Source organism: Paraburkholderia sp., from assembly GCF_028283785.1.
Lineage (GTDB): Bacteria > Pseudomonadota > Gammaproteobacteria > Burkholderiales > Burkholderiaceae > Paraburkholderia.
Map to the genome: position 1 here is coordinate 403700 of NZ_JAPWKB010000014.1, position 42414 is coordinate 446113.

General features: G+C 62.0%; 32 protein-coding genes and 2 pseudogenes (1 of these 34 running past the window's edge). 28 read left to right on the forward strand and 6 right to left on the reverse strand.

The features are described from left to right. A protein-coding gene (locus tag PW947_RS17730; protein ID WP_299633647.1) for a DUF2252 domain-containing protein crosses the window boundary here: on the forward strand, positions 1-946 show its 3' portion. Its footprint begins 257 nt before the window's first position; 946 of the gene's 1203 nt are visible here — the last part of the coding sequence; the start codon falls outside the window, past its left edge; its stop codon occupies positions 944-946. Between the two features lie 77 nt (positions 947-1023). Here the strand turns inward: PW947_RS17730 and PW947_RS17735 are convergent, their stop codons facing one another. Further along, positions 1024-2451, reverse strand: coding sequence for an MEDS domain-containing protein (locus PW947_RS17735; RefSeq protein ID WP_299633648.1), 1428 nt, complete (start codon positions 2449-2451; stop codon positions 1024-1026). Positions 2452-2798: 347 nt separating this feature from the next. On the opposite strand from PW947_RS17735, the gene PW947_RS17740 reads away from it, so the two are divergent. The 9 genes and pseudogenes from PW947_RS17740 (at position 2799) to PW947_RS17780 (ending at position 12638) form a co-directional block, all read left to right on the forward strand. Next, positions 2799-3008 (forward strand): DUF2945 domain-containing protein, encoded by a 210-nt coding sequence (locus tag PW947_RS17740; RefSeq protein ID WP_299633649.1) that lies wholly within the window; start codon positions 2799-2801, stop codon positions 3006-3008. A gap of 123 nt (positions 3009-3131) precedes the next feature. Then, positions 3132-4535 (forward strand): GH1 family beta-glucosidase, encoded by a 1404-nt coding sequence (locus PW947_RS17745; protein WP_299633650.1) that lies wholly within the window; start codon positions 3132-3134, stop codon positions 4533-4535. A 61-nt stretch (positions 4536-4596) separates the two neighbouring features. After that, positions 4597-5838, forward strand: a complete 1242-nt coding sequence (locus PW947_RS17750; protein ID WP_299633651.1) for an ABC transporter substrate-binding protein — start codon at positions 4597-4599, stop codon at positions 5836-5838. A gap of 137 nt (positions 5839-5975) precedes the next feature. Next, positions 5976-6809: a sugar ABC transporter permease gene (locus PW947_RS17755; RefSeq protein WP_299633696.1), complete on the forward strand. Its 834-nt coding sequence runs from the start codon at positions 5976-5978 to the stop codon at positions 6807-6809. Continuing rightward, positions 6809-7711 (forward strand): carbohydrate ABC transporter permease, encoded by a 903-nt coding sequence (locus tag PW947_RS17760; RefSeq protein WP_299633652.1) that lies wholly within the window; start codon positions 6809-6811, stop codon positions 7709-7711. The genes PW947_RS17755 and PW947_RS17760 overlap by 1 nt, the downstream gene beginning before the upstream one ends. A 3-nt stretch (positions 7712-7714) precedes the next feature. Then, a complete protein-coding gene (locus tag PW947_RS17765) occupies positions 7715-8857 on the forward strand; it encodes an ABC transporter ATP-binding protein (protein WP_299633653.1) in 1143 nt (380 codons plus the stop codon). 33 nt (positions 8858-8890) lie between these two features. Beyond that, on the forward strand, positions 8891-9919 hold the full coding sequence (locus PW947_RS17770) for a substrate-binding domain-containing protein (RefSeq protein ID WP_299633654.1): 1029 nt from the start codon (positions 8891-8893) through the stop codon (positions 9917-9919). Positions 9920-10145: 226 nt separating this feature from the next. Continuing rightward, positions 10146-11713, forward strand: a pseudogene (locus tag PW947_RS17775) (aldehyde dehydrogenase (NADP(+))). A 196-nt stretch (positions 11714-11909) separates the two neighbouring features. Beyond that, entirely contained in the window at positions 11910-12638 is a 729-nt protein-coding gene (locus PW947_RS17780; RefSeq protein ID WP_299633655.1) for a FadR/GntR family transcriptional regulator, read from the forward strand. Positions 12639-12717: 79 nt separating this feature from the next. Here PW947_RS17780 and PW947_RS17785 read toward each other — a convergent pair whose 3' ends face one another. Next, the gene (locus PW947_RS17785) at positions 12718-14460 is read right to left on the reverse strand and encodes an IlvD/Edd family dehydratase (protein WP_299633656.1); all 1743 of its coding nucleotides are present in this window, start codon (positions 14458-14460) and stop codon (positions 12718-12720) included. Positions 14461-14763: 303 nt separating this feature from the next. Between PW947_RS17785 and PW947_RS17790 the strand changes: the two genes are divergently transcribed. The 5 genes from PW947_RS17790 to araH all read left to right on the forward strand — a co-directional run bounded on the left by PW947_RS17790 (position 14764) and on the right by araH (position 20532). Beyond that, positions 14764-15699, forward strand: coding sequence for a dihydrodipicolinate synthase family protein (locus PW947_RS17790; protein WP_299633657.1), 936 nt, complete (start codon positions 14764-14766; stop codon positions 15697-15699). A gap of 31 nt (positions 15700-15730) precedes the next feature. Continuing rightward, the gene (locus tag PW947_RS17795) at positions 15731-16660 is read left to right on the forward strand and encodes a Gfo/Idh/MocA family oxidoreductase (RefSeq protein ID WP_299633658.1); all 930 of its coding nucleotides are present in this window, start codon (positions 15731-15733) and stop codon (positions 16658-16660) included. Between the two features lie 117 nt (positions 16661-16777). Further along, positions 16778-17782 (forward strand): arabinose ABC transporter substrate-binding protein, encoded by a 1005-nt coding sequence (locus tag PW947_RS17800; protein ID WP_299633659.1) that lies wholly within the window; start codon positions 16778-16780, stop codon positions 17780-17782. Positions 17783-17900: 118 nt separating this feature from the next. After that, a complete protein-coding gene (gene araG, locus PW947_RS17805) occupies positions 17901-19436 on the forward strand; it encodes an L-arabinose ABC transporter ATP-binding protein AraG (RefSeq protein WP_299633660.1) in 1536 nt (511 codons plus the stop codon). Positions 19437-19515: 79 nt separating this feature from the next. After that, a complete protein-coding gene (gene araH, locus PW947_RS17810; RefSeq protein WP_299633661.1) occupies positions 19516-20532 on the forward strand; it encodes an L-arabinose ABC transporter permease AraH in 1017 nt (338 codons plus the stop codon). A 139-nt stretch (positions 20533-20671) separates the two neighbouring features. Here the strand turns inward: araH and PW947_RS17815 are convergent, their stop codons facing one another. Then, positions 20672-21067, reverse strand: coding sequence for a beta-xylosidase (locus tag PW947_RS17815; protein WP_299633662.1), 396 nt, complete (start codon positions 21065-21067; stop codon positions 20672-20674). 327 nt (positions 21068-21394) lie between these two features. Between PW947_RS17815 and PW947_RS17820 the strand changes: the two genes are divergently transcribed. The 3 genes from PW947_RS17820 to PW947_RS17830 all read left to right on the forward strand — a co-directional run bounded on the left by PW947_RS17820 (position 21395) and on the right by PW947_RS17830 (position 24900). After that, positions 21395-21859, forward strand: coding sequence for a zinc-finger-containing protein (locus tag PW947_RS17820; protein ID WP_299633663.1), 465 nt, complete (start codon positions 21395-21397; stop codon positions 21857-21859). Between the two features lie 70 nt (positions 21860-21929). Further along, complete coding sequence (locus PW947_RS17825; protein ID WP_299633664.1) at positions 21930-22394, forward strand: hypothetical protein; 465 nt, start codon at positions 21930-21932, stop codon at positions 22392-22394. A gap of 1102 nt (positions 22395-23496) precedes the next feature. Continuing rightward, positions 23497-24900, forward strand: a complete 1404-nt coding sequence (locus PW947_RS17830) for an FAD-binding oxidoreductase (RefSeq protein ID WP_299633665.1) — start codon at positions 23497-23499, stop codon at positions 24898-24900. Positions 24901-24998: 98 nt separating this feature from the next. Here the strand turns inward: PW947_RS17830 and PW947_RS17835 are convergent, their stop codons facing one another. Together PW947_RS17835 and PW947_RS17840 are read right to left on the reverse strand one after the other, a co-directional pair. Continuing rightward, entirely contained in the window at positions 24999-26831 is a 1833-nt protein-coding gene (locus PW947_RS17835; RefSeq protein ID WP_299633666.1) for an ATP-binding cassette domain-containing protein, read from the reverse strand. Next, on the reverse strand, positions 26828-27712 hold the full coding sequence (locus tag PW947_RS17840; protein WP_299633667.1) for an extracellular solute-binding protein: 885 nt from the start codon (positions 27710-27712) through the stop codon (positions 26828-26830). The genes PW947_RS17835 and PW947_RS17840 overlap by 4 nt, the downstream gene beginning before the upstream one ends. 188 nt (positions 27713-27900) lie before the next feature. Here PW947_RS17840 and PW947_RS17845 point away from each other — a divergent pair, with 188 nt between their 5' ends. The 5 genes from PW947_RS17845 (at position 27901) to PW947_RS17865 (ending at position 34013) form a co-directional block, all read left to right on the forward strand. Continuing rightward, positions 27901-28326 (forward strand): TOBE domain-containing protein, encoded by a 426-nt coding sequence (locus PW947_RS17845; RefSeq protein ID WP_299633668.1) that lies wholly within the window; start codon positions 27901-27903, stop codon positions 28324-28326. 258 nt (positions 28327-28584) lie between these two features. Then, on the forward strand, positions 28585-29070 hold the full coding sequence (locus PW947_RS17850; RefSeq protein ID WP_299633669.1) for a molybdopterin-dependent oxidoreductase: 486 nt from the start codon (positions 28585-28587) through the stop codon (positions 29068-29070). Positions 29071-29177: 107 nt separating this feature from the next. Next, complete coding sequence (locus PW947_RS17855; RefSeq protein ID WP_299633697.1) at positions 29178-29729, forward strand: nitrogen fixation protein NifQ; 552 nt, start codon at positions 29178-29180, stop codon at positions 29727-29729. A gap of 285 nt (positions 29730-30014) precedes the next feature. Next, positions 30015-33131 (forward strand): acetoacetate--CoA ligase, encoded by a 3117-nt coding sequence (locus PW947_RS17860; RefSeq protein WP_299633670.1) that lies wholly within the window; start codon positions 30015-30017, stop codon positions 33129-33131. 135 nt (positions 33132-33266) lie between these two features. After that, positions 33267-34013 carry a transporter substrate-binding domain-containing protein gene (locus tag PW947_RS17865; protein ID WP_299633671.1) on the forward strand — a complete coding sequence of 249 codons (747 nt, stop codon included), beginning with the start codon at positions 33267-33269 and terminating at the stop codon, positions 34011-34013. On the opposite strand, the gene PW947_RS17870 is transcribed toward PW947_RS17865, so the two are convergent. After that, the gene (locus tag PW947_RS17870; RefSeq protein ID WP_299633672.1) at positions 33986-34924 is read right to left on the reverse strand and encodes a LysR family transcriptional regulator; all 939 of its coding nucleotides are present in this window, start codon (positions 34922-34924) and stop codon (positions 33986-33988) included. The two genes, PW947_RS17865 and PW947_RS17870, sit on opposite strands and share 28 nt — an antisense overlap. A gap of 123 nt (positions 34925-35047) precedes the next feature. Here PW947_RS17870 and PW947_RS17875 point away from each other — a divergent pair, with 123 nt between their 5' ends. The 5 genes and pseudogenes from PW947_RS17875 to PW947_RS17895 form a co-directional block, all read left to right on the forward strand. Then, positions 35048-36235, forward strand: a complete 1188-nt coding sequence (locus PW947_RS17875) for a M20 aminoacylase family protein (RefSeq protein WP_299633673.1) — start codon at positions 35048-35050, stop codon at positions 36233-36235. 188 nt (positions 36236-36423) lie between these two features. After that, positions 36424-37587 (forward strand): porin, encoded by a 1164-nt coding sequence (locus tag PW947_RS17880; RefSeq protein WP_299633674.1) that lies wholly within the window; start codon positions 36424-36426, stop codon positions 37585-37587. A gap of 25 nt (positions 37588-37612) precedes the next feature. Further along, positions 37613-38926: an MFS transporter gene (locus PW947_RS17885; protein WP_299633675.1), complete on the forward strand. Its 1314-nt coding sequence runs from the start codon at positions 37613-37615 to the stop codon at positions 38924-38926. An 876-nt stretch (positions 38927-39802) separates the two neighbouring features. Further along, positions 39803-40825: an IS110 family transposase gene (locus tag PW947_RS17890; protein ID WP_299633676.1), complete on the forward strand. Its 1023-nt coding sequence runs from the start codon at positions 39803-39805 to the stop codon at positions 40823-40825. A 496-nt stretch (positions 40826-41321) separates the two neighbouring features. Next, positions 41322-42414: pseudogene (locus tag PW947_RS17895) on the forward strand (IS256 family transposase); the annotation flags it as partial.

A 42414-nucleotide genomic window follows, 5' to 3' on the forward strand; every position in this document is an offset into this window, starting at 1 on the left:
CGACGAGGCGTGCGTCGCGCCTGCGCCGTACGAAATGGTGCGCCTGCTGACGAGTCTGCTGATCGGCGCGGACGACCTGAAGGTGAGTCGCGCGCAGGCGCTTGCGCTTTGCCACGCGACGCTCGACGCATATAGCACCGCGCTCGGATTCGGCAAGGCGCGGTGGATCGAGGAAGAGACCGCAAGCGGGCTGGTCGGTGAACTGTTTGCGGCGCTGCATACGCGTAAGCGCGTCGATCATCTGAACCGGCGAACGGAGCTGAAGGACAAAAAGCGCGTGCTGCGCGTGGACGGGAAAAAAGCGTTGCCGCTCGACCCGAAACGCAAGCAGCAGGTGATCGCTTTCATCGATCGCTTTGCGAGCCAGGAAAGCGATCCGGCTTTCTTCAAGGTACTCGACGTCGCGCGACGGATTGCGGGAACCGGCAGTCTCGGCGTGGACCGCTATGTGATTCTCGTCGAAGGGAAAGGCTCGCCGGACGGCAACTATCTGATCGATCTGAAACAGACGTTGCGTTCATCCGTGGTGCCGCGTCTGACGACAACGCAACCCGTATGGAGTACACAGGCGCAACGTGTGGTCGAGGTTCAGCGGCGTTGTCAGGTCGTGTCGCAAGCCTTCCTGCATGCAGTGGAATGCGATGGACAGCCGTATGTGTTGCGCAGTTTGCAGCCGTCCGAAGATCGCGTCGCGCTGGCCGAATGGAACGGCAAATTGCCGCGACTCGAAGCAGTGGTCAGGACGATGGGTGAACTCGCCGCATGGGCCCAATTGCGCAGCGGCGGCCGTCAGGGATCGGCGATTGCCGACGATCTGATCGCCTATGGCAACCGGCGCGACTGGCAGGCGCCGTTGATCGATCTTGCGTTGAAATGCGAAGCGCAAGTGCAGGCTGACTGGAAAGCCTATTGCGATGCTTTCGATCGCGGCGAGTTCAAGGTTTAAGGTCTTTAGTGTTTTAGCGCTTTAGTACTTTAGTGCCTTGGTACTTTGAGCCTTCCGGCATATCGACGCGTCACGTGCTAAGCCACCTGACTCGTGTGCGCGTGAATGGGCGCGGCGACGCTATCCGATCCACGCATCAACGGCAAACGCACGATAAATTCCGCACCGGCGCGCGACGTGTCGCTAAACGCATCGACCGTGCCGCCATGCGCGAGCACGATATCGCGCACCACCGACAAGCCGATGCCCAGTCCTTTCTTGCACGAACGACCCGCTTGACCGCGTGAATACGGCTTGAAGATCGAAGGCAGATCTTCAACCGATATACCGACGCCGTCGTCACGCACGGTGATATAGCAATGACGTCCCGCGCGCGTCGCGTGAATTTCGACCGTGCCATCCATCGACGAGTACTTCAACGCGTTGACCAGCAGATTCACGAACACTTGCGTGAGCTGGCTAAAGTCGCCTTGCAGATTCAGCGATTCGTCGGACGCATTGAATCGGATCGGCGCATGCATCGGCACGTTCGCATGCGCGACGTCGATACAGTGTGCGATCAGTTCGTTAAGCGCGACGCTTGCACAGCGCCGTTTCGCTGTCGTTTCCGCGCGCGATGCGAGGCTGCTTGGCGGCGCGTCGGATTCGTGGGTCGGCGTGTGGTCGGGCGCGATGAGCCGCTCGGCAAGTTGCGCAAGCAATGCGGTCTGGCGCGACAGCAACAACGCATAGCGCTGCAATTGCGGATCGTCCGCGTACTGTGTCGTCAGCAAGCGCGCCACCAGCGAAAGCGGCGTGATCGCATTACGCATCTCATGACCGATCAGCGGTGTCAGCGCACGTTGGGTCGCCATGCCGTCGTCGTTTGCTTCCGCGTTGGAGTGGGCATTGGCATTGACATTGCATGCGACCGGCGAATGCTTTTCCGCGCGCGATGAACGCACGGCACGCGGCGTCAGCACCGCGTCGTGCACGCGCTCGACATCGCGTGTCTGCTCGGCGCGTAACTGCGCGACGCAGTACGTGCATAAGCCGATTACCGGTCGATACGCGAGCCGTTCCTTGACCGATGCCTCGTAGTCGATCAGCGCGGTCCAGTCGGTCGAGCTGTCGCAGACGGCATCGCCGACCACGCGCAAGCCGTCGAAGCCGCGGCCCAATGCGTCGTCGATTGCGCGCGACCATAAGCCGACCGTCGCACCACTGTCGAAGGGCTTGTCGGGATTCGAATAGGTTTGCGCGCCGTCGAGTATCTGCAACTGTCCCGACGCGAGATAGTCGCGCAGCGCAGGTGCGCTGCGGACCAGCATATGCTGGGCTTTATCGACGCCGAGAACGACCGGCGCAACCCAGATCGCAGCTTCGCGATTCGACAGTCCTGCATGCAGAAACTCGCCGGTGACGCTCAACAACTCGTCACGCGATTCGTAGAAGTGGCAAAGGTGCGTGCCCCACTGCAAGGGACCGACATTAGCAAAGCCGCTATGGCGAGAGCCAGCGCTCATCGTTTCCCCGGTTCTATGTTTAAGCACTGAACGGACAACGCGCGACGCGTTGCGCTGTCAACGCCGGATACGGTGCGCTGTTCCGGTGGTGGTTCGGTCCCGTCTGCCAGCGGAAATCGATTTCAGGCTGGCCAACCCGTTGTGCGAATGTCCTTTTATTGGCGTCTTGCATCGGACTCGGCAAGACGTTCCAAGGTCGAGCCTCAAACGTACTTGACCACATACTGGGTAAGAATTGTCGTTTTCCCTAACGGGTACGTTTCATGCGGGTGACTTTATTGTGTGCTTAAGAATCAGCGCTTTACCGTCGCGACGAGTGGAAGCGCTTCCTTAGTCAAGAGCGAAACATGGCTACGCATTTCAAACTGCACGACCCGGTCGAGTGGAACACGCCGCAAGGCATGACGACGGGAAAAATCGTGCGTGTCATCACCTCTCATACGACACTCGACGGACACCCCGTCGCCGCATCGAAAGATGATCCGCATTACGAAGTAGAAAGCGACAAGAGCGGCAAGCACGCCGTTCATCGTGGCGACGCGCTAAAGCGTCGTTAATCCGCACACGTCTTCTCCAGACAAACCCGTATTGCTGCCGCAAGAGCGCGGCTGATACTGTGCGCAGGTCATTGTGGAAGCGCTTCCACTCACCCGGTTCAACGACCTCGCGCAGGAGAATCCGTGGCACACGACGCAGCTTTCTCTTCCAGCCATTCCTCTTTCGATCCCTCATCCGAAGCGTTGACGCCGCCAGGCGACTCATCGCTATGGCGCAAAGACTTCCTGCTCGGCGCAGCGACCGCGGCGTATCAGATCGAAGGTGCGGCCACGGAAGACGGCCGGCTCGCATCGATCTGGGACACGTTCTCCGCGATTCCCGGCAAGGTGCTGGCGGGTGACACCGGTGCGGTCGCGTGCGATCACTATCATCGATGGGAAAGCGATCTCGATCTGCTGACGTCCCTCAACTTCGAAGCGTACCGGCTGTCGATTGCGTGGCCGCGTGTGATGGACGAAGCAGGGCGGCCGAACCGGAAAGGACTCGATTTTTACAAGCGTCTGCTAGGCACGCTGAAAGACAAAGGCCTGCAAACGTTCGTCACGCTGTATCACTGGGACTTGCCGCAGCATCTCGAAGATCGCGGCGGCTGGTTGAATCGCGATATCGTGTATCGCTTTGCCGATTACGCCGACCTGATGAGCCGCGAACTCGCGGGCCACGTCGATGCATGGGCGACCTTGAACGAGCCGTGGTGTTCCGCGTTTCTCGGTTACGGCAATGGTCATCATGCGCCCGGACTCGCCGACGGCCGCTTTGCGACGCAAGCAATGCATCATCTATTGCTGGCGCATGGCATGGCCGTGCCGGTCTTGCGCGCGAACGACCCGGCTTCTAAAAAGGGCATCGTCGCGAACATCGGCCGGGGTTCGGCGAACTCGTCGAGTGCCGCCGATGGGCGCGCCGCGCATCTGTTCGAAGTGCAGCATAACGCGTGGGTGCTCGATCCTTTGCTCAAGGGCGAGTATCCGCAAGACTTGTGGCACTTGTGGCCGGGCACCGAACCGCTGGTGCTCGAAGGCGATCCGAAAACCATTGCCGCACCACTCGATTTTCTGGGGATCAATTACTATTTCCGCACCAACGTCGAAAGCGACGGCGGGCATGGGATGGTCGAAGTGCCGCTCGAAGGCGTCGAGCGTACCCAGATGGGATGGGAAGTGTATCCGGACGGTTTGCGCGACCTGCTGATCGGTTTTAACCGTACCTATCCGAACCTGCCGCCGATCTACATCACCGAAAACGGCATGGCGTCGGACGATCAGGTGATCGACGGGCAGGTGAACGATCTGCAGCGCATTGCGTTTCTGAAACGCCACTTCGCCGCTGTCGATGCGGCGATCAAGGAAGGCGTGGATATTCGCGGCTATTTCGTGTGGTCGCTGATGGACAACTTCGAATGGGCGTTCGGCTATGAACGCCGCTTCGGTGTCGTGCATGTCGATTACGACACGCAACGACGCACGCCCAAACGCAGTGCGCAACTGATCGCGAAGTTCCTGAGCGAGCGTGCGGCGAAGGCTTGAATCTGTTTAGCTGATTTGCATTCGACTTGCCAACACGGGCGAAAAGCCTGGAGGAGACGGGATGAACAGCAGAAGAAAGCTGGCGTTGAGCGGTATCGCGATTGCTCTTGCGCTGAACGGCATCATCGCCCACGCCGAACCGTTGAAGGCCAACGTGATTCACTGGTGGACGTCGGGCGGCGAGTCCGCGGCGATTCGCCAGTTCGCGGACGCTTACGACAAGGCCGGCGGTCAATGGGTCGATAACGCCGTGGCCGGTGCCGATCAGGCGCGCGCCACTGCGATCAACCGTATCGTCGGCGGCGATCCGCCCACTGCTGCGCAGTTCAATACGTCGAAGCAGTTTCACGATCTGATCGATCAAGGCTTGCTCAATAACGTCGATGCGGTCGCTGCGAAAGAAAACTGGAACGGCATTTTCCCGCCGTCGATTCTCGATAGCATCAAGGTCAACGGACACTTCTATGCAGCGCCGGTCGATATACATATGCCGGCCTGGTACTTTTATTCAAAGCCCGCATTCCAGAAGGCCGGCATTGCGGGCGAGCCTAAAGACTTTAGCGAGTTTGTCGGCGATCTCGACAAGCTGAAGAAAGCCGGTGTGATTCCACTGGCGCTAGGCGGACAGCCGTGGCAAGAGAAAATCACGTTCGACGCGGTGTTTGCCGATGTCGGTGGACCGGACCTGTATCTGAAGGTCTATCGTGACCGGGATGCGAATGCCGTGAAGTCCGACGCTTTCAGGAAAGTACTCGCGTCGTTCAAGAAGCTGCATGACTACGTTGACCCGGGTTCGCCGAATCGCAACTGGAACGATGCGACCGCTTTAGTGATTTCCGGCAAGGCGGGCGTGCAGATTATGGGCGATTGGGCCAAGGGCGAATTCTCGGCCGCGAAGCAGAGCGCCGGCAAGGATTTCGGTTGCTTCCCCGGCTTCGGTCCGCACTCGCCGTATCTGGTCGCGGGTGACGTATTCGTGTTTCCGAAAACCGACAACGCAAACGCGATCAAGGCGCAAAACCTGTTGGCCACGGTGATGACGTCGCCTGCCGCACAAGTGGCATTCAGCGCGAGAAAAGGCTCGATTCCGATTCGGCCGGATGTCGACGATTCGAGTCTCGACATGTGTGCCAAAGCGGGCATTGCGATTATGAAAGACAAGTCGCGCCAATTGCCGAATCCGGAAATGCTGGTGTCGCCCGACGTGCAAGGCGCACTCACCGACGTCATCACTAACTTCTGGAACAAGAACCAGTCGGTCGACGACGCGCAAAAGGCTTTTGCCGGCGCGCTCAAGGGCTGAGTACCGACATGGGCGCGCTCAAATCATCCGTGCTGCATCGACCGGCTCATGCTTCCGCCGGCGCGCCGGTTGCGAAGCGGCGCGCCCGGCCTTTGCGCAAGCGTGCATCGTTGGCGGTGTGGATTGCATTACTGCCGATGATCGTCACCGTGCTGTTCGCCTATCTCGGCACGATGATTTGGACCGCCCGCGTGTCGTTCAGCAATTCGCGAACCTTTCCGTCGAGCGATTTCGTCGGGTTTGCGCAGTACGTCAGGCTGTTTCATAACGACCGCTGGTTGCTGTCGCTGCAAAACATCGTGGTGTACGGCGCGTGCTTTATCGTCGCGTGTCTGGTGATCGGCTTGCTGCTCGCAATTTTTATCGATCAGCGCGTGATGGCCGAAGGTGTGTTGCGCACGGTGTTTCTCTATCCGTATGCGATGTCGTTCGTCGCGACCGGACTCGTGTGGCAATGGATCCTCAATCCTGAACTCGGCGCGCAAGCGGTATTGCACAGGATCGGACTGACCAACGTGCATCTGGACTGGATCGTCGATCAGGATCGGGTCATTTACACCGTTGTCATTGCAACCGTCTGGCAGGCATCGGGACTCGTGATGGCGCTGCTGCTCGCCGGCTTGCGCGGTATCGACGACGAGTTGTGGAAGGCGGCGCGTATCGACGGTATTCCGCGTTGGCGGGTGTACGCGAGCATCGTCGTGCCGATGCTCGGGCCGTCGATGTCCACCGCGTTCGTGTTGCTGTTCGTGATGGTCGTGAAGCTGTACGACGCGGTCGTCGCGATGACGCAAGGCGGTCCTGGCACCGCGAGCGAAGTGCCCGCGAAATTCATCATGGATTATCTGTTCGGTCGCGCGAACATTGGGCTTGCATCGGCCGCGTCGATTGTGTTGCTGACTACGGTGCTGGCGATTCTCGCGCCGTTCTTCTACGCGCGCAGTCGCGCGGCTTTGCGAAAGGACGTCTGATGAGCACGCTCGATCCCGCCGCGCTGACGCGCCCGCACCGAAGAAAGCCGAAGCGCATGACGCCGGCACGGCTCGGCGTCTATGGCTTTCTGATTATCTCGGCGCTGTTTTTTCTGCTGCCCTTGTATGTGATGCTGATTACGTCGGTCAAACCGATGGCGGAAATCCGGCTGGGCAATCTGCTTGCGTGGCCCGCGCATCTGACGCTGGAACCGTGGAGCGTCGCATGGCAATCCGCGTGTACCGGACTCGATTGCAACGGCATTCGTGTTGGATTCTGGAACTCGGTGCGTATCGTCGTGCCGAGTACGGTGCTGTCTATCCTGATCGGGGCGGTCAACGGTTATGCGTTGTCGTTCTGGCGTCCGCGTGGTGCGGGCTGGCTATTCGGCGTGCTGCTGATGGGCGCGTTCATTCCGGTGCAGGTGATGGTGTATCCGCTGGTTCGCGTGCTGGCCAGTGTTCACCTGTTCAGTTCACTGCCGGGCATCGTGGCGATCCACACGATCTTCGGCATGCCGATCATGACGCTGCTGTTTCGCAATTACTACGCGAGTATTCCGCTCGAACTGTTCAAGGCCGCGCGCATCGACGGCGGCGGATTCTGGCGCATTTTCATTCAGCTGATGTTGCCGATGTCCACGCCGATCATCGTCGTCGCGGTGATCATGCAAGTGACCGGAATCTGGAACGACTTCATTTTAGGGCTTGTTTTTGCGGGTACGAAGAACCTGCCGATGACGGTTCAGCTCAACAACATCATCAACACGACTACCGGCGAGCGGCTTTACAACGTCAATATGGCGGCGACGATACTCACGTCGATGGTGCCGCTTGCGATCTACTTCATCTCGGGCCGCTGGTTCGTTCGCGGCATTGCTTCCGGCGCAGTCAAAGGCTAGCTCATGTCTACCGCTACCGCATCCAGTGTGTCTTACCCGCCGCGCGCGAACGTCGCGGTTCGCGATCTGAAGATCGAGCTTGGCGCGAATACGGTGATCGATGCACTCGACCTCGGCGTGCGTGCGGGCGAGTTCGTCGTGCTGCTCGGCCCGTCCGGTTGCGGCAAGTCGACGTTGCTGCACAGCATCGCGGGCCTGATCGACGTGAGCGCGGGCAGCATCGAGATCGGCGGCGAGGATATGACGTGGGCCGACCCGAAAGATCGCCGGATAGCGCTTGTTTTCCAATCGTATGCGCTGTATCCGACCATGAGCGTCGAGCGCAACCTGTCGTTTGCATTGCGGATCAATGGCACGCCGAAAGCGGAAATCGAGCGGCGCGTGGCGCGTGCATCGGAGATGCTGCAACTCGGGCCGCTACTCAAGCGCAAGCCGTCGCAACTGTCGGGTGGACAACGGCAACGGGTTGCAATCGGACGCGCGATCGTTCGCGAGGCCGACGTATTTCTGTTCGACGAACCGCTGTCGAATCTCGATGCCAAACTGCGCACCGAATTGCGCCGCGAGTTGAAGCAACTGCATCAGCGCCTTGGCGCAACGATGATCTATGTCACACACGATCAGGTCGAAGCAATGACGCTCGCCACGCGAATGGCCGTCATGCGGCACGGCGTGATCCATCAGTTCGGCACGCCCGCCGAAGTCTATGCACGGCCGGCGAATCTTTTTGTCGCAAGTTTTCTCGGCTCGCCTGCGATGAATTTATTGCACGGTCAGATTCACCGGCTGGGCGATGATGTGCGCTTGCGAACACCGTATCTCGACCTCGACGTGTCACGCTATGCCTTTGCGAAATCGCCTGACGAAAAGCACGCGTGCGTGCTCGGTATCCGGCCGGAAGATGTGAAACTCGTCGCGACCGGTTCGGAGGAGGGCGCGACTGCACTGACGAATAGTCAGCAAGGGGTGGTGTCGCTCGTCGAACCGATGGGTAATCATCAGGTCGTGTGGATCGATTTCCAAGGCACGCAGATTGCGGCGGTCGATCAGCATAAGACCGCGATCGCCGCAGGCGATTTCGTCAGATTTACGCTGGACGTCGCGCATATTTCGGTATTCGACGAGGCGAGCGGTGCGCGCTTGTGATGATCGGGAACGGGCTGCAATGCAGGAGAACACGTGGCAACACTCAAGGACGTAGCGACACTAGCGGGCGTCGGATTATCGACGGCATCGCGTGCGATCTCCGGCAAAGGACCGGTTTCCGCCGACGCGGCCGCGCGCGTGCAAGCCGCCATCGAAGCGCTGAATTTCAGGCCCTCGTCGATCGGCCGTGCGATGGCCACGCAATCGCTCGGCATTATCGGACTGTTCGTGCCGACCTTTTTCGGCTCGTATTACGGCACGATCCTGAAGCAGACCGACACCGAATTGCGCGCGGTGCATCGTCATCTGGTGGTCGCAACCGGTCTGGGCGAATCGTCGCCGCGCGAGCAGGCGATCGAAGCCGTGCGTTTCCTGATCGGTCGCGATTGCGATGGCGTGGTCGTCATCAGTCACGACCTGCATGACGACGATCTCGACATGCTGCACCGTTTGCATCCGAAGATGGCGTTCCTGAATCGCGCGTTCGATCACCTACCCGAAGCATCGTTTTGCGCAGACCATCGACGCGGCGGTGAACTCGCCGCGCGCACCTTGCTCGATCACGGACATCGGGAAATTGCCGTTATTTCAGGGCCTTTTACCGCTTCGGACAATCGCGCGCGGCTCGACGGTTTCTTTGCTGAACTCGACCGGAACGGCATTGCGCGCGATGCGGTCGCGCTGATCGAATCCGACTTTTCGCCGGAAGGCGGCTATGCGGCGACACAACGGCTGCTCGATAGCGGACGCCGTTTTACCGGCCTTTTTTGCGCGAACGATACGATGGCGGTCAGTGCGTTGGCGCGCTTCCAGCAAGCCGGCATTTCGGTTCCCGACGACGTGTCCGTGATCGGCTACGACGACGATTATTCGGCGGCCTACGCGGCGCCCGCGCTCACCTCCGTGCATATTCCGACGCTGGAGTTGACGCAGAACGCAGTGCGCTGGCTCGTGAATCAGTGCTACGGCACGTCGAACGATATCTTCCGCGAGTTTCCCGTCACGGTGACGATGCGTGCGTCGGTCGCGCGGGTGCGAACGAAGGGCAAGCGCGTCGGCTGACGCGTCTTTACGCCATCGATACCTTACGGTATTACTATTAACCCAGTGCCGGCCGGGTTATCACCAGTTCATCGCAGTGCGTGTCTGTAATAGTCTGTCTATTTGCGGCTATTCTGACGCGAGGCTTCGGCGCGACATTCGTTGGCGCGGCGCTCGCGCGATCACTGGAGAGAACACTTTGAGCTCATCTGGCGCATCCCCTTCGTTCACATTCACCGGTTCGTTACTGATCGACGGCGAGGCCGTGCAAGGGCGCGGCGCGTCGTTCAACGGACGCGAGGCCGCGACCGGCGACGTGTTCGGTCCGGCATTTCATGGCGCGCTCCCCGGCGACGTCGCGCACGCGTGCGAACTCGCGGAAGCCGCATTCGACGTCTATAGCGAGACGTCGCTGGAAGCACGCGCAGCTTTTCTCGACGCGATCGCCGATCAGACGCCGCGCTCGGCGATGAACTCGTGCGTGTCGCGAGTGCGGAAAGCGGTTTGCCGGAAGCGCGGATTGCGGGCGAGCGCGCGCGCACGATCGGACAACTGCGGCTGTTCGCGCGCGTGGTCCGCGAAGGTGCGTGGATCGACGCGCGGATCGATCCGGCGATGCCCGATCGTCAACCGTTGCCGCGTCCCGATCTGCGGATGCGGCGTGTCGCGCTCGGTCCGGTCGCGGTATTCGGCGCGAGCAATTTTCCGCTGGCGTTTTCCGTCGCGGGCGGCGATACGGCGTCCGCGCTTGCCGCCGGTTGCCCGGTCGTCGTCAAGGCGCATTCCGCGCATCCGGGCACGTCCGAACTGGTCGGCCGCGCGGTGCAGGCGGCCGTGCGCGCGTGCGGCTTGCCTGACGGTGTGTTCGCGTTGCTGTTCGACGCGGGTTTCGAAGTGGGTTCCGCGCTGGTCAGCCATGCGTCGATCAAGGCAGTCGGCTTCACCGGATCGCGCGCGGGCGGGTTGGCGCTGGTCGCGTTGTCGGCTGCGCGCGCCGAGCCGATTCCGGTTTACGCCGAGATGAGCAGCGTCAATCCGGTGTTCGTGTTGCCCGCGGCAATGGCCGCGCGCGGCCAGCAACTCGCCCGTGATTACGTCGATTCGTTGACGCTCGGCGCGGGTCAGTTTTGCACCAATCCCGGCTTGCTGTTCGCGTTGAAAGGCGCGCAACTCGACGCGTTCGTCGCGACCGCCGTCGACGCGTTGAGCGCGAAGCCATGCGGCGTGATGCTGACGGGCGGAATTGCGGCCGCGTATGCGAAGGGCGTCGAGAGTCTGTCGAAGATCGACGGCGCTCAGGTCGCGGCGCGCGGTACGTCGTCGGACGATGCTGCGGGTTGGCGCGGTCAGCCTGCGCTGTTTTCGGTGGACGCTGAGCATCTGCTCGCGCAACCCGCGTTGACGCACGAAGTGTTCGGGCCGAGTTCGGTGGTGATCGCGTGCGACAGCGTCGCGCAGATGATCGAGGTGGCGCGACGACTCGAAGGACAATTGACGGCGACATTGCAAATCGATCCCGACGATTACGCGCTGGTGCAACCGCTGGTCGGCGTGCTCGCACGCAAGGCCGGCCGCGTGCTGGCGAATGCGTTTCCGACCGGTGTCGAAGTGGCCGATGCGATGGTGCACGGCGGCCCGTATCCGGCCACGTCCGATTCGCGCACGACGTCCGTCGGCACGGCCGCCATCGAACGTTTTCTGCGTCCGGTCTGCTATCAGGGCTTGCCGCAGGCGTTGTTGCCGGACGCGTTACGCGACGGCAATCCGCTTGCGATTGCACGGCGTATCGACGGCAAGCTGCAACTGGCGTCGTGATACGCAAAGACATGTTGCAAGGCCGTTGGACGGACAAAAGCGGCTGCATCGCATGCTATTCTCACGCACGGCTCCGGCCGTGGCGTGCAGCAGGCAGCCTGCACCCAGCAACCCGCATCACGCGTTGGCCGTCTGTTTTCGCATCGACCGGGTAGCGAACCCGCATGCAACGGACGGCACGACGCACCTGGATACTATGGACTACCGGCATCTTCAGAATCGAAAGAGCATGCACGCGCGAATCGTGCAGGATCTCGGCATCGAGATCGTCAGCGGACGTCTCGCGCCTGGTGCGCGGCTGCCCGCCGAGCCGACCTTATGCGAGCAGTACGGCGTCAGTCGCCCGGTGTTGCGTGAAGCGACGCGCGTGCTCGTCGCCAAAGGTCTGGTGATTTCAAAACCGCGCGTGGGCAGCATAGTGCGTCCGCGTGACGACTGGCACATGCTCGATCCCGATGTGCTGTTCTGGACGTTGAGCAACATTCCCGAAGGCGATTTTTTCCGTTCGTTGCTGACCGTGCGACGCATCATCGAACCCGCCGCGGCCGCGCTCGCCGCCACCGCCGCAACCGAAGAAGATCTCGGCCGCATCAGCGCCGCTTACGACCGGATGGAGTGCGCGCCGACCGCGTCCGCGTTGCTCGACCCCGACCTCGAATTTCACCGCGCGATCATGGCGGCAACGCATAACGACATGCTTGCGTATATCGGCAACATGATGTCGCTGGCGTTGTCCGAGTCGATCAAGCTGACGAGCCGGCATCCGGATACGCATGCGCTGTCGTTGCCGCGGCACAAGGCGATCCTGACGGCCATCTTGAATCGCGACGCGTTGGCCGCACGGCAGGCGAGCCTCGTGCAACTGGAACACGCACGGGCCGACGCGGATACGATTCTTGAGGTTGGGAGCCGGCAGCCGCATTGAGGTGGGGTGGGTGTGCGTGGTTCAGACGAAAAAAAACCGCGCAACACCGGTTGCGCGGCCAACCTTCCCACTGCAGTTTCTAGTGCGAGTGCTTCGGCACTTCAGCACCACGACATCCCACCAGGAAGTCGAAATCGCATCCTTCGTCGGCTTGCAGCACGTGGTCCACGTACATCTTCCGATAACCGCTTGCGTCCGCCGGATCGCGTGTCTGCGCTTCCTTCCATTCGGCCAGGCGTGAAGTCAATTCCGCTTCCGGAATATCGAGCTTCAACAGTCCCGCTTCGCAATCCATTTCGATCCAGTCGCCGTTGCGCACGATCGCCAGCGGGCCGCCCGCGCGCGCTTCCGGCGCAACGTGCAGCACCACCGTGCCGTATGCCGTGCCGCTCATCCGTGCGTCGGACACGCGGACCATATCGGTGACGCCTTGTGCGAGGAGCTTCGGCGGCAAGCCCATGTTGCCCACTTCCGCCATGCCCGGATAACCCTTCGGTCCGCAATTTTTCATCACGAGGACGGAGTCGGCCGTGACGTCGAGATCGGGGTCGGCGATGCGCGCCTTGTAGTCGTCGAAATTCTCGAACACGACCGCGCGGCCGCGATGTTTGAGCAACGACGCGGTTGCCGCCGACGGCTTCAGCACCGCGCCGTTCGGCGCCAGATTGCCGCGCAGCACGCACAGGCCGCCATCGGCGACGAGCGGATTGTCGAGCGGACGGATCACTTCGTCGTTATAGATCGGCGCTTCCTTCACGTTGTCCCACAGCGAGTGACCGTTCGCCGTCAGCGCGTCCGGATGCGGCAACAGGCCCGCTTCGCCGAGACGGCGCAGCACGCCCGGCAAGCCGCCCGCGTAATAGAACTCTTCCATCAGGAAGCGGCCCGATGGCTGAAGATCGACGACGGTCGGCGTGCCGCGACCGGTCAGCGTCCAGTCGTCGAGATCGAGTTGTACGCCCATGCGCCCGGCAATCGCCTTCAGGTGAATCGCCGCATTGGTCGATCCGCCGATCGCCGCGTTCGCGCGGATCGCGTTCTGGAACGCTTCGCGCGTCAGCAACTTCGACAGACGCAAATCTTCCAGCGCCATCTCGACGATGCGGATGCCCGACATGTGCGCGAGCACGTAGCGGCGCGAGTCCACGGCAGGAATCGCCGCGTTGTGCGGCAGCGTCACGCCGAGCGCTTCGGCCATGCAGGCCATCGTCGATGCCGTGCCCATCGTGTTGCAAGTGCCGGCCGAACGCGATTGACCCGCTTCGGCGGACAAAAACTCATGCATCGAGATCTTGCCGGCCTTCACCTGTTCGCTCAGTTGCCATACCACCGTGCCCGAGCCGATGTCCTTGCCGTGATGCTTGCCATTGAGCATCGGTCCGCCGCTGACGACGATCGCCGGCACGTCGCAACTCGCCGCACCCATCAACAGCGCAGGCGTAGTCTTGTCGCAACCGACCAGCAGCACGACGGCGTCGATCGGGTTGCCGCGAATCGATTCCTCCACGTCCATGCTCGCGAGATTGCGGGTGAACATCGCGGTCGGTCGCAGGTTCGATTCGCCGTTCGAAAACACCGGAAACTCGACCGGGAAACCGCCCGCTTCGAACACGCCGCGCTTCACGTGCTCGGCAAGCTTGCGAAAGTGTGCATTGCACGGCGTCAGTTCCGACCACGTATTGCAGATACCGATGATGGGCTTGCCCTGAAACTCGTGATCGGGGATGCCCTGATTCTTCATCCAGCTGCGATACATGAAACCGTTCTTGTCGGCAGTGCCGAACCATTCTGCCGAGCGAAGCTTGCGAGGTTTGTCTGTCATGTCGTTCGTTTAGGGTGATGTCATATAGCCATACTATATCGCTCATCTGTGTGCGTCGGCGAACTGCTTGTAGCCAAACTTTTCAACTACACAGATGGGCAAATTTTCGCTGCGGTGCCGCAAAATCCTTCAAATATCTGGGATGTCTCCGTCAACAGTAAGAGAAATAGCATGACTATTGACGGCGCGGACGTGGGGAAAATACCGATCACATCCCGCAATACCTGCGCATATAGTTTGGCTATTCACGAACCCGCGGCAGATCGCGCGTTGGCGCGCCGTCGCAATGGCAGGAGATAAACAGTGGTCACATCGCAGCGCGTTGCCGGTCGTTTCTCAGGACTTTTCCCCGTTGCGCCGACCCCGTTTACGGAGTCGGGCGATTTGGATATCGAAGGGCAGCGCCGCGTGATCGACTGTATGGTCGATCAACAGGTGGATGGTATCTGCATCCTCGCCAATTACTCCGAGCAATTCGTGCTGAGCGACGCCGAACGCGACACGCTGATCGACGTCTGTATCGAGCAGGTTGCGGGCCGCGTGCCGGTGATGGCGACCTGCAGCCACTTCAGCACGCGAATCGCCAGCGAACGCGCGAAACGTGCGGCTGAAGCGGGCGCCAGCATCATCATGATGATGCCGCCGTATCACGGTGCGCTGCTGCGCGCCGACGAGAACGCGATGTTCGAGTACTTCGCGCGCGTCGCCGAGGCTGCGGGCGTGCCGATCATGATTCAGGACGCACCGCTGAGCGGCGTGTCGCTGAGCGTACCGTTCCTCGCGAGGATCGCACGCGAATTGCCGCTGGTGCGCTACTTCAAGGTGGAAGTGGCCGGTGCCGCATCGAAGCTGCGCGCGTTGATCGCGGCAGGCGGCGACACGATCGAAGGCCCGTTCGACGGCGAAGAAGCGATCACGCTGATGCCCGACCTCGACGCGGGAATTACCGGCGTGATGTCGAGCGCGCTGCTGCCCGATCTGATCCGCCCGGTATTCGATGCATTCCATGCAGGCCGCCGCGACGAAGCGCGTGCCGGCTATGCGCGGATTCTGCCGCTGATCAACTATGAAAACCGCCAGTGCGGCTTGCGCGCGGCGAAAGCCGTGATGAAAGAGGGCGGCGTGATCAAAAGCGATGCAGTGCGTCATCCGCTCGAAGCGTTGCCGCCCGCGACGCATGCCGAATTGCTCGAACTGGCGCGCGAAGCGAATCCGCTTGCGCTGCGCTGGGGCCGTTAAACCGCATCGACCTTCATCGCAACCACCTTACATGAGCCAAAAAATTTCGATTGGCATCGTCGGCGTCGGCAAGATCGCGCGCGACCAGCATCTTCCGGCACTGGCCGCACTCGACGGTTTCGATCTGGTCGCCTGCGCGAGCCGCAATGCGACGGTGGACGGCGTGCGCAACTATCCGACCATCGACGCGTTGCTGGCCGCCGAACCGACGCTCGACGCCGTGTCGTTGTGCGCGACGCCGCAAGTGCGCTTCGATCAGGCGCGCGCGGCGCTGGCTGCCGGCAAGCACGTGATGCTCGAAAAGCCGCCTGGCGCGAGCCTGAATGAAATCGAAGTGCTGCGCGCGATGGCGCAGTCCGCTGGACGCACGCTGTTCGCCACCTGGCATTCGCGCTATGCGCCGGCCGTCGATGTGTCGCGCGAATGGCTGGCGTCGCGCACGATCCGCGCGGTCGAAGTGCGCTGGAAAGAGGACGTGCGGCGCTGGCATCCGGGGCAGGCGTGGGTGTGGGAACCGGGCGGTCTCGGCGTGTTCGATCCGGGCATCAATGCACTGTCGATCGTAACGCGCATCCTGCCGCGCGAAATCATCTTGCGCAGCGCGGCGTTGTATGTGCCGGCGAATACGCAGACGCCGATCGCCGCCGACCTCGACTTCACCGACGAAACCGGCGTACCGGTGCGCGCGGAATTCGACTGGCGGCATGGCCCGGTCGAGCAGTGGGAAATCGATGTCGACACCGACGACGGCCTGCTGCATCTGTCCGAAGGCGGCAAGCGGTTGAGCATCGCGGGCAAGACTGTCGAACTCGCGGCGGAACGCGAATATCCCGCGCTGTACGAGCGTTTCCAGTGGCTGATCGAGCACGGCGCGCACGACGTCGATGTGCGCCCGCTGCGCCATGTCGCCGATTCGTTCCTGCTCGGACGTCGTCACGAGGTGGAAGCGTTTCACGACTGAGCCGTTCTTCACGAACGCTCGACCCGAACAAGCGCATCAACGCAATGTAGCTTTCATGCAGTGCCCTAAAACCACATGACACAGTCGGCAACGACTTGATGAAGCAAGGAGACGAGTATGACCAGCAAGCTAAGACGCCTCACGCTGTGCGCAGCGATGGCCGGGTTGTTCGCCGCGCCGTTTGCCGCCCAGCTCACGGCACGCGCCGACGAGCCGCTGAAGATCGGCTTCCTCGTGAAGATGCCCGAACAGGCATGGTTCATCAACGAGCAGAAAGCGGCCGCCGCGCTCGGTCAGAAAGAAGGTTTCCCGGTGGTGAATATCGGCACGCCGGACGGCGAAAAGGTGCTGGCCGCGATCGATAACCTCGGCGCGCAAGGCGCGAAAGGTTTCGTGATCTGCGCACCCGACGTCCGTCTCGGACCGGCCATTCAGGCGCGTGCGAAGCGCTACAACATGAAGTTCGTGACGGTCGACGATCAACTGGTGGACTCGACCGGCAAGCCGCTCGCGGGCGTGCCGCACCTCGGCATGTCGGCGTTCAAGATCGGCAATCAGGTCGGCACGGCGATCGCCGACGAAATGAAGCGTCGTGGCTGGAAGCCGGAAGAAGTGGGCGCGCTGCGCATCACCGATTACGAACTGCCGACCGCCAAACTGCGCACCGACGGCGCGACCGAATCGCTGATCGCCGGCGGCTTCAAGAAGGAAAACATCTTCGATGCGCCGCAAAAAACCACCGACGACGAAGGCGGTTTCAACGCCGCATCGCCGGTGTTGTCGAAGCATCCGAACATCAAGAAGTGGGTGATCTTCGCGCTGAACGAAGAGACGGTGCTGGGCGGCGTGCGCGCGACCGAGCAGCTGCATATTCCGTCGGCGGACGTGATCGGCGTCGGCATCAACGGTGCAGGCGAAGCGTTCGCCGAGTTCCAGAAGAAGGAACCGACGGGCTTCTACGGCACCATCGCGGTCAGCTCGACGAATCACGGCAAGGACAGCACCCAGAACCTCGTCGACTGGATCAAGACGGGCAAGCAGCCGCCCGCCGATACGCAGACCACCGGCAAGCTGATGACGCGCACCAACTGGAAGGACGTGCGTACCGAACTGGGAATCTGAGCGCGAACTGACGTTGCGAACCTGAGAGTAGCTGCGCGGCATCGGTGTGCGATTCACCGGTGCCGCGTCGCATGAAACACGAGACATACGGCACAACGCTACGCACAAGGCGATTCCGATGAACGATGCAGTGACCCATGCTCCGCGCGCGACGCCGTCCGTCGATGGCGGTCCGTATCTCGCGCTCGACGGCATTTCGGTCAGTTTTCCGGGTGTGCTGGCGCTCGACGCCGTGTCGCTCGAAGTGCGCGCGGGCGAAGTGCATGGGCTGATGGGCGAGAACGGCGCGGGTAAATCGACGCTGCTGAAAGTGTTGTCGGGCGTGAATCAGCCGCAGACGGGCGCGTTGCGCCTGAACGGCGTCGAGCAACGCTTCACGACGACGAAAGCGGCGATCGAAGCCGGCATTGCGATCATCTATCAGGAACTGCATCTCGTGCCCGAACTGACGGTCGCGGAAAACCTGATGCTCGGGCAATTGCCGAACCGGATGGGCGTACTCGACGAACGTGGGATGGTCAAACGCGCGATCCGCGAACTCGACCGGCTCGGCGAGCGCATCGATCCGAACATGCAGGTGAAGAACCTGTCGATCGGTCAGCGCCAGATGATCGAAATCGGCAAGGCGCTGATGCGCGATGCACGTGTGATCGCGTTCGACGAACCGACCAGTTCGCTGTCGTCGCGCGAGACCGTGCAACTGTTCAAGATCATCAACGCGCTGCGGGCCGAAGGCCGCGCCATCGTGTACGTCACGCACCGGATGGACGAGGTGTACGAGCTATGCGACCGCGTGACGGTGTTTCGCGACGGCCGCCGCATCGAGACATTCGATTCGGTCGCGGACCTCGATCGCGACCGTCTGATCAGCTGCATGGTTGGGCGTTCGATTCGCGATGTGTACGGCTATCGCACGCGACCGACCGGCGACACGATGCTCGAAGTGAAAGACCTGCTCGGTCCCGGACTGCGCGAACCGGTGTCGTTCACCGCGAAGAAGGGCGAGATTCTCGGCTTCTTCGGGCTGGTCGGCGCGGGGCGTTCGGAACTGATGAAGCTCATCTATGGCGCGACGAAAGCGGTATCGGGCAGCGTCGAACTGAAGGGCCGCAAGACGCATTTCTCGACGCCGCGCGACGCCGTGCGCGCGGGTATCGCATTGTGTCCCGAAGACCGCAAGCAGGAAGGCATCGTCGCAATTGCTTCGGTCGCGGACAACCTGAATATCAGCGCGCGGCGGCATTTCAGCGTGGGCAAGTTCCTGCTGAATGCGAAGCGCGAGCGCGAACTGACGCACGAATACATCGGCAAGCTCGCGATCAAGACGCGTAACGGCGATACCTTGATCGGCACGCTGTCGGGCGGCAACCAGCAGAAGGTGATCCTGTCGCGCTGGCTGGCCGAAGAGATCGACGTGTTCCTGATGGACGAACCGACGCGCGGCATCGACGTGGGCGCGCGCGCGGAGATTTACAACCTGCTGTACGACCTCGCCGATGCGGGGCGCACCGTGATCCTGGTGTCGAGCGATCTGGCCGAGGTGATCGGCGTCGCGGATCGCGTGATCGTGATGAAGGAAGGGCGGATCGTCGGCAATCTGCCGAAGGCGCAAGCCACACCCGATCAACTGATCAAACTCGCGCTGCCGAAATAAGCCGCAGCTACCTGCAACCCCCACTGCCGACCGTCATCGCGCGCGGCCACCGGCCGCGCGGCAACGAAGAGAACCCATCATGCAACCACCGACCACCCAACCTGCCGGCGAGCCGCCGCTGTCACCTCAGGCGCAAGCGGGCGCTGCCGCGCGCGCGGCCCGCACATGGGACCTGATCAACAAATCCGGCATCGTGATGGTGTTCGTGATCCTGTTCGCGGTGCTGTCGTTCACCGTGCCGGATTTTCTGACGAGCCGCAACGTGCAGGGTCTGCTGCTGTCGGTCACGCTGATCGGCTCGATTTCCGTCACGATGATGTTCGTGCTGGCGCTCGGCGAAGTCGATCTGTCGGTGGCGTCGATCGTCGCGTTTGCGGGCGTGACCGCGTCCACGCTGATTACGTCGACGCATAGCGTGACGCTCGGCGTGATCGGCGGCGTGCTGGCGGGCGGCGCGGTCGGGCTGGTCAACGGCGTGCTGATCGCGCGCTACAAGATCAACTCGCTGATCGTCACGCTGGCGATGATGGAAGTGGTGCGCGGCCTCGCCTTCATCACGTCGAACGGCGACGCGGTGATGATCTCCGAGGAAAGTTTCTTCGAACTGGGCGGCGGCTCGTTTCTCGGCATTTCGTATCCGATCTGGAGCAACATCATCGGCTTCGTGCTGTTCGGCTTTCTGCTGAAGAAAACCGTGTTCGGCAAGAACGTGCTGGCGGTAGGCGGCAATGGCGAGGCGGCCTTGCTGGCGGGCTTGCCGGTGCAGCGGATCAAGATCACGGTGTTCGTGCTGCAAGGGCTCGTGACGGGCTTCGCCGGCGTGATGCTGGCCTCGCGGATGAGTCTCGGCGATCCGAAGACGTCCGTCGGGCTCGAACTCGGCGTGATCTCGGCATGCGTGCTGGGCGGCGTCTCGCTGACGGGCGGTGTCGCGACGATTTCGGGCGTGCTGGTCGGCGTGCTGATCATGGGCTCGGTGCAGGACGCGATGAGTCTGCTGAACGTGCCGACCTTCTATCAGTACCTGATTCGCGGCGGCATCCTGTTGCTCGCGGTGCTGTTCGACCAGTTCCGCCGCAGCCGTCGTCGCGTGTGAGCGCAGCGCGTCGCAACGACGCGGTTTTATAGATGGTGTTCGATGTTCCGATGCCCGGCATGCTGGTTGCAATTCCAGCCCTGCCGGGCATTTTGCATTTGGCCGGTGGTGTGCTGCCGCTTTGACTGCGAGGCGCAGCTTATTTGTTGCTGCCCGCGCCCGTGCCTTCGAGGCCGTTGTCGAAGCCGCCCGCGCCTTCGGGCCGATGGCCGCCGCCGGGGCTGTTTTTCGCGGCGGTTTTGCCGCGCGCGTTGGCTTTGGCGTCTTTCGCCTGCGGCTTGTGCGACTCATGCACCGCCGACGTCGCGTCGTCCGGTTTCGAACCCATCGCCGAGGTGCCGTTGTCCTGCGATTGCGGGCCGCCCGGCGACGTGATCTGCGCGACACCGTAATGGCTGAACGCGAGCAGCGCGCAACCGATCGACCACGCGGCGACTCGGCGACTCGGCGACAGTGGCGGGGCAGGGGCCTCGGAGATGCCGGGCGGGTTCGATCCATCTCGCGACGTGCGTGGATCCGGCTTGAAGACGTTCATGATGACGGTTCGCTCCAGTTGGCGCGCATGCGGCGGCGGGGAATCGACGGTGGCGTTTGCTTACATTTCGCATGCACTTGCGTGGAGTGGAGCAAACGCTATGCCGCGCGGTCCGGGCGTTCCACCGGCGCATTCCGGGCGCTGGACGCGGCGGCGTTGCGGGCTGCGGGTTTTGCGGGCGGGGCGCTTCCCGGTATGCTCACGAAAAACCGTCGGCGCGATCGGGTGCTGTTCGTCCGGCGCGATTCCGTTTTCCTGTTTGCTCAACATGACGATACTGTTTTCTTTTCCGGCCGATCCGGCCGTCTATTTCATGGAGTCCTGGCGATGCGTGTAGGACGTCCGGTCAAGGCCTTGCCGCAACCGATGTGCGATTACTGCGGCGCGCGCGCCACGTTGCTGCGTGCGGGCGAGGACGGCTATCCGTATCGGGACGATCACGGGCCGCTGTGGGTTTGCGTGCCGTGTCAGGCGTGGATCGGCATTCCGGCGCGCAGCACGCGGCATGTGCCGCTGGGCCGTCTCGCCGACGCCGCGCTGCGCGATGCGAAGAGCCGTCTGCACGACGCGCTGGAGCCGCTGGTGGCGGGGAAGGTACGCCGCGACAAGGTCAACGTGTTCGAGGCGCGCGGCAAGGCGATTCGCTGGCTGGCGACGGAGCTTGGATTCGACCTGCCGACGCCGTCGATTCACGCGTTGACGCTGGCGCAATGCGAGCAGGCGATCGCGCATGCCGAGGCGTTCATTGCCGGTCGTCGGGACGGGGTTGGGGAGCGGGACGCAAACGTTTGACATCGATGCTAAAGGTTTCGTCGGAGGGGCCGTTAAAGCATCTGCCAGTCAACAACTTCTGCGAAGCCGCATGGCCAAGACCATCCCTTTTTCCCGTAATACCCGAGGTGCGCAGGCGCGCATGGCCAAGACCATGTTGCTGCCGATCCCGCGTCGCACCGCTGACGAACTCGCCTTGCGAGCGCACGTGGCGCTTGACGCGTTGCGTCGCGGCAAGGGGTGCATCGGTGACGCGCAAGCGATGACGCAAGCGATGTTGCTGGCGGTTTTTCTGGCCGAACTGGGCTATGAGAACGTTACCGCGGAGACGCTTGGCGATGCCGAGCGCGCGATTGCTTCGACGTTCGATGCCGGGCGCGAGTCTGGTGAGTGGCGGCTCGATGACACTGCGGTTGGGTTGTTTGCGGTGATTGTCACCGGGTATGACCGGCAGTTGATGAATACGCCGTTGTGGGCGATTAGCGAGGCGAGTGATCGGTTGGACCGGTTTCAGGTTGGTGAGGATTATCGGGTTCGGGATAGGAAGTGGGCGTGAAGGTTTTGGGTTTTGGTTTGGATTGGTTTGTTGTGGTTTGTTGTGGTTGTCCCGGTTTCACGCTGGTTTACCTGGATCGTCCCTGTGCGGGACCGCACCTACTTTTCTTTGCTCGCGCAAAGAAAAGTAGGCAAAAGAAAGCGCGTTTACACCGCCGCTCCGTAGCGAGTGGCGTCTACTGACTAACGGGTAGTGGACCGCACACGATTTGAGTTGCCGCACCACTAAAGCTAGTGACAAGGCAGTCATTCGTTCCGGCTGTTCGCTCCGCGACAGCCGTTGGGCACAGCCCCGTCTCTCACCCTCGGCGTCATTCGCGCGCTGCACTTCGTCCGTCACAACACCCAATTTCCTGGCATGCGCCGGGCTGGTCGCGCGCGCAAAATTCCAGGCAACCCGGAACGTCGAAACCATCGTGAAGGCGGGTGAATGCCTTGGCGCAAACCGGGCCTGAGCCGGATGCCGGAACCGTCGTGAAGGCACGCAAATCAGGTGGCGCAAACCGGCTTTTTAGCTGGGCGTAGAACCATCGAAGAGGTGGCCAAAGGACGTGGCGAAAACGGGTTTTTGAAGTGGGCTACCGCCGCGAAGCGGGCGGGATGTGCGGGCGCGGACCACCGGGAAAAACGGACCACCGAGTCAAAACGTGCGCGGTCCACTACCCGTTAGTCAGTAGACGCCACTCGCTACGAAGCGCGAGGTAAACGCGCTTTCTTTTGCCTACTTTTCTTTGCGCGAGCAAAGAAAAGTAGGTGCGGTCCCGCACAGGGACGATCCAGGCGGACCAGCGCGAAACCGGGACAACCGAGCCGAACCAGGCGGACCGACGCGAAACGGGGACAACCAAACCACCCCAAAAAAACCAAGCCCCGCCAGCAAGGCACTCAAAAAAACCCTAGGAACACTCCCTCCACCAAGCGTAAAAAAAACGCACCCGACTCCCTCAAACCCAAAACCACAAAACCAACCCGCCACCCGAAGGGTAAACCCACCCTTGCCTTTCAAAACCCCCGCGATTAACTAAATAAAGCCCGACAAACCCATCCAGAAACCCCATTCAGAAAACTAGCAGCAAACACCACTCCCGCACCGGAGGTGCCCAATGCCCCCGCTATCCAGCGACACCGTCGCCGCCGCCGACGCACTCAAAAGTCAGACGAGAGGCGAGGTCCTCACCCCCTCCGACGCGGGTTACGACGCGTCCCGCACAATCTGGAATGCAATGATCGACCGGCGTCCTGCGGTCATCGTCAAATGCGCGGGCGTCGCCGATATCCGCCGCGCGGTCGCGTTCGCCCGCGACCACACACTGCCGCTGTCGATCTACGGCGGTGGCCACAACATCGCGGGCAGCGCGGTCTGCGACGACGGCGTGATGATCAACCTGTCACAGATGAAATCCGTCCGCATCGACCCGATCGCGCGTCGTGCATTCGTCGAACCGGGCGCCACGCTGGGCGACTTCGATCACGAAGCACAAGCCTTCGGTCTCGCCACGCCACTCGGTATCAACTCGACCACGGGTGTCGCCGGACTCACGCTCGGTGGAGGATTCGGCTGGTTGAGCCGTCAGTTCGGGATGACCGTCGATAATCTCGTCTCGGCCGATGTCGTCACCGCGACCGGCGATCTGCTACACGTCGACGCCGAATCGCACCTCGAGTTGTATTGGGCGATTCGCGGCGGCGGCGGTAACTTCGGCGTGGTCACGCTGTTCGAATTCGCGTTGCAACCGGTCGGCCCGGAGATATTCGGCGGACTCGTCGTTCTGCCAATCGCGCAAGCCAAAGACGCATTGATCCGCTATCGCGCAGCGGTCGAAACCATGCCCGACGAACTCAGCGTTTGGGTCGTCACGCGACTCGCGCCGCCGTTGCCGTTTCTGCCGCCGGAAGTCCACGGCAAACCGGTTATCGTGTTCGCAATCTGCTATACGGGTCCGGTCAAGGATGGTCCCGACGCGACGGCGGTGGTTCGTCATTTCGGCGCGCCAGTGGGCGAACACGTCGGTCCGATGCCCTACGAAATGTGGCAGAAAGCCTTCGATCCGCTACTCGCTCCAGGTGCGCGAAATTACTGGAAATCGCATAACCTCGCGACGCTTCCGGACGGTCTGTTCGACGCGCTGATCGAAGCGGTTGCCACGTTGCCGTCGCCGCAATGCGAGATTTTTATCGGGCAGATCGGCGGGCAAACCGGACGTGTCGCCGTGAATGCCACGGCCTATCCGAATCGCGACGCGAACTATGTGATGAACGTGCACGGTCGCTGGGACAGCGCGTCGGACGATGCGCGCTGCGTGGCGTGGGCGCGCGACTTCTTCGATGCGGCGGCGCCGTTTGCATTGGGCAGCGTGTACGTGAACTTCATGACGCAGGACGAGGCGGGCCGCGTCGGCGAAGCATACGGCGCGAATTACGAGCGGCTCGTCGCGGCCAAGACGCGGTACGACCCGCACAACCTGTTTCGCCAGAATCAGAATATCGCGCCGTCGGCCACGGCATGAACGGAAGCGGCATCGCCCTGTATCGCGTTGCATGACGATGCCGCCCACTTCGCACGATCACGATCACGCGCCGGTATCGAACGCCCTCGATTGGGCCTTCAACGCTTCCAGACGAAAACGCCAGCCGCGTCGATCGAAAGCCTGACGCGACTCCCTTCGACGAGCGTCGGATCGTCGCTCGCGAAATCGAAGCGGCACTCGCCGGTTCGCGCGACCACGAACCGTCCGCCGGATCGCACTTCGACCGCGTCGATGTTCGCTTCGTAACAGCCATCCGGAGACGGACGAATCGCGGCGGCACTCACGCGCCACATCACGTCGGTTCCGGCTCCCAACCGGACTCCGGCTTGCGCTGTTGGTAACGTCAATCCGCACGCACTGCGCACCGAACCGTCGGCCGTGATGCGTCCTTCGCCCACATTCCGCAAGCCCAGCAACTCGGCCACTCTCAGGTTGGCGGGGCGTTGAAATACGTCGAGCGTCAGGCCCATCTGTAAGGCTCGACCCTGTTCGATGACCAGCACTTCATCGGCGAGCATCGCGGCCTCGTCCGGGTCGTGCGTGACGATCACGGTGACTGCTTCGATCTCACGCTGCAACTCGCGCAAAGAACGCTGCAACGTGCGACGTCTCGGCGTATCCAGTGCGGAAAACGGTTCGTCGAACAACAGCAATTCGCTATGCCGGGACAACGCACGCGCTAACGCTACTCGCTGCCGTTGTCCAAACGACAACTCCTTAGGCAACCTTGCGATCAGACGACTCAGGCCCAGATGATCGAGCCAGTAACGTGCCACGGTCGGATCCGAATCCACGGGAAACGCGAGTTGCTGCGCCACCGTCATGTGCGGAAAAAGCCCGTAATCCTGCGGCATATAACCAATTTTGCGTTGCTCGGGCGGCATGTCGTTCAAGTTGCGCCGACCGAGTTCGAGCATCCCGCCTTCGTTGCGTTCGAGTCCTGCAATCAACTTCAACGCAATCGATTTCCCGGAACCGGACGGCCCGATAATCGCAAGCCGTCGCGTCGAGGGTTTCCATTCGATGTCGAGATCGAACGTGCCAAGCCGACGCTTGAGTGCCACCGACAATCGCAAATCCTGCGCTGCGGTAGACGGGCGCGCGGCGAGTGCAACCGGCGCGTCATCGCCATTGTCGGTGCGAGCGATGAGCGCGGTGCGGCTGCTCCGTCCATACACGGACAGCACAGCGCAGATCACCGCGATCGCCAGGGTCGGCAACAGCAACGGCATCATGGCCGGCAAACCTTGCGCGCCGAACATCACATACGTGTAGACCGGCAACGAATACGGGTGATACGCAACCATCACCGTCGCGCCGAATTCGCCGAACGCACGCAGCCACGCGAGTGCGAGACCGGCGCGAATCGCTGGCCACGCAACCGGCAGCATCACGCGGAAAAAACGGCTTCCCGCACGATGGCCGAGCGTGGCGGCGACATCGTCGTAGACCGGATCGACCGACGCAAAAGCCGACCGGGCCGCGACGATCAGAAACGGCGCGGCAACGAAGGTTTCGGCGAGCACGATGCCGGCGAACGAATCGGTCAGCGTGCCGCCGGCAATCTGACCGATCCAGCTATACGGTCCCAGCAGAAACAGCAGCAGCACGCCGCTCGTGAGCGGCGGCAACGCGAGCGGCAATTGCACGATAAAACCGAGCAACGCCACACCACGCGCCGACGATCGCGCGAGCCAGTAGCCGAGTGGCACGCCGCCGATCAGAATGATCAGCGCCGCGACACTCGCACTCGCCGCAGAAACGCCGACCGCCGACCACGTCGCGCGCCAGTCCACACCGGCCCAGTCGGCATGGCCGATTTGCGGCACGCTGGCGATAAACGGCGCGCACAGGTAGACGGCGAGCAGCGCGGCAAGCCACAACAACGGACGCGCTGCGGGACGCGTCATTGAGCAGCGTCGATCACGGCTTGCACGGACGGCGCGATGGCTTGCGCGTTACCCGTGACCTTCGGCTTGACCACGTCCACGCCGTGTTCCTTCAGCAACTCACGACCCTTCGCGCTCAACAGGAAGTCGACGAACTTCACCGCGCCGGTCGCATTCTGCGCATCGCTGAGAATCGTCAGCGTATAGCTGGCTTTCGCCTGAAGCTCGGGTGCCGGACGGATCGCCGGAATCTTCAGGTCGGAGGTCTCGGTCGAATAGAAGAAACCCGCGTCGAGCTGGCCCGATTGCAGACGTCCGACCAGCGTTTCTTCCGGCAACACTTGCGCAGGGTTATCCGGCGCGCCAAGCGTCTTCTCGACGAGGTCCGGCTGGTGATAAAGATCGGCAGCCTTGGTGACCATCTCGACCGTGAATGCGCCCTTCGGATCGAGCTTCGGATCGGTGCGGCCGACGCGAATGCCCGGTTCCTGAAGCACCTGATCCCAGCGCTTTTTCTTGAAGTCGGCGGCGAAGCGGCTTTGCGCGTTATAGCCGATCATCAGCGGCGATTCCGCGAAATTCACGTACCACGCGACGTGATCGCCGTTGGCTGCGCCCATCAGGCCGGTGTTGACCTTCGGGCTCGCGCTGATGAAGACGTCGCCGCGACGCAGCTTGCCTTTGATCTCGTTGGCGATCTTGTTCGAACCGGCCGCGTAGCCCTGAAAGTGCAGCCCCGTTTCTTTCTCGAACGCGGGTCCGACGCTGCGCTCCATCAGATTGACGAGCGAACCTGCATACAGCACGTTGACCGTGTTGTCGTCGGCGGCATAAGCGTGCGTGGACGTGATGGCGATGGCGCCCGTCAACACGGCAGCGGTCGCGAGAAGCTTTCGAATCATGTAATACCCCGTCTCGTTATAAACGCCGATATATTACGACGAGCGCGATGAATGCTGCACGCACGAATATCAATTCGCCCAGGGCATTTGCGGTCGCCAGAGGCGATACCTGGCCGTTAAACTGACGCACCTATCAAACATCCGGCCGCAGTTGTGCGAAAGCGCAGGCCGTACACCGGGAGATCACGATGCGAACGAGTGCACGCAATCACTTTGCAGGGCAGGTTTCCGAGGTCAAGGCGGGCGCCGTCAATGACGAGATCACGCTGAGCACGCAAGACGGTCTGGAGATCGTCGCGGTCATCACGCATGGCAGCGCGGCATCGTTGGGTCTGGCCGTGGGCAAGCCGGCGTTCGCGCTGGTGAAGGCGTCGTCGGTGATCGTGATGGTCGATGTCGACGCGAGCAAGGTGTCGGCGCGCAACTGCATCGCGGGCACGGTGGCGTCGGTGACGAAGGGCGCGGTCAACTCGGAAGTGATCATTGCCGCGCAAGGCGGCGCGCAGATCGCGGCCATCGTCACGAACGAAAGCGTGGATCGTCTGGCGCTCGCAAGCGGCACAGCGGCTGCGGCTATCTTCAAGGCATCGAGCGTGATCGTCGGCGTGGATTGAGTGCCACGACGCGTCGCCACCGCTCGCGTGGCGACGCATCCACGGTGTGTTTCTACACTCAGCCGCACCCAGCCACTCAAACCGGCTTTCCCCCGTTTTCGACGCGAACCGGTGCGCTCCGGGCATCGCGCTGGAATATGCGCATCGATATAACCGCTATCGCCACCTCCACCGTGCGTCCAGTCGCACGCGCAGCGTAATATAACAACGGTTATAGCGACGAACGAGCCGGCGCGGGGCTGGCGCAGGAGGACGGGAATGGACAGGTTGGACGCGGCGGCCGTGCCGCAGATCATCGAAGGCGTGGTGTCGTTCGACGGCGATTTTGCACGGCCCATGTCGTTTTCCGTGGACGATTTGCAGCGCTACGCCAGCGCCCAGGCCGATCCGTTCGATCTGCGCTGCTACACCACGAACCGGTTTATCCGCACGGTAGACGCCTATCGCGGCGCGCTGCTGAAAGACCTGATCGGTCTTGCCGGACTACGCACCGAGGTGCCCGGCGAATTCAAGCGCACGATCTTTATCGCCGCCGCGCAAGATGGCTATGCGGTGACATTCTCATGGCACGAACTGTTCAACACACCGGTCGGCGAGCGCGTGATCGTCGCCTACGAATGCGGCGGCAAACCGTTGAACGCGGAGCAGGGCGCGCCCATCCTGTTTTCCGGCGCGGATATCCTGCCCGCGCCGCGTCACGTGAAGCGGCTGTCGCGTATCGTCGCGCGCGTGCTTGCGCTGTGATTGCGCGGTGATCGCATGGTGACTTCCCGCCCGATTTGTTCCTGTCAGTCCAGGCCTGCTCGATGATGGATTTCGAACACGCATGCGCTGCACGCATCGATGCATTGATGGCTGCTTCTGGCGCATCCGCGCATGCATGCTCGCATGCGTTCGACGCATGGCTGTTCGCGCGGCTCGTCGCGGCGCGCGAAGTGTTTGGAGAACTGGCATGGCTCGGTCTGTCGGATCAACAGACGGCGGCCTTGTTCGCGCGACATTTTCCGGCCATTCGCGCACCGTCGCTCACGGTGACGGGCGCGTTTCCGCTGACGGTGCAGCACACCGCGCATGCGACGTTCATCTCGTCAATGAAGCGGTTGCTGCAGACGCACACCAGCGCCGCCGTCGATCCCGCCGACGCCGATTGCCTCGCATCGATCATCGCGCACGCGTGCCTGCGCCCCGACCATTTGTGGCGCGATCTCGGGCTGCGCGGCCGCGACGACGTCACGCAGATGCTCGACCGCTATGTCCCGTCGCTGGTCGCGCGAAACGTCGACAACCTGCGCTGGAAGAAGCTGCTGGCGCGGGAACTCGCGCTCTCGCTCGGCGAAACGCCCGGTCCCGCGCCGGGTTGTCCCGGCTGCGAAGATTTCAGTTTCTGTTTCCCCAAGGCCTGACGTTTCGCAACGTCAGCGCATCGATACCCGCCCTTACAACTGACCCACCCTTAAGTGCGATGTCGCACAGAGAAAAAAAGGGCGTGCTCTTACGCTGCATGACTAGAACGAGGACTTGCGACGCTGTTTAAGCGGCGGCCGACCCATCCATGCGTATCGCGCATGCATGCGTGGCACGCATGCGCACGCTGTCAGTGAGTCCCGCGACGTCACCCGGGCCGGCTTGCGCCGGCATCGCACCGGGTTTCGACTTTGACCAGGGCGCTGCAATTCGAGGAGAAAACGATGGAACGCGTAGAGTTGTTCGACGCGTCGCGTGGGCATGGCGCGACGTCTGGGCGCCTACCCATCTATGACGGACTGCCAGCGGATATCGAGGCGTCCCGGCTGACGGCCTTTACCGCCGCGCTTGAAAAAGAAACCGGCAAAAGCTTCGCGGACTACGCGGCGCTTCACGACTTCTCGGTTCGCGAATTTCGAACCTTCTGGCAATTCCTGCTGCGCTCGTCCGAAGGCCTGGAATGGAGCGGCGACGCCGAGCCCGTTTGCGTCGGCGACGCGTCCGAGCGCGCCACGTTCTTCCCGAACGTCAAACTGAATTTCGCCGACACCTTGCTCAATCTCGCAGTCGCGCCCGCCGATGCGCCCGCGTTGACCGCCTGTCACGCCGACGGCCACAAGGTGCGCATGACACGCGGCGAATTGCGCGAGCGTGTGATGCGTCTCGCCGATGCGCTGACGGCGCTCGGCCTGCGCGAGGGCGACCGCGTGGTCGCGGTGATGCGCAACGACTCCAGCGCGATCGTCACGGCGCTGGCCGTTACGGCGCTCGGCGCAACGCTATCGACGGCTGCGCCCGAAATGGGCGTCGAAGCGATGATCGACCGGTTCGTGCCGCTGACGCCACGCCTGCTGTTCGCGCATACCAAAGCACGCGCGTTCGATACCGGCACGTCGGTGGCGAACAACGTCGCGGCGCTCGCCGCCGCACTGCCGACGCTCGAAGGCATCGTCAATCTCGACGACGGCGAATTGCCTGCGACGCTCGCGCCGACCATCCATACGCTCGACGGCCTGACTGCTACTGGCGACGCGCAGCGATTCCGCTTTCCGCATCTGCCGTTCAATCATCCGCTCGTCGTGATGTTTTCGTCGGGTACGACCGGCAAGCCGAAATGCATCGTGCACGGCGCGGGCGGCACGCTGCTGGAGCATCTGAAAGAACATCGGTTGCATAGCAATCTCGGACCCGGCGACACGCTGTATTTCCACACCAGTTGTGCATGGATGATGTGGAACTGGGCCGTGTCCGCGCTCGCATCCGGCGTCGAAGTGGTGACCTACGATGGCCCGATCTCCAGCGTCGATACGCTATGGCGGCTGGTCGCGGACGTGCGCGTGACGGTGTTCGGCACGAGTCCCGCCTATCTGAAGATGTGCGCCGATTCCGGCATCGAGCCGGGCAAGCAGTTCGACCTCAGCGCATTGCGCGCGATGATGTCGAGTGGTGCGGTATTGCACGACGTGCAGTTCGAATGGGTGCACGACCACGTGAAGCCGGTGCCGTTGCAATCCATTTCCGGCGGCACCGATATTCTCGGCTGCTTCGTGCTCGGCAATCCGAATATGCCTGTTTTTGCGGGCGAAGCGCAGTGCAAGAGCCTCGCGCTCGATGTGCAGGCGTGGGACGAAGGCAAGCGCATCGACGGCGTCGGGCAACTGGTCTGCGTGAATCCGTTCCCGTCGCGGCCGCTCGGTTTTCATGGCGATGCCGAAGGCAAAGCGTTTCACAACGCTTACTTCGCTGCCAATCCGGGTGTGTGGACCCACGGCGATCTGATCGAATTTCCGCGCGAAGGATCGGCGCGACTGCATGGTCGCTTCGACGGCGTGCTGAACGTGCGCGGCATCAATGTCGGTCCCGGCGAAATCTATCGTGTGCTGAACGACATCCCCGAAATCCGTGAAGCGATGGCGGTCGAGCAACGCATGCGCGATACGCATGCGAGCACCGGACCGTCGAGCGCACCCGGCAATCGCATCGTGCTGCTGGTCGTATTGCGAGACGGCGCGACGCTGAACGGTGCGTTGACGGCGCGCATTCGCCGCGATCTGGCGCGTCGCGCGTCGCCGGCTCATGTGCCCGACCGGATCGTCGCCGTCGATGCGATTCCGTACACGCATAATGGCAAGCCGTCCGAAGCCGCCGCACGCAATGCCGTCAACGGCTTGCCGGTCGGCAATCAGGCAGCGCTGCGCAATCCGGAATGTCTCGACGCGATTCGCCGTCATCCGTCCTTTCATGTGTCGTCGCGCGACATGCCGCCGGTCGGCACGACGCGTGAAGAACTGGAAGCGCATTTGCAGGCGCAATGGGAAAAACTGTTCGATTTCGCGCCGATCGGCCGTGACGACAACTTCTTCGATCTTGGCGGACATTCGCTGCTCGCCGCGCAACTCGTCGCCGATTTGCGCGTGTCCACCGGATGCGCGATCCCACTTGCGACGATGATGGTCGCGCCAACCATCAGGAAGCTCGCGGACGTGATCGAGGAACGCGATTCGGCATCGGCCGCGCCGACCTTGATGCTGGTGCGCGCCGGAACCGGCACGCCGTTGTTCGTTGCGCACAGTGTCAGCGGTTCGGTGATGGAAGTGCTCGGCCTGATTCGCGCATTGCGCAGTCCGCGGCCGGTGTATGGCCTGCAGGCGCGCGGCCTCGACGGCGAGCAGGAAATCCAGCGGCGCGTCGAAGAGATGGCGGCCAGCTATGTCGAGCAGATGCGTACCGTGCAACCGTCCGGGCCGTATGCGATTGCCGGCTACTCGTTCGGCGGGCTGATCGCATTCGAGATCGCGCAGCAGTTGCGGCAGGCGGGCGAGCAGATCGAATTGCTGTTCATGCTCGATACATACGTCGAGGAAGAACTGCTGCCGCTGCCCGCGCGGATGCGCCATCGCTGGGGTATCGTCAACAAGCAATGGCGCAAGCTGCGCAGCGTATCGGCGAAGGAACTGCCGTCGCTGGTGCGACGCGCGATGGTCAGCGCCAGCGACCGCGCGCGGATGCGTGCGGGCGTGCCGGTGTTGCGTCCGGACGAATTCACGGCGACGCTGCCGCCGGTGTTGCGGCGTGTGCGCGAGACGATGGGCGCGGCGATGGCGAATTACAAGCCGCGTCCGTACGATGCGAGCCCGATCGTCTACGTGCGCGCGAGAACGCCGATGCAGGAACGCGGCGATCCGTTGTTGCTATGGCGGCGTATTGCGCGCGCTGGCCTGAAGATTGCCGAGATCTCCGGCGATCATGCCGACATGATCGGCGAGCCGACCGTGCAACTCGTGGCGGCCGTGCTCGACGAAGGGCTCGGCGAGCGACTCGACGAAAAGCGGGCGGCATAGCGGCGCAGGCGTCGTCCGGCTTGCGCGAGCGCGGCTCGCGGTATCCTGTGTCGTTCCAGCCGGGTCGCGATGCGGAACATGCCTGTTTTCAGGCATCGTTTCCGCATCCGGTCCGTGACGACCCAGGAGAGACGCATGTCCAACCATCAACCGAACGCTATTCCTGAAGCGGTGTTGCGCGAACTTGCGCCGCATGGCGCGTTACGCGCCGCGATCAATCTCGGCAACAGCGTGCTCGCGCAACGCCAGCCGAACGAAGAGAAACTGACCGGCGTATCCGTCGATCTCGCCGACGCGCTTGGCCGTCAACTCGGCGTGCCGGTCGAGCACGTGATCTTCGATGCAGCGGGCAAGGTGTTCGAGGCGCTTGCGGAACATCGCTGGGACGTAGCCTTTCTCGCTATCGATCCCACTCGTGGCGAACAGATTGCGTTCACGCCGCCGTACGTGCTGATCGAAGGTGCGTATCTGGTCCGCGCCGACGATAACCGCTTTCAGTGCAGCGCGGATCTCGACCGGCACGGCGTGCGGATCAGCGTCGGAAACGCGAGTGCGTATGCATTGTTTCTCGGTCGCACGCTCGAACATGCCAGCCTCGAATCTCATCTGACCGGACACGATGCGTTTACCGCATTCCTGCAAAGCGATCTCGATGCGACGGCCGGCATTCGTCAGGTCGTCGAAGCGTATGCCGCGAACAATCCGGAATTGCGCGTGATCGACGATAGCTTCATGACGATCCGTCAGGCTATCGGCGTGCCGAAAGCGCATTCGGCGGCCCTCGCATTTGTGACCGGTTTTATCGCCGCGCAGAAAACGCAGGGACGTATCGCGGATTCGCTCGAACGCAGCGGTCAGTCGGCGGCGAAAGTCGCGCCTTGAGGGTTGACGCCGTTGCCGCGAATCAGCGTTTCGATGGTGCGCTCGAGGCAATCGACAAAATACTCGGCCGGCCGCGTCAATTGCGCAGCGGGCGGCGACAGCAGATAAAGCGGCAGCGACGGCGGCTGGACCGCCAGCGCGAGCGGCACGAACGACAAGCCGTGCGGTGTCGCTTCGAGCGAGTGGCGCGTCCAGTTGAAGATGGCGTCGGTGTTCATCGTCAGACTGTAGAACAGCGCATACGACGTGCAGCGCGTGATTCGTCGTGGCGTCGGCAAACCAAGCCGTTCATGCATCGCGCGGATATACGACGGGTAGTTATCGGTGACGTCCGTGTGAATCCACTCCGCCTCCTGGAGCGCTTCGAGCGTATCCGCGTTCGCATAGGCGCCGTTCGCGCGCGTCACGAACAGCGTGTCGAACGAAACGATTTCCTTGATCGTGCCGGAGTCGGCGGGCGGTTTGCCGAACGCCGCGAATGCCAGATCGAGCGTGCGATTGCGTAGTTGCTCGTTCAACTGATTGAAGCCCAACTCGCGAAACTCGACCTTCACCAGCGGCCAGCGCTTGCGGAATTCGTCGAACGCTTCGGCCATGCCTGCCGTACCCGCAATCGGCGTGATGCCGATGATCAGGCTGCCTTCACGCAGTCCCTTCAGATGCGCCATATCTTCTTCGGCGCGCTCCATTTCCCGCACGACGGTGCGAGCCCGGTTCAGCAGCGCTGCGCCTTCCGGCGTCGGCACCACACCCCATTGATTCCTTTCGAGCAGCCGCACGCCGAACTCGGATTCGAGTTCCTGGACCGCCTTGGTGATGGCCGGTTGCGTGACGTGCAATGCCTTCGCCGCACCATTGATGCTGCCCGACGACGCAATGGCGACTAGCGCGCGCAGTTGATGAATTTTCATGATGCGGAATATATCACCAGTGGTTATGCGCATCAAAATTCATGCTTTTTTGTTTTTAAGCACGATCGTCACAATTTGTTCCGACAGAGGCTGAAACGACAGCCGGACACAACGGAGCAGAGCATGACGCAGGATTTGACACAACTGGTCGCGGAGATCCGCGAGTCCGAGGCACAGTTCATTGCGATCCGCCGCGATATCCACGCGCATCCGGAACTCGGGTTCACGGAAACCCGCACGGCCGCCCTGGTCGCGAGCAGGCTAAAAGAATGGGGCTACGACGTCACCGAGGGTGTCGGCGGTACGGGCGTGGTCGGGCAACTGAAACGCGGCACATCGAGCCGGACCATCGGCTTGCGCGCGGACATGGATGCTTTGCCGATTCAGGAAACCACCGGTTTGCCTTATGCGAGCACAGTCGAGCAGACCATGCACGCATGCGGCCACGACGGCCACACTGCAATTCTGCTGGCAGCCGCGTACCAGATCGCGACGCGCGGCGAATTCGACGGCACGTTGAACCTGATTTTTCAACCCGCCGAAGAAGGACTCGGCGGCGCGACGCGGATGATCGAAGACGGACTGTTCACGCGTTTTCCGTGCGACCAGGTGTTTGCGCTGCATAACGCGCCGGGTCTGCCGGTCGGGTATTTCGCGTTGCGCCACGGATGTTCGATGGCGTCGTCCGATACGGTGACGATCACCGTGACCGGCAAGGGCGCGCATGGCGCGATGCCGCAACAGGGCTGCGATCCTGTCGTGGCGGCCGCGAGCATCGTGATGGCGCTGCAAACGATCGTCGCGCGTAACGTGGATCCGGCCAACGCCGCCGTCGTCACCGTGGGTGCGATCAACGCGGGCACGGCCGCCAACGTGATCCCCGAAACCGCGACGCTGAAGCTGTCGGTGCGTGCACTCAACTTCGAAACCCGCGACACGCTCGAATCGAGAATCCGCAGCATTGCGCAATTGCAGGCGCAGAGCTACGGCGCGCGCGCGGACATCGATTACCGGCAGATTTCGCGTCCGCTGATCAACGACCGCAATGCCACCGATCTCTCCATCTCCGTGATCGAAGCGCTGGTCGGCCCACAGCGGCTGATGATGATGCCCGACGCCGTGATGGGCAGCGAGGACTTCTCGTGGATGACCGAGAAGGTGCCCGGTTGCTACGTGATGCTCGGCAACGGCGTCGAGTCGCAAGGCGGCTGCGCGGTCCATAACCCGGCCTACGACTTCAACGACGCCGCATTGAGCTGGGGCGCGGCGTATTTCGTCGCGCTGACGCAGCGCTATCTGACGGCGGCGTAACGCTGCCCGCCGGGCGGCAGATTCCTCATCGATCAGGCCACTTTCGCTTCGCATGACGTAGACGCATGCGAACTGGACACGCATGCGCTGTACGCATGCGTCGTCAGCAGTTTCGGCTTTGCCGACCTCGACCGTCGTGTCGATTGTTTTGCCACGGGTTTTTTACATTAGAGCGATCAGGAAGACCAATGAAGAAGAGCATTGCAATGAGCGCGGCACTGTTGACGTTCGGAGCCGGTTCGGCCTACGCCACGCCTTATCAGGCAGAACTGCTGTCGGCGGTGCCGGAGTACAACATGCGTTCGGGCGTTGCGCTGTATGGCTCGGTCGATATGGGGATCAACTATCAGAGCGTCGGCGGCACGTCGCGCTGGCAGACTCAAAGCGGCGGCGAGTGGACATCGAAGTTCGGTTTCTTCGGCCGTGAAGATCTCGGCGGCGGACTGAAAGCCGAATTCAACCTCGAAAGCGGCTTTCTCGCCAACAGCGGCGCGGTGCAGGAAACGACTTCGTTTTTTAACCGCGAGGCATGGGTCGGACTGAATTCCGATCAGTACGGGCGCGTGCGTTTCGGCAAGCAGATCGGCACGGGCTTGCCGCTGTTCGTCGATGTATTCGGCACGGTCGGTACCAATTCGGTCGCGACCTGGCTTGGCGCCGCGGTCGTGCAAACGGCGAAGGGCATCGGCTATAACAGCGACCTCGGCGCGGGCGCAACGCAACTGGCGGCGCGTGTGAACAACGCCGTTACGTATCAGTCGCCGAGCTTTGCGGGTGTGAGCACTGAGTTGATGTACGCACCGAGCAACGTCGCAGGCCAATCGCCGACGGCCGCGGCGCAGGGCGCGCTGCTGCAGTGGTACAACGGCACGACTTACGTGGCAGGCAGCTTCAACCAGGTCTGGGGCGCGAACGGCACGAGCACCGTGCGCAACGATCTGTACGGACTGGGCGTGGTCTACGACAGCGGCAAGATCGTGCTGTCCGGCGCTTTCACGCAGGCCGCGCCGAACCTCGCGCAAGACGGCATTGCGCGCGTCTATACGTTGGGTGCGATCTGGCCGGTTGGACACAATGCATTCCGTGCATCGGTGGTGTATCGCGATACATCGGGCGTGCGTGACAGCACCGGAAAGATTGCGAAAGATTCTGCACTCGGCGTGATGCTGGGTTACGACTACACGTTGTCCAGACGTACGGGTCTCTACGCGCGCGCCGGCTTTATCCGCAACTACGGTATTTCGACCGTGATGCTGAACAGCAATCCGCTGCCGACGCAGACCGGCAGCACGGCACCCGAAACCGGCACGACGCCGCTGACGATGTCGATCGGCATGTATCACAACTTCTGATTTAAACGCTCACCCGAAGGTCTCCATGAACGCAATTCATCACGTCGCCGTCGCGTCTCGCGACGGTGCAGCCGAACGCCGGACGACGCGCCGCACAGTCGTCGCCGCGGCGTTGGGCAACGGCCTCGAGTTTTTCGATTTCACCGTGTACAGCTTTTTCGCGGTGGTGATCGGCAAGCTGTTCTTCCCGGTCGGCACCGATCTGGGCGCGCTGATGATGTCGCTGGCCACGTTCGGCGTCGGCTTCGTGGTGCGTCCGTTGGGCAGCGTGCTGATCGGCGCGTATGCGGATCGGGTGGGCCGCAAGCAGGCACTGGTCATGACCGTCGTGATGATGGCGCTTGGCACCGGCATCATCGGACTCGCACCGACCTACGACATGATCGGCATCGCCGCACCGGCGTTGATCGTGATCGGGCGACTGTTGCAGGGCTTTGCCGCGGGCGGTGAAGTGGGCGCGGCGACGACCTTGCTGATGGAGTCCGGGAGTGCCGGGCGACGCGGCTCGCTGGTGAGCTGGCAGATGGCGAGTCAGGGCGGCGCGGCGCTGGCCGGCGCGCTGGTCGCCGCGACAGTGTCGCGGACCCTTTCGCACGATGCGTTGCTGGCGTGGGGTTGGCGCGTGCCGTTCATCATGGGATTGCTGATCGGTCCGGTGGGGTTTTATCTGCGTCGTCATCTGGACGAAACCTTGCCGCACGCGGGTGAGCAATCGAATGCGTCCGCAAGCATTTCCGTCGCTAAGGTCGACCGGCGCATTTCGGCGCGTCAGGTCGTGGCGGGCACGATGCTGGTGATCGGCGGCACATCGACGATGTACACGATGGTGTTTTTCCTGCCGTCGTTTTTGACCTTGACGCTTGGCATGCCGTCGGCGGTGTCGTTAGTGGCGGGATGTATCGCGGGCCTAGTGTTACTGATCGGCTCGCCATTCGCGGGGAAGCTGGCTGACCGGATGCGTCATCGCAAGACCTTGCTGTATATCGTGTCGGCGATTTCGCTGACGCTGTTGTTGCCGGCGTTCTACGCGATCCAGCATTGGCCTTCTATTGTGACTGTCGTGGTGGCGGTGAGTGCTTTGACCGGATTGATGACGGTGTCTAGTCCCGCGGGTTTCGTGTTGATTCTGGAGTCATTGCGACCGGAAGTTCGCGCGACGTCGCTAGGCATTATTTATTCGTTAGGCGTGACGTTGTTTGGCGGCTTTGCGCAGTTGATCGTTAGCGGGTTGTATCGCGCGACGGGTAGTTTCTATGCACCAGCGTGGTACGTGCTGGCGTGTGGTGTTGTGAGTCTGGCCGGAATCGTGATGTATCGAGAGGCGCCCGTTGCCGATTGAGTTGTGCAGAGCGATGTGACATTCGTGAGTCAGCTGGCCGGTTTTCGGTCAGCTTTACTGCATTCAATGCGTAGAAGACAACGGTTTGTTGCGGTTTTACCTAATTAAATTGTCATAGGATTGCAGTACACTGACGTTGGGCTTTCTTTTCGTTAGCGGAGTGGAGCATGTTGGTCGCGTTCTTGATCGTGTGTCCTATCGGAATCGGGATGTTGTTTGGCTTTGCGCGTAGGGTGAATCCGGTGACGGGGCAAGTGAACTAAGGGTTTGGGGTTTTTGTTTTTCTTAGTGGTTTGTTGTGGGGTTTTGCTTTAGGGCTTGAGTTGTTTTGTGGTGGGTTGGTTTAACGTTTGCGAGTTTGGGTTTGCTGGTTTTTTTGGTTTTTGCTTCGTCAGCGCGGGTTGGCATGTGGCTGGCTTCTTGTTGTTCCCGGCGGTTCTTTTTCTGTTGTCTGTTTTTGTTCTTTAGTGGTTGTTATTTTTTGTAATGGCTTTGGGGTGGAGGTTTTTGGCTCTGCTGTGCTTGGTCTGTTTGGCTTGGTTGTCCCGGTTTCACGCTGGTCCGCCTGGATCGTCCCTGTGCGGGACCGCACCTACTTTTCTTTGCTCGCGCAAAGAAAAGTAGGCAAAAGAAAGCGCGTTTACACCGCCACTCCGTAGCGAGTGGCGTTTATTCATTATCGGGTAGTGGACCGCGCACGATTTGAGTTGCCGCACCGTTTGCCTTGGTGACAAATGGTATGGACGCCTCCCCCTCGCGAGGGCTGCTGATCGAATGGTCGGGGCGCGACCAGGAAGGTGGGTTCTCGCAACCGACGGCCTCAGATGTGCCAGAGTGGAAGTTGGGCAACGTACCACTTGAGGAAGGAGAACCCAAATGAAGCTTACTCCGGTTGGTGTCGATATTGCGAAGCAGGTGTTCCAGGTCCACTGGGTTGATCCGCAAACAGGCGAGGTCGTCAGCCGAGAGATCCGACGCGCCACGTTTCTGTCGCACTTTGCAAATCGCGCGCCGTGCCTGATCGGCATGGAAGCGTGTGGCGGTTCCCAGCACTGGGCGCGTCATCTGGAGCAGATGGGTCATCAGGTGAAGTTGATGCCGGGCCAGGCGGTCAAGGCGTTTGTGAGCGGTAACAAGAGCGACGTGGCTGATGCACGGGCAATCTGGACCGCGGTACAGCAGTCGGGCGTGAGGTCCGTGACGGTCAAGACTGAATCGCAGCAGGCCGTGCTGGCATTGCACCGGATGCGCCAGCAACTGATCAGGTTTCGCACGATGCAGATCAATGGATTGCGTGGGCTGCTGACGGAATACGGTGAAGTGATGGCGGTAGGCCGCGCCGCGCTGAACCGGGCGATGGCTGATGTGCTGGCGCGCCTGGAGGCGCGTTTGCCCACGATGCTGGTGGACACGCTGCGTGAGCAGTGGCAGCGGCTTGACGTTCTCGATGAGCAGATTGCGCGAATCGAACGCCGGCTCTCGGACTGGATGAAGGAAGAGCGTGCCCGTCGACAGATCGCCGACATTCCCGGCGTCGGGCTGCTGACAGCGACCGCTGCTGTGGCGACGATGGGCGACCCCAAAGCGTTTCATTCAGGACGTGAGTTTGCGGCCTGGCTGGGTCTGGTGCCCAGACAGACCGGCACCGGTGGCAGGATCAGACTGCATGGGATCAGCAAACGCGGTGATGTGTATCTGCGCACACTGCTGATCCACGGTGCACGATCGGTGCTCGCGCGCGTGAAAGAGCCAGGCCCGTGGATCGAGCAGTTGGGCCGGCGGCGCCCGCATAACGTGGTAATCGTTGCGTTGGCCAACAAGATGGCCCGAACGATTTGGGCGCTGCTGGCGCACGGGCGTACGTACGAGAAAGGCTATGTGAGTACGCGAGCGGCGTAAGCGCTGCAATGACTGAATAAACCGGTTTTGCAGGAGATGGGGATGTCAAAGGTTGCGCAAGGTAATTGAGTGTGATGGCACACGGGTCAGACCGGGACTCACCAAACCTGAACTGCCTTGCGGGCTAACGGCGCCCGTGTGTCAAGTGAGGCGTGAGCCAGCGGAAGTTCCATCGAGACCAGCCGGGTTCGACCTGCAGCAAGGCCGGATATAAAGCCGCAGCCTTCCTGTCTACCAGCACGCACGAAATCCTTGGCAAACCGGGAGGCGTCCATATAAAGGCGGTCATTCGTTCCGACTGTTCGGCTCCCGCGACAGCCGTTGGGCTCAGCCCCGTCTTTATCTCTTGGCGCCATTCGCGCGCTTCACTCCGTTTGTCACAATACCCATTTTTTCTGGCATGCGCCGGTCTGGTCGCGCGCGCGAAAACTGAGCCTGTAAGCGATTTTGTGTCTGCGAGTCATATGATTGCCCGTAACGGGCCAAGGAGAGTCATATGGCAACGCGCAAGACGAGGAGCCGGTTCGATCCGGCGGTGCTGGACGAACTGCTCAAGGGGCAGGATCCGCAGACGGTCCTGCGTTCGCGAGCCTGCTCGGCGAACTCAAGAAGGCGCTGGCCGAGCGCATGCTCAACGCCGAGATGGACGTGCATCTGGACCAGCCGCTCGAGCACGACGCGGGCAACCACCGCAACGGATCGAGCGCGAAGACCGTGCTCAGCGAGGACGGCCCGCTGGAGCTGGCGATTCCCCGCGATCGCCACGGCCGCTTTGATCCGGCGCTCATCGGCAAATACCAGCGCCGCTTTCCCGGCTTCGACCAGAAGATCATCGCGCTGTACGCGCGCGGCATGAGTACGCGCGATATCCAGGCCCACGTGGCCGAACTCTACGGCACAGGAGATCTCGCCCGAGCTGGTGTCGGCGGTCACCGACGCGGTGCTCGACGAGGTCCGGGCACGAGCAAGGTGCACCCCGCTCGATCCGGTGTATGCGCTGGTCTATTACGATGCGCTGCGCGTGAAGATCCGCGATGAGGGGCTGGTGCGCAACAAGGCCGTGTATCTGGCCATCGGCGTGAACTGTGAGGGCTACCGCGACGTGCTGGGCATCTGGATCGAGCACACCGAGGGCGCCCGGTTCTGGCTCAGGGTGATGAGCGAGCTGGGAGCGCGCGGTACGCGCGACATCCTGATCGCGGTGGTCGACGGGCTCAAGGGGTTTCCGGAGGCGATCGTGTCGGTGTTCCCGCAGACGGTGGTACGGTACTTTCATCGTGCACCTGCTGCGCAACTCGATGCAGTTCCAGCCACTGGAAGGAGCGCGCCGCGCTGGCCGCCGCGCTCAGGCCGGTCTACACCGCAACGGGCGCCGAGGCGGCCGAACAGGAACTGGCGCGCTTCGAGGCCGGCGAATTGGGCCAGCGCTACCGGGCGATCGTGCCGATGTGGCGGCGGCAGTGGGAAGAGGTCGTGCCGTTCTTTGCGTTCACCGCGCCGGTGCGCACGCTGGATCTACACGACCAACGCGATCGAGAGCCTGCACAGCCAGGTGCGCAAATCGATCCGCAACAAGGAGCAATACGTGG

What these genes read in the sequence shown, in the direction of transcription:
- PW947_RS17855 (WP_299633697.1), top strand. Translation starts at nt 29,178, where the DNA reads ATGGCTGCTTCTGGCGCATCCGCGCATGCATGCTCGCATGCGTTCGAC.
- PW947_RS17780 (WP_299633655.1), top strand. Translation starts at nt 11,910, where the DNA reads ATGGACTACCGGCATCTTCAGAATCGAAAGAGCATGCACGCGCGAATC.
- PW947_RS17890 (WP_299633676.1), top strand. Translation starts at nt 39,803, where the DNA reads ATGAAGCTTACTCCGGTTGGTGTCGATATTGCGAAGCAGGTGTTCCAG.
- PW947_RS17845 (WP_299633668.1), top strand. Translation starts at nt 27,901, where the DNA reads ATGCGAACGAGTGCACGCAATCACTTTGCAGGGCAGGTTTCCGAGGTC.
- PW947_RS17870 (WP_299633672.1), bottom strand. Translation starts at nt 34,924, where the DNA reads ATGAAAATTCATCAACTGCGCGCGCTAGTCGCCATTGCGTCGTCGGGC.
- PW947_RS17735 (WP_299633648.1), bottom strand. Translation starts at nt 2,451, where the DNA reads ATGAGCGCTGGCTCTCGCCATAGCGGCTTTGCTAATGTCGGTCCCTTG.
- PW947_RS17760 (WP_299633652.1), top strand. Translation starts at nt 6,809, where the DNA reads ATGAGCACGCTCGATCCCGCCGCGCTGACGCGCCCGCACCGAAGAAAG.
- PW947_RS17765 (WP_299633653.1), top strand. Translation starts at nt 7,715, where the DNA reads ATGTCTACCGCTACCGCATCCAGTGTGTCTTACCCGCCGCGCGCGAAC.
- PW947_RS17755 (WP_299633696.1), top strand. Translation starts at nt 5,976, where the DNA reads ATGATCGTCACCGTGCTGTTCGCCTATCTCGGCACGATGATTTGGACC.
- araG (WP_299633660.1), top strand. Translation starts at nt 17,901, where the DNA reads ATGAACGATGCAGTGACCCATGCTCCGCGCGCGACGCCGTCCGTCGAT.
- PW947_RS17875 (WP_299633673.1), top strand. Translation starts at nt 35,048, where the DNA reads ATGACGCAGGATTTGACACAACTGGTCGCGGAGATCCGCGAGTCCGAG.
- PW947_RS17750 (WP_299633651.1), top strand. Translation starts at nt 4,597, where the DNA reads ATGAACAGCAGAAGAAAGCTGGCGTTGAGCGGTATCGCGATTGCTCTT.
- PW947_RS17825 (WP_299633664.1), top strand. Translation starts at nt 21,930, where the DNA reads ATGGCCAAGACCATCCCTTTTTCCCGTAATACCCGAGGTGCGCAGGCG.
- PW947_RS17865 (WP_299633671.1), top strand. Translation starts at nt 33,267, where the DNA reads ATGTCCAACCATCAACCGAACGCTATTCCTGAAGCGGTGTTGCGCGAA.
- araH (WP_299633661.1), top strand. Translation starts at nt 19,516, where the DNA reads ATGCAACCACCGACCACCCAACCTGCCGGCGAGCCGCCGCTGTCACCT.
- PW947_RS17860 (WP_299633670.1), top strand. Translation starts at nt 30,015, where the DNA reads ATGGAACGCGTAGAGTTGTTCGACGCGTCGCGTGGGCATGGCGCGACG.
- PW947_RS17820 (WP_299633663.1), top strand. Translation starts at nt 21,395, where the DNA reads ATGCGTGTAGGACGTCCGGTCAAGGCCTTGCCGCAACCGATGTGCGAT.
- PW947_RS17885 (WP_299633675.1), top strand. Translation starts at nt 37,613, where the DNA reads ATGAACGCAATTCATCACGTCGCCGTCGCGTCTCGCGACGGTGCAGCC.
- PW947_RS17795 (WP_299633658.1), top strand. Translation starts at nt 15,731, where the DNA reads ATGAGCCAAAAAATTTCGATTGGCATCGTCGGCGTCGGCAAGATCGCG.
- PW947_RS17850 (WP_299633669.1), top strand. Translation starts at nt 28,585, where the DNA reads ATGGACAGGTTGGACGCGGCGGCCGTGCCGCAGATCATCGAAGGCGTG.
- PW947_RS17740 (WP_299633649.1), top strand. Translation starts at nt 2,799, where the DNA reads ATGGCTACGCATTTCAAACTGCACGACCCGGTCGAGTGGAACACGCCG.
- PW947_RS17800 (WP_299633659.1), top strand. Translation starts at nt 16,778, where the DNA reads ATGACCAGCAAGCTAAGACGCCTCACGCTGTGCGCAGCGATGGCCGGG.
- PW947_RS17785 (WP_299633656.1), bottom strand. Translation starts at nt 14,460, where the DNA reads ATGACAGACAAACCTCGCAAGCTTCGCTCGGCAGAATGGTTCGGCACT.
- PW947_RS17815 (WP_299633662.1), bottom strand. Translation starts at nt 21,067, where the DNA reads ATGAACGTCTTCAAGCCGGATCCACGCACGTCGCGAGATGGATCGAAC.
- PW947_RS17880 (WP_299633674.1), top strand. Translation starts at nt 36,424, where the DNA reads ATGAAGAAGAGCATTGCAATGAGCGCGGCACTGTTGACGTTCGGAGCC.
- PW947_RS17830 (WP_299633665.1), top strand. Translation starts at nt 23,497, where the DNA reads ATGCCCCCGCTATCCAGCGACACCGTCGCCGCCGCCGACGCACTCAAA.
- PW947_RS17840 (WP_299633667.1), bottom strand. Translation starts at nt 27,712, where the DNA reads ATGATTCGAAAGCTTCTCGCGACCGCTGCCGTGTTGACGGGCGCCATC.
- PW947_RS17835 (WP_299633666.1), bottom strand. Translation starts at nt 26,831, where the DNA reads ATGACGCGTCCCGCAGCGCGTCCGTTGTTGTGGCTTGCCGCGCTGCTC.